The following is a 57671-nucleotide window of genomic DNA, read 5'->3' as shown; positions in this document are numbered from 1 at the left end:
AGGATCAGCACGTAAAACACCAGAAACGCGCCGCGTGCCTCATCCAGATTGGCGATCAGCCAGGTTTGCCACCCCAGCCCCATCAACACTTGCGCTTCGGTCAGGCTGGGATCGGAAAAGCGCTGGTTGCGGCCGCTGTAAAACACCGCGAACAATGCCGCTTGGCTGATGACCACCAATGCAGTGCCGACGGCCAGGCTGGCCACTGGTTCATCGTAGTGTCCGGAGAAAAACGCCAGCCACAGTAGCATCAGCGCCAGGGCGTAAGTGCCGGCTGCAAGGGCAAAGCGTTTGAGTAAAAGCTGTTGAAGGGCGTTATGGGTCAATCGTTGACTCACCATGCGAAAGAAAGCTGTTTGAGTGTCCTACTCTACAGGCCGGGTGCCACTTTAGTGGCGAGCCGGATAAATAACCATACTATTTTTGGGGCAGAAAACTGGCGTCAAAAGCATGACCCGTTTTCGCTCATACCTGACCCTTGCCCCGATCCCTGTAGCAGCCGACGCAGGCTTCGCCAGCTGCTACAAGGGCCGCGGTGTTATGCGACCAACGATTGACTACCGGCGGGTGTGCCCGCAAGCGAGGCGCGCTATACTGCCGCGCCTTTTTAGCGTCGCGCCAGCAGCCCCGGCGTGCCTTGAAAGGTGCTTGCAACCGACCGATGCACCCAAGCTGCAAGCACCTTATTGAATGTTCCCGTCTTTTAGAGGAGCGCGACTCATGACCGTGATCAAGCAAGACGACCTGATTCAGAGCGTTGCTGACGCCCTGCAGTTCATTTCCTATTACCACCCCGTTGACTTCATCCAGGCGATGCACGAGGCCTACCTGCGCGAAGAATCGCCGGCAGCCCGCGATTCCATCGCACAGATCCTGATCAACTCGCGCATGTGTGCCACCGGCCACCGCCCGATCTGCCAGGACACCGGCATCGTCACCGTATTCGTTCGCGTGGGCATGGACGTGCGCTGGGATGGCGCCACCATGGGCCTGGACGACATGATCAACGAAGGCGTGCGCCGGGCTTACAACCTGCCGGAAAACGTCCTGCGCGCCTCGATCCTCGCCGACCCGGCGGGCGCTCGTAAAAACACCAAGGACAACACCCCGGCCGTTATCCACTACTCCATCGTTCCGGGTAACACCGTTGAAGTGGACGTGGCGGCCAAGGGCGGCGGTTCCGAGAACAAGTCGAAAATGGCCATGCTCAACCCGTCCGACTCGATCGTCGACTGGGTGCTGAAGACCGTTCCGACCATGGGCGCCGGCTGGTGCCCACCGGGTATGCTCGGCATCGGCATCGGCGGCACCGCCGAGAAAGCCGCCGTCATGGCCAAGGAAGTGTTGATGGAATCCATCGACATCCACGAGCTCAAGGCTCGCGGCCCACAGAACCGCATTGAAGAAATGCGCCTGGAGCTGTTCGAGAAGGTCAACCAACTGGGCATCGGCGCCCAGGGCCTGGGTGGCCTGACCACCGTGCTCGACGTGAAGATCATGGATTACCCGACCCACGCCGCTTCGTTGCCGGTGTGCATGATCCCGAACTGCGCCGCCACCCGTCACGCGCACTTCGTGCTCGACGGTTCCGGCCCGGCCTCGCTGGAAGCGCCACCGCTGGACGCCTACCCGGAAATCGTCTGGGAAGCCGGCCCGTCGGCCCGTCGCGTCAACCTCGACACCCTGACCCCGGAAGACGTGCAGAGCTGGAAGCCGGGCGAAACCGTCTTGCTCAACGGCAAGATGCTTACCGGTCGCGACGCGGCGCACAAGCGCATGGTCGAGATGCTGAACAAGGGTGAAACCCTGCCAGTGGACCTCAAAGGTCGTTTCATCTACTACGTCGGCCCGGTTGATCCGGTGCGCGAAGAAGTGGTGGGCCCTGCCGGTCCGACCACCGCGACGCGAATGGACAAGTTCACCCGTCAGATCCTTGAGCAAACCGGCCTGTTGGGCATGATCGGCAAATCCGAGCGCGGCCCGACCGCAATCGAAGCGATCAAGGACCACAAAGCCGTTTACCTGATGGCTGTCGGCGGCGCGGCTTACCTGGTGGCGCAAGCCATCAAGAAGTCCCGCGTGGTGGCTTTCGCCGAACTGGGCATGGAAGCGATCTACGAGTTCGACGTCAAAGACATGCCTGTGACTGTTGCGGTTGACAGCAAGGGCGAGTCAGTCCACATCACCGGTCCTGCCATCTGGCAGAAGAAGATCAGTGACAGCCTGGCAGTAGAAGTGCAGTAAGCGCTTTAGCGGGCTAAAAAGCGGCCGGGGTGTCTGAATAGACGCCCCGGCCGTTTTTTTTGCGCAAAAAATAATGCCCATGGCATTAAAACCGAAGTGTTTACAACTACTCGGTCTAGAACGCCCCGCCTGACCTGTCAGATCTGACAGGTTACGAATGGCGCTCATCTTGTTAGCGTCTGATCCATCCAGCGACACCGTAGTTACGGGCGAGCGCCAGGCCAAACACAGGATCAGCCCCATGCAAGACCAAGCGTCCCTGAGCATCACTGAACCCTCTATCGCCAAAAGTGCATCCATCGCCACCATCGGTAAAAGCTGGGGCAAGGTGGGTCTGAGCGGAGGCGCTTCATTTGTACTGTCACTGCCTTTTTCGCCCGGCCGCGGCTGGGACCCTCAGCTCTCTCTGAGCTATAGCAGCCAATCCGGAAACGGACCGTACGGTGTCGGTTGGCATTTGAACCTCATCGCCATCACCCGCCAGACTAGCAAAGGGGTGCCTCGCTACACTGACGATGATGTGTTCCTCAGCCCAACGGGCGAACAGCTCATGGCCGAGCGCGATGGCGAAGGCAAGATCAAGTCCAGAGAAGAATCCGAATACAGAGGATTGCCCATCGGGGCTCACAGCGTGGTGCAATATTGGCCGCGGGTGGAAAGCTCCTTTGATGTGGTCGAATTCTGGCGCTGCGAAGCCAACCCCGATGGTTTCTGGCTGGTGCATGGGGCCGATGGCAGCCTTCACCTTTTCGGCAGGATAGAGACCGCGCGCAAGGCTGACCCACAGGACCCGAACCGGGTTGTCGCCTGGTTGCTGCAAGAAAGCATGAACGCTCGCGGCGAGCACATCTGTTACGAGTACAAACAGGAGGACCCGACCCAGGATCCTGACCCGCATGACTACCGGGCCCAGCGGTACTTGCATCGGGTGCTGTATGGCAACTTCGAGGCGAGCAGCCATTTGTATGGCTGGAACGTACTGAGATCTGCGCCGCCTTCATGGCACTTTCACCTGGTGTTCGACTACGGCGAACGCACGCGGGACCTGACTGAAAAACCTGTCTACGACGGCCCGACGCTTATGCCATGGCTGACCCGTAGCGACCCCTTTTCGTCCTATGGCCAGGGCTTTGAAGTCGGCACTCGCCGTCTCTGCCAGCAAGTGCTGATGTTTCACAATTTTCCGCTGCTGGGTGATGAGCCAGTGTTGGTCCGCCGCTTGCTACTGGAGTACTCGGTCACCGCAGAGCCCTGGTCTTACAGTCAAATCACTGCGGCGCATTATCAGGCGTACGACGCGAGCGGCACCGTGGAAAACATGCCCCCGGTGGAGTTCGACTATGCGGATTTCGAACTGAATAAACAGCCGACACCGTTCTTCCCGTTCGAGAACATGCCGGGCATCGAAGAAGGTCAACGCTATCAGTGCGTTGATCTGTTCGCAGAAGGTCTGCCGGGCTTCCTGTGTCGTTATGACCAATGCTGGTACTACCGCGAGCCGCTGCGTGACCTGACCGGTGGCGATCACATCAGCTATGGCCCGTGGACAGCGCTCGGCGAAATCCCGGTCGCGGATCGCAACCAGCAAGCGCATCAAGCGCTCATGGACCTCACCGGTGACGGTCGCCTGGACTGGCTCGTTGCTCAGCACGGCATGAGCGGTTTCTACACGCTGAATCCGGATAAAACCTGGTCAAGCTTCATTCCGTTCACGGCGTTCCCGGCGGAGTTTTTCAACGTCCTTTCGCAGTTGGGTGATTTGACGGGCAACGGACTCAGCTCCCTGGCGCTGATCGGCCCCAACGCGGTGCGCCTTTACGCCAATAATCGTGAAGACGGTTTTGTCAGGGGCGAAGATGTCCTTCATAAGCCGATTGATGACCGTTTGCCATTGATCAGCAACTCACGCAGCGAACTGGTGTTTTTGGGCAATCTGCTGGGCAGCGACATGACCGAGTTGTGCCGCATTCGCCACGACGAAATCAAATGCTGGCCGAACATGGGGCATGGGCACTTCGGTACGGGGTTTGTCATGAGTGCCCTGCCCTTCAAATACGACACGTTCGACGCGGCACGGGTACGGATCGCAGATGTAAACGGCTCCGGCGCCCCCGCGCTGATTTATCTGAATTCGGACGGATTCGAAATTTACCTCAACCGGGGTGGCAACGGTTTTGAGCAGGTTCCCATTCCGGTTGCCTGGCCCGAAGGCGTGCGTTACGACAACCTGTGCCAGGTCACGCTCGCCGATCTCCAAGGGCTCGGCTGCACCAGCCTGATCCTGACCGTACCGCACATCAAACCCCAACACTGGCGCTATGATTTTGTCAGCGCCAAACCGTATTTGATGATCGCCAGCAATAACAACATGGGTTGCAGCACCGAGGTGGTGTATCGAAGTTCCGCGCAGTACTGGCTGGACGAAAAACAGCGAATGCTCAAGTTCAAGCGCCTTCCCGTTTGTTACTTGCCTTTCGCTATGCAAGTCGTCAGTCAGCAAACCCAACGCGACGAAATCACCGGCAATTGCCTGAATCAGTTTTTCAGCTATTTCGAGGCTTGGTACGACAGTCAGGACCGAGAGTTCCGTGGCTTCGGACGGCTGCACCAAACCGACAGCGAAACCGCCTCGGACGAAGACGAAAGCTTCACTGCCCCGGCATTGGTCTGCACCTGGTTTCATACCGGCAGGCACATCGATATGCCGCGCGATGGTTACTTCAATCGCGATGACAAGGCACACCCGCTGGGCGACACGCTTTTTTGTCGATATCACCCGAGCGATGAGTGCGAAGAGCTCATTACGCCGGCCGATGAAGCCACCGCCCACGAAATCGCCCGCGCCCTGTCAGGCTCTGTGCTGAGAATGGAAACTTACGCGGCGGATGACCCGGTCCCGGCCAATCCGTACCTCGTGGAACAGTCCCGATACATCGTGCGCCAAGTGCGTGAACGCGGTGAACACCACCCCAATGCGGTGCTGATGCCGTCGCTATTGGAAAACATCAGTTACCACTACGAGCGCTTCGTCGAAGACCCGCTGTGCCGCCATGTCATCAACGTGAACCGGGACGCCTTCGGACTGACAAACCACAGCATCACGGTCAGTTATGCCCGGCGCAGGACCGAGGACGATGAGCCGCCGTTTGACGATGTCGACGAACGCAAATGGTGGATTGACGCCCATGATCCGGCTCAACAGAGCTACTACCTGAGCGAAACCCGCGCCGAATTTATACACCTGTCCAATCTGCAAGGCTGGAGGCTTGGCCTGCCATATCGGCAACGCGGTAGCGCCCTGGTATTGCCCAAGGGACCAGCTCCAGCGGGCCTTAGCCCAAAGGGCATTGCCTATGAACAGTTTCGTGACCTGTTCAAGTCACCCGAATGGGTGGCTCAGCGAGAGCTGACCTCGCAATCGGTGCAGTGTTATCTCAAAACGGCTGACGGCACGCGGCTGCCGGACGGCACTGCCGACTTCGAAGCATTGGCGGGGCCACTGGAAGTCGCTCAATTGAACAAGACGGCGCTGGATGTCTATGGCGACGTCAGCCCTGCGATCGATATCCGGGAAGAACTGGCGAACATTGGTTATCTGCCCATGAAGCTGTTTCTGGGTACGGACAAAGAGGCCGACGAGGAGGAAGACCAGCAGCGCAATCTTTGGTCGGCCCAATACAGTTTTGCCAGGTATGGCGACCTTCAACACTTTTATAAGGTGACGCAGTTCAACGAAACACAAAGCCATGGGATCACTACGACCCGGTACGACGACTACAGCCTGATGAACATCAGCGTCGAGCTGCCGGATGGCTGTACCACAAGCGTTGAAATCGACTACCACTCACTGCAACCGGTACGCATCATCGATGCCAACGACAACGTCGAAGAAGCCCTTTACGATCCGTCCGGCCCGCACACGGTCACCTATTACGGCACCGAAGCCGCCCTGCCCGCCGGTTTCCTGCCCATCGCCGACTATCAGCGTCCCGAAGATGACAGCGCCGGCACGGCCATCGACGCCCCAAAAGAGGCACTGCAAAACGCTGCCAGTACCTGGCGCAAGGACCTGTTCAGCTGGATGGGCCAGCTCCCCCCTTCCGTCCGGCAGACACCCGATTGGCTGACCGATGGGTGCGCGCAAGGTTGGGTGTTGCCAAGCCTTCACCTACGTGCAGGCGCACGGCGGCGACTGGCCCGGCTCAAGTCCCGGACGCCGGCCGAGCAGGCATTGTGGGAACGGCTGCCGAGCGTCCCACGAATTCCGGTGCACAGCGTCGTCCTCACCGCCGACCGCGACTACTACGATCAGACACCGCAGCAAATCCACATCATCCTGAGCATCATCGATGGGTTCGCACGCCCCCTGCAAACCCAACAACTGGTTGAACCCGGCGATGCCTATGTCGTGGAAAACGGCGAACTGGTGATTGAAAACGGTCAACCAAAGGTTGCGCACGCCGATCGGCGCTGGCGCATCAGCGAACGCGTGGAATACAACAACAAGGGGCTCCCCGTTCGCACCTATCGTCCCTATTTCGCCAACACCTACGGCTACATCCATGACCACGCCTTCAGGCAGTTCGGTCACCACGACAAGAGCTTTTATGACGTCCTCGGCCGCCTGATCAAGATCATCAATGCCAAAGGCGATGTCGCGCTTGAAATAATCCACCCCTGGTACAAAACCAGCCTGGACTTCAATGACACCCACGTTGAGCCGCCTGCGCAACGACGCAAGGCAGCCGTGCAATGACCGGCGCATCTCACTGGAACACCCCCGCCATAACGTCCCATGACGCGCGAGGTCTGGCGGTGCGCCACATTGCTTACTTGCGCAATGTGGCCAATGGCGCCCTGGAACCTCTCGTCACCCGGCAAACCCGGGACGTGATCAGCCACCAGGTGGAGCAACGGGACCCGCGCCTGGCCGATACACCCACCCCTAACCTGAAGTCGGTCTATGGTCTTGGCGAATCCCCCGTCATGATCGACAGCATCGATGCCGGTAAACAGCTGAGCCTGACGGGGCTGGCCGGTGAAACACGCCAACGCTGGGACGGACGGGGCAATCATTGGCGTACCACTTACGACGACCAGTTGCGTGTGATTACGCTTGAAGAAAACGATCAAGGCCCCGTCGACCTCTTTACCTACGCCACCGCACTCGATGACCCGAACCACAACCTGCGCGGACGAATGATCAGGCAAGTCGATCCCTCAGGCGCTCTTGAGCGCCACAGCTTCAGCCTGCACGGCCAACCGTTGCGCGACAGCCGAACGATCACCGGTGTCGGCACCTTTACCAGTCAGCGGACTTACAGCCCGCTCGGCGCGCTGTTAACCCAGACCGATGCCGGTGATCATCAGCAACAGATGCAGTACGACATCGCCGGGCAGCTGCAACAGGTTCGACTGCGGCTCACGCCCACCGGGAGTTGGCTGCCCGTGCTGACAGCCGCCCGGTATAACGCCGCCAGCCAGATCATTGAGCAACGGGCCGGCAATCAGGTGGTCAGCCGCTGGACGTACGATGAGGCCGATGGTCGGCTCGATAGCCTGGCCGCCGGTGTGCCCGGGCAGGAGCTGCTCCAGCACTTTCAGTACGGTTATGACCGGGTCGGCAACCTGTTACGCATCGACGATCTCGCGTTTCAACCGGTGTACTTCAAAAACCAGCTCATCGATGGCCATCGCACGTTTACCTATGACTCGTTGTATCAGCTGACCAGCGCCACCGGCCATGACGCCGCGCCGACCTCCGATCTGCCGGGCCGTCCGATGCCGAGCGATCCCAGGAACCGTCTCAACTACAAACAGACCTACGCCTACGACGGCGGCGGCAACCTGATCAAGTTGATCCATGAACGCGCGGTGGACGGCTATACCCACCAGATGTTCATAGACCCGTCCAGCAACCGGGGCGTGCGCTGGAAAACAGGCGACCCCGCCCCCGATTTCGACAGCGTGTTCGACCACCATGGCAATCAGCTGACGTCGTCCCCCGGAAGGCCGCTGCACTGGAACAGCCGCGATCAACTGGCCGTAGCGACGCTGATTGCGCGTGACGGCGCGCCCAACGATGAAGAAACCTTTCGCTACAGCCAGGGCACGCGCGTCTACAAGCGCCACGAAACCCATACGTCTGCAACGACGCATTTTCAGCAGGTGATTTACCTGCCGGGGCTGGAAGTCCGTACCCGCGACAACGGTGAAGCACTGCACGTCATCACCCTGCCGGGCGGCCGTGGCAGCGTGCGTTGCCTGCATTGGGTCAGCAAAAAACCCGACGGTATCGATCAGGATCAACTGCGCTACAGCCTCGACGATCACTTGGGTTCCAGCCTGATGGAACTTGATCAAAACGCCCGTCTGATCAGCCACGAAGGGTATTACCCGTTTGGCGGCACCGCCTGGCTAGCGGCGGATTCAGCGCTGGAGGTCAGCTACAAGACCGTCCGTTACTCGGGCAAGGAAATGGATGAATGCGGGCTTTATTACTATGGCGCTCGTTACTACGCGCCGTGGTTGCAGCGTTGGGTGAGTGCTGATCCGCAAGGGGCTGTGGATGGTTTGAACCTTTATGGGTTTGTGGGCAACAACCCGCTGCGTTACGTGGATCACGTCGGCGAGGAAAAAGCCGAAAACGTCATCCTCAACTATTCAAGATTCATTTCGGTCCTGGAAGGGCATGCCACTCAAACACTGGGACAAATCGACAACATCATCAATAAATCCAACGTTGCCCTATCGCTGGCGAAGAACCTGGTGGGTGAATCCATCAATGCGGGTATCGGTTTTGCCGGCGGCTTCTATGCCGGCGAAAACCTCGGCAGCCTGGTGCCGCAACACACGTCGGCAGGCAGCCTCAATGCTCAAGAAGTCATGCCTTTTTCCGGTGGCCTTACCGTCGGTAACTTCGGGGGTGAAATGGCAGGCCGTACGAGCCCGTCTGTGATTCCGACTTCTCGGCTGACAGGCCCGCTGATACCACAAACATCAACCATGTCCATCAAGGCGATTGACCATGGACTGGGTCTCGGCACGAGTTCAGACCCGATCGACTGGCTTGGCGGCGCCATCAATATTTTCTTCAACAACGTGGTCGGATCTGTGGTTCCAGGGGTGGGAGCCTTCCTTGCAATGGGCTCAAGGGTTCAGGAAGCCGAGGACATCAATAACGGGCTGGATCCGGTCAAGATCAACAAAATCGAGACAATGCTGGATGAGTGGGAATCCACAGAGAATCAACGCTATGCCAATTCCGTGGCCGCCTTCAAGGTCGTAGGCGTTGATGTCATTTACCCTGCCGATGTACTTCCCAATGTCAATCACATGACCCCTCGAAGCCTGCTGGAACCGATTCGCCTCAGCGAATTGACGCAACAGCATGAAAGAACGCAAGACTTGATACGCAGAAACAAAGCCGGCCTGGCGCTCTACAAAGAGAGTAGAACGACGGATAACCAGTTTTTGTTGAAGCAGGCACGCGTTGGAAAAAGCTCCCATGCAGCGGCTTGATGGACCAAGGACCACTCGCTCCATGTCTCGGGCTCATGGCCTGTGAGTGCCAGTACGTGAGCGCGGCCGTCCATAGGGGCACCCCACGTCTGACAGCCACTGACGCCAGGGGGCTGCCGGTGCGTCAGGTGGTTTACCTGCGCAGCAAAGCCGGGGGTGACGTGGCATCACTCAACACCCGAGACGTCTATAACACTGCCGGGCATCTGATCGAACAATGGGATTCGAGGCTGCCCAAACCAAATCTCAGCAACGCCTTTCGCCTCTCTGGCGAGGCCATCAGGATCAACAGTGTCGACGCAGGCAGGCGTCTGATCCTGACGGGGCTGGCCGGCGAAGAACTGCAACGCTGGGACCCGCGCGGTCATCATTGGCGCACTCGCTACGATAATCAATTGCGTGCTGTGGCCATTGATGAAAACGCTCAGCGGAATGTCGAAACCTTCAGCTATGCCGATGCAACGGCCGACCCCGCGTTCAACCTGCGGGGCCAGATGATCACGCACGTCGATCCGTCCGGCCGACTCGAGCTGAGCAGCTTCAGCCTGCGCGGTCAGCCGCGACGCGAAACCCGAACGATTGTCGATGCAAACGCCTGCGTCACTGGCCGGACTTATGGCCCCCTCGGCATGGTGCTGACGCAAATCGATGCAGGGGGACATCATCAGCATTTTCACTACGATAGTGCCGGACGCCTCAAGGCAGTCGTTCTGCAACTTGAGGATGGCGAGCAACACTGTGTGCTGGAGGATGCGCAGTACAACGCTGCCGGCCAGATCAAGGTGCAAACCACCGGCAACGGTGTGGTCAGCCAATGGACTTACGACCCGGCCGACGGTCGCCTCTGCACCCTGAAGGCCGGCAAGATCGGCGAACGGCTGCAACAGAACTTCAAGTACTTCTATGACCGGGTGGGCAACATCCTGCGCATCGAAGATCACACCCAGGCCACGGTGTACTTCGCCAACCAGCGCGTCGAGGGGCATCGCGACTTCCGCTATGACTCGCTCTACCGACTGATCAGCGCCAGCGGGTTCGAGGGTGAAATACCCAACAATCGGCCGGGTTTGCCGGATGTCATCACCCCGCTCGATCCCGGCCCCCGCTATAACTACACCGAAGAGTACGAGTACGACTCGGGCAATAACCTGATCGAACTGCGCCATTTGCGCGACCAGCACTGCTTTACTCAGCGGATGTATATCGATCCCGCCAGCAACCGTGGCGTGCGCCGGGATGAAAACCAACCGGAACCGGATATCGAGAAACTGTTCGACAGGTCTGGCAACTTATTATGTTTACAACCGGGCCAGCCCTTGCAGTGGAATGCCCGCGATCAACTGGAGAAAGTGACTTTAGTTGTCCATGACAATGACCTGCCGGATGACGTCGAAACGTATCAGTACAGTCAAGGCGAGCGGGTCCGTAAACATCATGTGACGCATACCCCTATGGCCACTCACAGCCAGACCGTTATTTACCTGCCACACCTGGAAATCCGCACCTGCAGCAATGGCGAGCAACTGCACGTTATCAGTGTGCCACTCGCTTACGGCAGCGTGCGCTGCCTGCACTGGGTCACGGATGAACACCCTGACCAACTGCGCTATAGCCTTGATGATCATCTCGGATCCTGCGCATTGGAACTCGATCGCTTCGGTGGCCTGATCAGCGCCGAAGTGTATTACCCCTACGGCGGTACCGCCTGGTGGGCGGCAAAATCTTTGATAGACGCGAGTTACAAGACCCTGCGCTACTCAGGCAAGGAACTGGATGTCAGCGGACTCCACTACTTCGGGTTGCGCTATTACGCGAGCTGGTTGCATCGCTGGATCAGTCCGGACCCCGAAGGAGCCGTTGATGGGTTGAATCTGTATCGGATGGTCGGTAACAACCCGATTCTGTACATCGACAAGTCGGGCGCAACCAAGGCTGTGTTTGAACTGGCCAAAGATTTCATCGGCGTTCTCGGCAAAGCCAAAAATGCCGCCGACCAGTTACACAATCTCGCGGAGGAATTCGACGGACTTGTTCCCGAAGGCGCCGATATTGCCGACGTTCGACAGAACATGACGCTGGGCAAATTCATGAAGTCCAAACATGGCTTCAAATCGATTCTCAAAGGGGCCATTGCGGGAAGCACTGTGACCTCGGCGCTGGGAAGTGTAGTTCCCGGTGTTGGTACAGGCATAGGCGCCGTCGTCGGTCTGGTGGTCGGTGCCATTGCGATGCCGTTACTGCGGTATTACTTCTTGAAGAAAGGTTTAAAACTTGCCCAAACGCTGCATACCCAGGAGTTGAAAGAGGGCTTGAGCACCGCCGTGGACACCACGAAGAAAGTAGTCAATGGCGCTCAGGACCTTTTAAGCGGCGGTAAAGAGGTGCTCGAAAAAATAAAGAATGGAGTGGCGAGTATCACGAGCTACACAGAGCCCCTGCAGAAAATGTTCTACAACCAGCTGGAGGAACTTGCCTCGGTGCATCAACGTCAAGTGATGAAACTGGTCAATACCGGCGTCGATCCTTTTGAAGCAATCGATGCCGTACTGGGGCGGGCGAAAAGCCTGGCAGATGCCCCAAGCGAAGCAGAGGGTGTGACCCAGCGACTGACCGAGTTGGCTCAGGAAGTCGTGGCGAATACGGTAGAGAAGCCGGTGCCCAAGCCCAGGAAGCTGATCCCGAAATTACATAGAACCCTCTCTGAGTCAGCCGCATGAGTGGGCCTACCTGTGAGCCGGTCAAATGAAGCAGAACCTCCACTACCGCACCCCGCGGTTGAATGTCTTCGACAGTCGGGGTTTGCCTGTCAGGCAGGTTGACTATCTGCGCCAAAACGGGCTGTTGGAAGCGCTTGTCACGCACCAGCGCTCTAACGCGCATGGGCACTTGGTGGCGCAGTGGGACCCGCGACTGTTCGACAAAGTGCCCAACCTGAGTGCGGTCTACCGACTCTCCGGTGAACCGATCAAGCTCGTCAGCGCCGATGCCGGTACGCGGCTGAGCCTGGTGGGGTTGGCCGGTGAAACACTCCGGCGCTGGGACGGGCGGGGCAATGATTGGCGCACCCGTTACGACAACCAGTTGCGTGTGATCACGCTTGAAGAGAACGATCAAGGCGCCGTCGAAACCTTTACCTACGCCACCGCGCTTGATAACCCGAACCTCAACCTGCGCGGCCAGATGATCAGGCAAACCGATCCCTCAGGCCTTCTTGAGTTCCAAAGCTTCAGCCTGCACAGCGAACCACTGCTCGACAGCCGAACGATCACCCATGCCGGAACCTTCGCCAGCAGTCGAACCTACAGTCCTCTCGGCGCGCCGCTAACCCAAACCGATGCCGGTGATCACCTGCAACAGCTGTTCTACGACATCGCCGGGCAGCTGAAAAGATCCCAGCTTCGGCTCCAACCCGAGGACAACGGCACGACCATTCTGGAAGACGCCCGTTACAACGCCGCCGGACAGATCATCAAGCAGCAGGCCGGCAACGGTGTGGTCAGCACCTGGGCTTACGACGAAGCCGATGGCCGTCTCGATACCTTGACCGCCGGTGTGCCCGGGCAGGATCTGCTCCAACACTTTCGGTACTTTTATGATCGGGTCGGTAACGTATTACACATTGACGATCTCACGTTTAAACCGGTGTTTTTCGCGAACCAGTACATCGATGGTCACCGAGCGTTCACCTACAACTCGCTGTACCAACTGACCAGCGCTAGCGGTCATGATGCCGTCCCGAGCTCGGACTTGCCGGGGCGCCCTTCGCCGAGCGATCCAAACAACCAACTCAACTACAAACAGACCTACGCCTACGACCCCGGCGGTAACCTGATCAAGTTGGTCCATGAACGCGCGGTGGGCGGCTACACCCAAGAGATGTTCATAGACCCGTCCAGCAACCGGGGCGTGCGCTGGAAAGCAGGGGATCCCGCCCCTGATTTCGACAGCTTGTTCGACCGCCATGGCAACCTCCAGACCTCATCTCCGGGAAGGCCCCTGCACTGGAACAGCCGTGATCAACTGGCATCAGTGACGCTGGTCGAACGTGACGACGGGCTCAACGATGACGAAATCTTTCGCTACAGCCAGGGCGCACGGGTCTTCAAACGCCACGAAACCCATACGTCATCGACCACCCACTTCCACCAGGTCATTTACCTGCCGGGGCTGGAAATCCGTAGCCGCGATAACGGCGAAACACTGCACGTCATCACCCTGCCGGGAGGTCGTGGCAGCGTGCGTTGCCTGCATTGGGTCAGCAAAAAACCCGACGGTATCGATCAGGATCAACTGCGCTACAGCCTCGACGATCACCTGGGTTCCAGCCTGATGGAGCTTGATCAAAACGCCCGACTGATCAGCCACGAAGGCTATTACCCGTTTGGCGGCACCGCCTGGCTGACGGCGGTTTCAGCGCTGGAGGTTGACTACAAGACCGTCCGTTATTCGGGCAAGGAAATGGATGAATGCGGGCTTTATTACTACGGTGCTCGGTACTACGCGCCGTGGTTGCAGCGGTGGGTGAGTGCTGATCCGCAAGGGGATGTGGATGGTTTGAATCTGTATGGGTTTGTGGGCAATAACCCGCTGCTTTATATCGACAGCCACGGTACACGCAAGGAGGATGCTGCAAAACAACAGATCATCGACGTGTCAAACACGCTATCGACCGTCAACAGCGAAATGAAGAAGCTCAATTATCAACTCTACAACCTCACTCGAACCCGTGACATCTACAAAACGGCAGGCAAAAAACTGCTGTTTAGCGTGGCTTCGTTTGCCCTCACTTTTCATGTGGGGGCGGCTGGCGCCGCATTGGGTACAGGCATTGGCACCCTGACGGGGCCCGCAGCACCTGTTGTGGTCCCCGTAACAGCGGCTGTCGGAGGAATTTTTGCCGCTGAAGCGGCCGCCAAATTCATGGACAAAGTCGGCGAGGAAACAGGACTGGGTTACACCATCACCCCGGATCCGTCAGCGATCTCGGTGAAAAACCTGAAAAGCAAATCCCGCGCCGAGCCTTTCAGCTTTAAAGCGGTGGCACAAAGCTTCAGCCCGGAAAATTCGGCAGGCCTGACAAAAATAGCCATCGAAACCACCGCCAGAGTCATTGGTAAACACCTCAAGGTGCCTTACCTCAAACAAACCCTGGCCATAGCGCGTCAGGCGTCCCAACTGACCGAAGCGCTCAATGATTCTCTTGGCCAAGGCGATCTCGACAGGATAACGTCCAATCTCGACGCGCTGGACACCTATCTCAATGATGTAGAAGCGCAGGTCAACGAAGCCCTTGAAACGCTGGCAGGCGCGACCGTCAGCGATGACAGGCTGATCGGCTCCCTCAACATGCCGATGAGCTCGGGTGCTCTCGACAGGTCGAGGCTTGAGCAGGACTTCAAAGTCGCACGAAGCGGGATCAAGCAAGCCAGAAACCTGGCCGGAAGAGTTTCACAGTACCTCATCGAAAAAAGAGCCGCCTGAAGGCCTGCGCGGCGCCCCCGGGCCCTGAATTTTCGGCGCAACTCCATGTTATGGTGCGCGCCCCTACTGCTGATTGTTTCGGACACCATGCTGGCGATTTCCCGGCCTTTGCGCCTGACGCTGTACACCTTGCTAATCATCGCCGGCGCCGCGCTGGCGGCCGGTTTCGCCATGCGACATACCGAACGCCAGGCCTTGGTCGAAGACGCCGCGCGCGCCAATCAGCAACTGGCGTTGTACGCCAACTCCCTGCACACCCTGATCGATCGCTACCGCGCCCTGCCCGCCGTACTTGCGCTGGACCCGGAGTTGCGCGCCGCCCTCAACGGCACGGTATCGCCTGAACAGCAGGAGGCGCTGAATCGCAAACTGGAAAAAATCAACGGTGCTGCACAATCCTCGACCCTCGAACTGCTCGACCGCACCGGTCTCGCCGTGGCCGCCAGCAACTGGCGTTTGCCCAGCAGCTATGTCGGCCACAACTACGGCTTTCGCCCCTACTTCAGCGAAACACGCACCCAAGGCACCGGGCGTTTTTATGCGGTGGGCGTGACCAGCGGGATTCCGGGGTATTTTCTGTCCAGCGCGGTCACCGGCGACAACGGCGAGTTTCTCGGCGCAATGGTCGTCAAGCTCGAGTTTCCGGAACTGGAGCGCGAATGGAGTCAGGGCAGCGACACATTGCTGGTCAGCGATGCGCGCGGGATCATCTTCATCGCCAACCAGCCGGGCTGGCGTTATCGATTGTTGCAACCGTTGAGCGACAGCGATCACGCCGCGCTCAAGGCCACCCGCCAATACGACAAACAACCGCTGACACCGCTGGACTACCAACCGCTGCAGCACTTTGACGACAACAGTGATCTGCGGCGCGTCGCGGGCCCCGACGGGACGGCTGATTACCTGTGGGAGTCGCTGCCGCTGGCCAGTGAAGGCTGGACCCTGCACCTGCTGCGCCGCCCGCAAGTCGCCTTCGAAGACAGCCGCAACGCCGCGCTCGCCGCTGCCGGGTTGTGGCTGGCGCTGGTGTTTCTGTTGCTGTTCCTCAATCAACGCTGGCGCCTGGCCAAAATGCGTCAGCGCAGCCGCGAAGAACTTGAACGACTGGTAGAGGAGCGCACCCGCGATTTGCGTACCGCTCAAGACGGTCTGGTGCAATCGGCGAAACTCGCGGCCCTGGGGCAGATGTCGGCCGCCCTCGCCCACGAAATCAACCAGCCACTGACCGCCCAGCGCATGCAACTGGCGACCTTGCGCCTGCTGCTCGATCACGGTCGGGTCGACGACGCCTACAAGGCGCTCAGGCCGGTGGATGAGATGCTGACGCGCATGGCGGCCCTCACCGGCCACCTGAAAACCTTCGCCCGCAAAAGCCCCAGCGGCCTGCGCGAACGGCTGGACCTGGCGGCGGTGGTGGACCAGTCGCTGCATTTGCTCGACGCGCGTCTGCGTGACGAACAGGTCAGCACCGTGCTGCACCTGACACGTCCGGCGTGGGTGCGCGGCGATGCGATTCGTCTGGAACAGGTGCTGATCAATCTGCTGCGCAATGCCCTCGACGCCATGCACGACAAGCCCTGTAAACGTCTGGAAATCCGCCTCGAAGCCGACCAACAACTCTGGCGCCTGAGCGTCAGCGACAACGGTGGCGGCATCGCCGAAGAACACCTGCCGAATGTGTTCGATCCGTTTTTCACCACCAAACCGGTGGGTGATGGCCTGGGCCTTGGTCTGGCGGTATCGTTTGCCATTGTTCACGAATCGGGCGGACGCCTGAGTGCCGACAATGGCGAAAACGGCGCCGTGTTTACCCTGACCTTGCCCATCGATCTGGAGGCACCTGTCGCATGCTGAATTCAGTGATGGTGGTCGACGACGAAAGCAGCATTCGTAGCGCCGTCGAACAATGGCTGAGCCTGTCGGGTTTTGAGGTGCAGTTGTTCAGTCGCGCCGATGAGTGCCTGGCGCAATTGCCCGCGCACTTTCCCGGGGTGATCCTCAGCGACGTGCGCATGCCGGGTATGACCGGGCTGGAGTTGCTGGCCGAAGTCCAACGCCGCGATGCTGACTTGCCGGTGATTTTGCTGACCGGTCACGGCGATGTGCCGATGGCAGTCGAAGCGATGCGCGATGGCGCGTATGACTTTCTCGAGAAGCCCTTCAGCCCGGAAACCCTGCTGAGCAGTTTGCGCAGAGCGTTGGACAAACGTCGGTTGGTGCTGGAAAACCGCGCGCTGCACGAGCAGGCCGATAACCGCGCCAAACTCGACGCGACGCTACTCGGCGTATCCCGTGGCTTGCAGACCTTGCGCCGACAGGTGCTGGATCTGGCGGCATTGCCGGTCAATGTGCTGATCCGCGGAGAAACCGGCAGCGGCAAGGAGCTGGTTGCGCGTTGCCTGCATGACTTCGGACCGCGTGCCGACAAGCCGTTTGTGGCGCTCAACTGCGCGGCGATTCCCGAGCAGTTGTTCGAGGCCGAGTTGTTCGGCCACGAGAGCGGCGCGTTCACCGGCGCCCAGGGCAAACGCATCGGCAAGCTGGAATACGCCGATGGCGGCACGCTGTTTCTCGATGAGATCGAAAGCATGCCCCTGGCCCAGCAAGTGAAATTGCTGCGGGTGTTGCAGGAGCAGAAGCTTGAACGCCTGGGCTCGAACCAGAGCATTCGCGTGGACTTGCGGATCATCGCCGCGACCAAACCGGATCTGCTCGATGAGGCGCGAGCCGGGCGTTTTCGCGAGGATTTGGCCTATCGATTGAACGTCACCGAGTTGCGGTTGCCGCCGTTGCGCGATCGGCGCGAAGACATTCCGTTGTTGTTCGAATCGTTTGCCCAGCATGCCGCCGAGCGTTTGGGGCGGACTTTTCCACCGCTGACCGGCCCGCAACTTAGCCATCTGCTAAGCCACGACTGGCCCGGCAATGTGCGCGAACTGGCGAACGTCGCTGAGCGGCAAGTGCTGGGGTTGAGTGAACCAGAACCGATGGGTATGGATCCGGGGCAGTCGCTGGCGGCGCAACAGGAAGCGTTTGAAGCGCATTGTTTGCGCGCGGCGTTGACCCGGCACAAGGGCGATGTGAAAGCGGTGCTTGAAGAGCTGCAACTGCCGCGCCGCACCTTCAATGAAAAAATGCAGCGGCATGGGTTGAGTCGGGAGATGTTCCTGCAAGACAGCTGATTTTTTGGTGCCTGATATGGCCTCTTCGCTGGCAAGCCAGCTCCTACAATAGACCTTGATCCACTGTAGGAGCTGCGGTGCGACGATTCGACTTGCCAGCGAAGAGGCCGGCACAGCCAACGCAAATAACGAGTCGGTAAGCAACTTTCCGCTCACTCTCAATCCAGCATAAGCGGATTTCCGCTCATCCATCCGTCAAAACCCCTCTAAACCGCCCCTCTGCCTCTTGGCACACCTTCTGCTATAGCCCTCACAGGCTGCGTTTAAACGCGCTCCACAAAAACAATTAAATGAAGGATCCTTCAATGGATAACTCAAACGCCCTGCCCCTTGGGTCGGCTGCCGCGCCCGCCAAAGAAAGAACCACCTCCAGCCGCATCAAGTCGATCTTCAGCGGCTCCGTCGGCAACATGGTCGAGTGGTATGACTGGTACGTCTACGCCGCCTTCTCCCTGTACTTCGCCAAGGCCTTTTTCCCCAAAGGCGACACCACCGCCCAACTGCTGAACACCGCCGCGATCTTCGCCGTGGGCTTCCTGATGCGTCCTATCGGTGGCTGGATGATGGGCCTGTATGCCGACAAGGTCGGGCGCAAGAAAGCATTGATGGCCTCGGTGTACCTGATGTGCTTCGGCTCGCTGCTGATCGCCCTGAGCCCGGGTTATGAAACCATCGGCATCGGCGCACCAATCCTGCTGGTGTTCGCTCGCCTGCTGCAAGGTTTGTCGGTTGGGGGTGAGTACGGCACCTCGGCGACCTATCTCAGCGAGATGGCAACCAAGGAACGTCGCGGCTTCTACTCCAGCTTCCAGTACGTGACGCTGATTTCCGGTCAGCTCATAGCCCTGGCCGTGCTGATCGTGTTGCAGCAAGTGCTGACCACCGAAGAGCTGTACGCCTGGGGCTGGCGCATCCCGTTTGCCATCGGCGCGTTGTGTGCTGTCGTCGCGCTGTACCTGCGTCGCGGCATGGAAGAAACCGAGTCGTTCACCAAGAAAGAGAAGTCCAAGGAAAGCGCGATGCGCACCTTGATGCGCCACCCGAAGGAACTGATGACCGTGGTCGGCCTGACCATGGGCGGCACCCTGGCGTTCTACACCTACACCACTTACATGCAGAAATACCTTGTGAACACGGTCGGCATGAGCATCTCCGACTCCACCACGATTTCGGCAGCCACGCTGTTCCTGTTCATGTGCCTGCAACCGATCATCGGCGGGCTGTCGGATAAAGTTGGTCGTCGGCCGATCCTGATTGCCTTCGGTATTCTGGGGACGCTGTTCACCGTGCCGATCCTGACCACGCTGCACACCGTTCAATCCTGGTGGGGCGCGTTCTTCCTGATCATGGCGGCGCTGATCATCGTCAGCGGCTACACCTCGATCAACGCCGTGGTCAAAGCCGAGCTGTTCCCGACCGAGATTCGTGCACTGGGCGTTGGCTTGCCGTATGCACTGACCGTGTCGATCTTCGGCGGTACCGCTGAATACATCGCGCTGTGGTTCAAGAGCATTGGCATGGAAACCGGTTACTACTGGTATGTCACAGCGTGTATTGCCGTGTCGTTGCTGGTGTACGTGACCATGAAAGATACCCGCAAGCACTCGCGGATCGAGACTGACTGAGTCATCTCGCGCAATAAAAAACAGGGGCAGACCTTCACGGGTCTGCCCCTTTTCATTGAATAAACACAATCCCCTGTAGGAGCCGGCTTGCTGGCGATGGTGCGCTGACACACCATCGCCAGCAAGCCGGCTCCTACAGGGATTGCGGCCGCTGGAAATTATGGGGTCATCCTTGCACTATAAACGCCATCCGCACACCGCCCAGGAATCCCTTCATGCCTGACGACATCCACTTCTACGAACCCGCCAACGGCCACGGCCTGCCCCACGACCCGTTCAATGCCATCGTCGGCCCGCGCCCCATTGGCTGGATTTCCTCGCAGGATGCCAACGGCCGCTTGAACCTGGCGCCGTACAGCTTCTTCAACGCGTTCAACTACATTCCGCCGATCATTGGTTTTGCAAGCGTCGGGCGAAAAGACAGCCTGAACAACATCGAGCAAACCGGCGAGTTCGCCTGGAACCTCGCCACTCGCCCATTGGCCGAGCAGATGAACCAGAGCTGCGCGATGGTCGGTCCTGAGGTCAACGAATTCGAGTTGTCCGGATTGACGCCCGCCCCTTCGAAAATCATTCAAGTGCCACGGGTCGCCGAAAGCCCGGTGTCCTTCGAATGCAAGGTCACGCAGATCATTCAGTTGCAGCGCGCGGACGGGAATGTGGTGCCAAGCTGGCTGATTCTCGGCGAAGTGGTCGCCGTGCATATCGCCAAATGGCTGTTGAAGGATGGGGTCTACGACACCGCCGCGGCAGAACCGATTCTGCGCGGCGGTGGGCCAGCGGATTACTTTCAGCTGGGGCCGGAGGCGTTGTTCAAGATGTATCGCCCCGTGGCGAACAAGTAATTACCAAAGCAAATCGGTGTTTTCTTTGACGTCCTTGAGGCGGGTCAGCTCTTTGGCGGCTGCTTCATCGGCCTCATGAGCCGTCTTGAAGGTCCGGTCTTCAAGGACTTTGTGGAAACGCGGAGCGCCCGCGCCACCCAGGGCTTTGACGGCGATGGCGGCGTGGTAACCACCCTCACCCGGTACTACAGCGGAAACAGCTTCGAAGTGATCAAAGGCTTTACGTGCCATATCGCGGATCCTGGCTGGTTGAGAATGGCCTCATTAAACCCTCAACCCGCCATTTTGTGTACCCACGACTGGGTCTGACCCAACGCCTGGGCGGCCGATACCTCCTTGAAGGTATGAAAATCCAGGCTGTTGACCACCAGGTCCTGCACCAACTCGGCAAACACTTCCATCGCCGGGGTGCTGAAATACGCGGTCATGGCCTGCTGGTTCATCCAGAATCCGGACACCAGCCACAACTCGGGATCGCATTGCGAATGTTGCAGGGCAAAGCTCAGGCAACCCGGTGCATTGCGCGATGGCTCGATCAAGGCGCTCAGGCGCGCACCGAGTTCCACCGAACGCCCGGTGCGGGCGCGGACAAAAGCCATATGACTGACGGGGATCTGTGTAGACATGTTCAACCCTCCCAGGTACTCGAGTGGCAGCCTTGGGACGGGCTGCGACAGGATCCAAGGTTAAGCGCGCACCTTCCAGCGCGGTTAGTCGATTCCTGCCGGGGTGTTGCACAATCCTGCATGGCGTCTCAAAAAACCTGTAATGCCCGGTAACACGCTTTCACGCCAAAGAAACAGGGCTTTCAAGCAAGTCTTCCTTGGGCCGCCAAGCGCTAGAGGCACCGTTAATCCACTCCGTGCAGAATCAGGCAAGGTTGAGGCAGGATGTGTCTACCGAATCGTCTTGCACAAACATAAGCTCGGCTCATAACCCACGCCCCACCGAGGATGCCTTGCATGTCGTCGCTCGATCATTTTCAAGCCCCGCTGGACGCCGACATGGAGAAACAGCGCGCAGAACTGGCCGCGATCATCCGCCGCAATACGCAAGAGGATGGCAATTATGCGACGGCCGTCGGTTCGCTCTTCATGTCACGCCATAGCCAGTCCCATGAATTTACCCCAGGGCTCGCCCAACCGGCGCTGTGCATCATGGCGCAGGGGCGCAAAGAGGTCCGGCTGGCCGATGAGCATTTCAACTACGATCCGCTGAATTACCTGGTGGTGTCGGTTTCGATGCCGCTGAGCGGGCGAGTGGTGAACGTCTCGCCCGAGGCGCCGATCCTTGCGGTGCGGCTGGACATCGACCCGGCGGAAATCAGCGCGCTGATTGCCGATGCCGGCCCCTTGGGCGTGCCGACCCGCCCCACCGGTCGCGGCTTGTATGTCGAGCGGATCGACACTGCCATGCTCGACGCCGTACTGCGTCTGGCGCGTTTGCTGGACACGCCGAAAGACATCGCCATGCTCGCGCCGCTGATTCGTCGGGAGATTCTGTACAGGTTGTTGCGCAGCCCGCAGGGTCATCGGTTGTATGAAATTGCAATCGCCAACAGCCAGAGCCATCGCATCAGCCAGGCGATCAAGTGGCTCAACGGCAACTATGAACAACCGCTGCGTATCGATGATTTGGCGAAGGAAGTGAACCTGAGCGTGTCGACGTTGCATCACCGGTTCAAGGCGATGACGGCGATGAGTCCGTTGCAGTACCAGAAGCAACTGAGGTTGCAGGAAGCGCGGCGGTTGATGCTGGCCGAAGGATTGGAGGCTTCGGCGGCGGGGTATCGGGTGGGGTATGAAAGCCCTTCACAGTTCAGCCGTGAGTACAGCCGGTTGTTCGGGGCGCCGCCGCTCCGGGATTTGGCGCGGTTGCGGTTGTCAGTCTGATCCAGAGTTTGTGTTGGCCTTGCTGGCCCCATCGCGAGCAGGCTCGCTCCCACAGTTGACCGCGTTCTCATGAACAACTCGGTCTAATGTGGGAGCGAGCCTGCTCGCGATGGGGCCAGCAAGGCCAACATCAAATCAGGATCAGGCGCCAAGTACGCGGCAAGCCTCAGCCGGCAACGTCACCGACACCGGGTTGCCAATGTTCAACCCAAACCCCTGACACGGCGTGCTCAGCGCGGTAAACGACACCCCGGAACACTCCACGGTGGTTTCAATCGTCGCGCCGATATCACGCACGAATGTCACCTTGCCCAGCAAGCGGTTCCCCGCCGTCGCCTGCGGGTGCGACAGTTGCAGGTCTTCCGGGCGAATCAGCATCTTCACTTTCTCGCCGACCACAATACTGCTGCAAATCGGCACTTGCAGTGCATCGCCACCCGGCAAACCGACTTTGCCGTTGCCCAACGCCGTGGCCGGGAAGATGTTGCCGGAACCGATAAAGTCCGCGACAAATTCGTTGGCCGGGTGCCGGTAGATTTCAATCGGCGTGCCGACTTGTTGCACGCGGTGCTCGCCCAGTACCACGACGATATCGGCCATGGTCATCGCCTCACGCTGATCGTGGGTCACCATGATCGTGGTGATGTTCAGGCGTTGTTGCAGCTGACGGATTTCCACCTGCATCGATTCGCGCAGCTTGGCGTCCAGCGCCGACAGCGGCTCATCCAGCAGGAGGATTTTTGGTCGCGAAGCAATCGCTCGGGCAATCGCTACGCGCTGACGCTGACCGCCGGAGAGCTTCGCCACCGGGCGATCAATCATTTCCTGCAACTGGATCAGCTCCAGCAACTCCACCACCCGCGCCTGCTGGTCAGCCTTGCTGACGCCACGCAGCTTCAACGGATAGGCGATGTTCTCCCCCACCGTCATGTGCGGGAACAGCGCCAGCGATTGAAACACCATGCCGAAATTACGCTGATGCGCCGGGGTGTGGCCGATGTCTTCACCGTCCAGGCGAATCTCGCCACCGGTCAGGGTTTCAAGGCCGGCAATCATGCGCAGCAACGTGGTTTTGCCGCAGCCCGACGGGCCGAGGAAACACACCAGTTTGCCTTCCGGCAAATGCAGGTTTACATCCTTTACCGCGCAGGCCGAGCCGTAATGTTTCTCGACGTTTTCCAAAATCAGACCAGACATATGAATCACCTCAAGAAATCAGAACGAAACGCCACCTTCACCAACCAGCTTCTCCAACGCCCAGATCAGGACGAAGTCGATCAGCACGATCAGCACGGCAAACGAGAAAACGGTAGGGTCGAGCGATGACACGGTGCGGCTGTACATCCAGATCGGCACGGTCATGACGTCGATGGTGTAAAGGAAATAGGTCACGGTGAATTCGTTGAACGAGACGATGAACGCCAGCAGCATGCCCGCCAGAATCCCCGACTTCATCAACGGCACCACCACATCGACAATCGCCCGGGTCGGCGAAGCACCGAGCATTTGCGCGGCCTCTTCGACTTCGGTGCCGATGGACAGCATCGCCGCGGTGCAGTTTTTCACCACGAATGGCAACGCCAGGATCACGTGGGCAATCACCAGCCGCGAGGTGGTCATCTGGAACGGCAGGCTGTCGAACACCAGCAGCAACGCCAGCCCCAACACCACCATCGGAAACACCAGTGGCAGCGACATCAGTTGCAGCGCCACGGCTTTGCCACGGAACTCGCAACGGGTCAGCGCATAAGCGGCCGGCACCGCGATGATCGTGGCGAAAACCATGGTCAGGCAGGACACCATCAAACTGGTGGTCATGGCTTTGCCCAGGCTCAGCACATCGCTGGCGTCTGGCGAAACGAAGGTGTGCCAGGCGGCCTTGTACCATTGCAGGCTGTAGCTGCTCGGCGGGAAGTCGAGGTTCGACGAACCGCTGAACGACATCACGATCATGGTCAGGATCGGCAACACCGCCAGCAGCAGGATGAAGCCGGAAAGGATGCCGGCAAACTTGCCAGTCTCGCCCGGCAGCAGGCCATAACGCTTCTTGATCAGGGTGCTCATTGCGAAGCCTCCAGCATGCGCCGACGGCGGCCAGTGATGTATTCGGACAAGGTCATGATCGCCAGCGTGGTAACAATCAGCACCACACCGGCAGCGGAGGCGGCGGGCCAGTTCATCAGCGGCGCGATCTGGTCATGGACCATCACCGCCAGCATCGGCACGCGTCGGCCACCCAGCAGCAAAGGCACCACGAAGCTGCTCGCGTTGTAGGCAAACACCAACGTCGCGCCGGTAATAATCCCCGGCATGCTCATCGGCAGCACCACCTGACGGAACACCTGCAAACGACTGGCACCCAGGGTCGCGGCGGCTTCTTCGTAAGTACGGGCGACGCCGCGCATGGCGCTGGCAATCGGCAATACGGCCAGCGGGAACGCGGTTTGCACCAGGCCCATCAGTACGCCGTTCTGGTTGTAGAGCAGCATGATCGGGCGCTTGATCAGACCCAGGCCCATCAGCGCCTGATTGAGCATGCCGCCCGGGCCGAGAATCACCAGCCAGCCGTAGCTTTGCAGCAGCAGGTTGACCAGCAACGGCAACAGCACCGCGGCGAGGAAAATCCGGCGCACGAACGGCGAGGTCAGGCGCGACATGGTGTAGGCCACAGGGATCGCCAGTACCACGGCGATCACAGCACTGATCAGCGCCAGGCGCAGGGTCAGCAGCAAGGATTTGAGGTAATACGGTTCCAGCAATTGGGCGTAACTGGCCAGGCTGAACCCGGTCCATTCCGCGCCTTTGGTGCCCACGCTCATGCGCAGGACCAGCAGGCTGGCGGCAATCAGTACACCCAGAAACAGCATCGACGGCGTCAGGAAAAACCAGGCGCGGGTCGTCGGCGAAACACCCCGTTGCGTACGCTCGGGGGCGACACTTACCGGATGAGTCAGAGGTTGGTGTTCCATAGCAAGGGTCTCGTCAATGGAAAGCAGCTGACAAACACAGGTCTTGAAACCACATCGACCCCTTGTAGGAGCGGGCTTGCCCGCGAAAGCAATCTGTCAGTCACAGCATTGTCGACAGGAAGACCGTCTTCGCTGGCAAGCCAGCTCCTACAGGGTTTTGCAGTGTTCTAAAGACTTGTGGTCGTCACTCGATCAGGAAGAAAAGATTTCCGTGTAGCGACGAATCCATTGGTCATGCACGGTGGCCAGGAAGGCGTTGTCGTGCATGATCGCCTTCTCGGCAATCTGCTCTGGCGTGAGGATGTACGGGCTCTTGCGCGCTTCGGCGGAGATGATCGCCTTGGCGTTGACCGGGCCGTTGTAGATGTCTTCAGCCATCTTGCCCTGCACCACAGGGTCCAGAGAGTGGTTGATGAAGGCGTAGGCCATGTCGGTGTCGCCCGGACGGTTCTTCGGCATCACGGAGAGCATCAGGTCGGTGTAGAAACCTTCCTTCATGCCGAACGTGGCGCCCAGGCCGTAGGCCGGATCGCGGATCTGTTTCGGGAAGAACGCTGGCGCGTACAGGCCGCCCATGTCCAGGGAACCGGTGCGGAACAGCTCGGCGATCTGGTTCGGGTTTTCACCCAGGGTCACCACACGGTCTTTCAGCTCGGCGAGTTTCTTGAAGCCCGGCTCAATGTTGTGCTCGTCACCACCGGCCAGTTTGGCGGCGATGATGATCAGGTCCATGGCCTCGGTCCAGTTCGGCGGTGGCAGGAAGATGTTCGGCGACTGCTCGGCATCCCACAGGGCGGCATAGCTGGTCGGCGCTTCTTTCTGGGTGCGGGTGCTGTAGACCAGGCTGTTGCACCACAGGAGGTAACCGATACCGTGGCCATTGGCGCCGGTGCGGTATTTCTCGGGTACGTCGACCAAGTTGGGAATGCGGTTGAGGTCGGGTTTTTCCAGCAGGTTGGCGGCGGCCAGACCTTCGGCGCCGACGCCTGCCAGGGTGATGATGTCGTACTGCGGACGATCACCGCCGGCCTTGAGTTTGGCGACCATTTCCGAGGTACTGCCGGTGCGGTCAGCGATGACCTTGCAGCCGTACTTGTCTTCGAAGGTCGCAGCGATGTTGCGCAGGGCTGCCAGACCGGTGTCATCGGACCAGGTCAGCAAACGCAGGGTTTTGCCCGCAAAGCGAGTATCGCTGGCATTGGCCTTGATGAACGGCATGCTCATGGCCGCTGCTGCCACCGAGGCTACGCCTACGGTTTTGATGAATTGACGTCTGTTCAGATCATGCTCGCCCATTACGGACTCCCTTTGTTTTTGTAGGTATGAGGCTGGTCGCAACCGTTGCATCCGCGCGGCCTGTTCAGCTTAAAACCCCCGTATTCACGGGGTTTTAGCTGCGCCGGCGGGTTCATCCTGAGGTCGTGCAAAACACCTGACTATCGATAAAAACTCATTGAAGCCATGACGCCAGCGCATGCCTCAACAAGAGGCATGCGCTCACCTTTTTCGTGCCGTCAGACAGCCCGAATCACGTGTTTGATTTCCTGGAACGCCTGCAAGCCCCACGGCCCCAACTCGCGGCCGATGCTGCTCTGTTTGTAGCCACCCCAGGCGGTCTGCGGGAAGATCACCTGCGGCGCGTTGATCCACACCAGCCCCGCCTGCAAGGCGTTGGCGACCCGATCAGCAGCCTCGGCATTGCGCGTGACCACGCTGGCCACCAGGCCGAACTGGCTGTCGTTGGCCAGGGCAATCGCCTCGGCTTCAGAAGCAAAACTGCGCACACAGATCACCGGGCCGAAAATCTCTTCACACCACAGCGCACTGTCGAGGGGCACTTCGGTGAAGATCGTCGGCTGCAAAAAATATCCGTGCGGCAGGTCTGCCGGACGATTGCCGCCGCAAATCAACTTGGCGCCAGCACTCAAACCACGATCGATGTGGCCCAGCACACGCTGGTATTGCGCCTGATTGACCAGTGCGCCCATTTCCACGGCAGGGTCGAACGGGTCGGCCACGCGAATAGCTTCGGTGCGCGCCTTCAGACGCAACAGGAATTCATCGGCCAGTTCATCGGCGACCAGCACGCGGCTGGTGGCGGAACACATTTGCCCGGCGTTGAAGAAACCGCCGCCACAGGCCACTTCCACCGCCAGGTCGACATCGGCGTCGGCCAGCACCAGCAACGACGATTTACCGCCCAGTTCCAGGCTCACGCCTTTAACGGTTTCCGCCGCGCGTTGCATGACCTGCACGCCCACCGCGTTACTGCCGGTGAAGGAAATCTTGGCGATGCGCGGATCCGCCGACAGCGGTGCACCGACCGCCAGGCCCGTGCCGCAAACCAGGTTGAAAACACCGGCGGGCAAGCCTGCATTGGCGATGATTGCCGCCAGTTCCAGCTCCGGCAGCGGTGTCACCTCTGAAGGCTTGAGTACCACGCAGCAACCGGCGGCCAGGGCCGGGGCGAGTTTCCAGGCGGTGGTGACCATCGGGAAATTCCACGGCACGATCAGGCCGACCACACCGGCAGGCTCGCGACGCAGACGAGCGCTGAAATCTTCGCTCGGCAATTCAACGGCGCTGTCTTGTTTAGCGTCGAGTCCTTCGGCCAGACCGGCGTAATACTCGAAGGTGGCGATCACGTCATCGACATCAATGGCCGCTTCGAACAACGGCTTGCCGTTGTTGCTCGACTGCAAATGCATCAGTTGCTCACGACCAGCCTGCACGCCCGCAGCGATTTTTCGCAGGATCGCGCCACGCTCGGCACCGGTGGTTTTCGACCAGTCGGCGAAGGCCTTGGTCGACGCGCTCACCGCGTGATCGACGGCCAGTGCATCGCCGCCATTGACCGTGGTCAACAGGGCTTCGGTCGCCGGGTTGATTACGCGCAGGTGTTCGTTGCCGGCCGACCATTGACCATCGATGAACAGACCGTCCAGCGTCGTAGGAAACGTCATTTCGACACCGCCTGCATCCACTGGGTCTGATCGATTTCAATTAGGGTCGGGCCCTGACGGTCGGCCGCGGAACGCAGCGCCGTGCGCAATTGCTCAACGCCGCAGATGGCTTGCGCCGCGCAACCCAGTGCCTTGGCCACACCGATGAAGTCAGGGGTGTAGATGTCCACGCCGACCGGCTCAATGGCGCGGTTGACCATGTATTTCTTGATCTCTTCGTAACCCTGGTTATTCCAGAGCAGCACAATCACCGGGGTGCGCGCTTCTACGGCACTGGCCAGTTCCGGCAGGGTGAATTGCAGGCCGCCGTCACCGATCAGGCACACCACCGGAGGACGTGTACCGCCTTCAACACGACCGCCAAGCCAGGCGCCGATAGCGGCCGGCAAGGCGTAACCGAGGGTGCCGTAGCCGGTGGACGAGTTGAACCAGCGACGTGGGCGCTCAGGGTTGAACGTCAGGTTGCCGGTGTAAACAGGCTGGGTCGAATCGCCGACGAACACGGCATCTGGCAATTCGTGCAGAACCGTTTCCAGGAAGCGCGTCTGGGCCAGTGTCGGGGCATCCCAGGTGCCGGCCAGTTCTTCACGCAAGCGGGCAGCACGAACCTGGCCCCAATCGTTGCGGCGTTCGGCCAGCGACTCGTGCGACAGGGCACTGAGCAAGGCCTGGGCGGCGTTGCGCGAGTCGGACACCAGCGCCACGTGCGGCGGATAGTTGCGCACGGTCTGGTCCGGGTCGATGTCCACACGCAGCAATTGGCCAGGGATCTCGAAACCACCGGCGAAGGTGACGTCATAGTCGGTCTCGGCCAGCTCGGTGCCGATCGCCAATACCACGTCGGCTTCGGCCACCAGTGCACGGGTCGCGACCAGGCTCTGAGTCGAACCGATCAGCAACGGGTGGCTGGATTCGAGCATGCCTTTGGCATTGATGGTCAGTGCCACCGGCGCGTCCAGCAGTTCGGCCAGCTCAGTCAGTTCAGCGGCGGCATCGATGGCACCGCCACCGGCGAGAATCAGCGGACGCTTGGCGCCGGCCAGCAATTGGGTCATGCGTGAAACAGCAGTCGGCGATGCACCGGCGCGGTCGATGTTCACCGGTACGCTGCTGAGCAGGTCATCGGCTTCTTCAACCAGCACGTCCAACGGAATTTCGATGTGCACCGGACGCGGACGACCCGCCTGAAACAGTGCAAAGGCACGGGCCAGAACGCCCGGCAACTCGGACGCCGACATCAAGGTGTGGGAGAACGCCGCCACGCCGCCAACCAATGCGCCCTGGTTCGGCAGTTCATGCAGCTTGCCGCGACCGCCGCCCAACTGGCTGCGCGATTGCACGCTGGAGATCACCAGCATCGGGATCGAATCGGCATAAGCCTGACCCATCGCAGTGGTGATGTTGGTCATGCCTGGGCCGGTGATGATGAAGCACACACCCGGTTTGCCGCTGGTGCGTGCATAACCGTCGGCCATGAAACCGGCGCCCTGTTCGTGACGCGGAGTGACGTGGTTGATGCTCGAACGGGCCAGCCCGCGATACAGCTCCACGGTGTGAACCCCGGGAATACCGAACACCTGCTCGACCCCGTAATCTTCGAGTAACTTGACCAATACTTCGCCGCACGTCGCCATTGTGTTTTGCCCTTCTTGTTCGTTTGAGACGCCGGGCCTGCGCAGTGTTTATGATGGGTGGGCAGGTCCAGGGATGGCCTCATTGGAACGGGCGACACGTAGCCGCAACAATGGATAAAAAGTCATACTAGCCATGTCCTCACGTCATACCTTGGATCCCAATGAAACGACTGCCTCCCCTGCCGGCGCTGTACAGCTTTCTGATTACCGCGCAGTGCTGCAATTTCACCCGGGCCGCCGAACAGCTGTACATCACCCAAGGCGCGGTAAGCCGACAGATCGCCGGGCTGGAAGATCATCTGGGTTATGAGCTGTTTATCCGCCAGGCTCGCGGCCTCGATCTGACGGCCGAAGGACGCGAATGGCTGCCACGGGTTCAGCAGATTTTCGGGCTGATCGACGAGGCGGTCGAACAGATCGGCCAGAAGCGCGAAACCCTGCAACTCAAGGCCCCGACGTGCGTCATGCGCTGGCTGTTGCCGCGTCTTTTGCAGTGGCAACGGGAGCGTCCGGACGTGCCGGTGGAACTGACCACCACGGTCAAGCACGGCGTGGATTTTCATCGCGAACAGTTCGATGCGGCGGTGATGTACGGCGCGCCGCCGGACAGTGCATTGGTGTCTCAACGCCTGTTCGATGAGCAGTTGACACCGGTCTGTTCCAAGCCGTTGCTCGAAGGTCCGGTGCCGTTGCTGACACCCGAAGATCTTGAGCAGCACATGCTGCTGCATCCCACCCGTGATGAGCGGGACTGGAAAGCCTGGCTGGCCACGGCCAATGTTCGCCTGAGCAATGTCAGCAAGGGTCAGCACTTCGAAACCCTGGACCTGGCGATGTCGATGGCGTCCCAAGGGACGGGTGTGGCGATCGGAGACTGGTCATTGATTGGCGATGACTTGAGCGCCGGGCGGCTGGTCATGCCGTTTGAATTGAAGGTGAAAACGGGGTTGGCGTACTACCTGGTATTGCCGCAAAAGCCCGCACCTTCGCCGAAGTTGCAGGAATTGTTGGGGTGGTTGGTGGAACAGGCTCAGGCACGCTGAACGTAACCTTGTAGCAGCTGGCGAAGCCTGCGTCCGGCTGCGCAGCAGTCGTAAAACCATACACCGCGGTATGTCAGAAAAACCGTGGATACAGGGTTTACGACCGCTGCGCAGCCGGACGCAGGCTTCGCCAGCTGCTACAGAGTTTGCGGTGTTGCGGGGATCAGTAACCGACTGCAAACCGCTGACGGGAATGCTTTGGCACTTCCACTTCATCGATCATCGCAATCGCATAATCGGCAAACGTAATCCAGCTGCGCCCTGCACTGCTCACCAGCAAATCATCCTTGCCGATCCGGAACACGCCGGTGCGTTCACCTTCGACAAACTCCGCCGACGGCGACAGGAAGGTCCAGTCCAGCTCGTTTTCCTGACGCAAGTTCTCAAGGAACAAAACACCGGCACCCGCCTCGGCCTTGTACGCCTCGGGAAAGCCCTTGCTGTCGATTACGCGGGTGCTATCCGGCAACAACAGCGAACCGGCACCACCCACCACCAGCAGACGTTTCACCCCGGCCTTTTTCACCGGTCCGATCACGGCAGCGGCGGGAAGCGTCGAGAAATGCGCGGCACTGATTACCACGTCATGACCCGCAACAGCTGCTTGCAACGCTTCGGCATTCAGGGCATCGACGTTCTTGCTGACCACACCGGCACGCTGGTCGATTTTCGACGTGTCGCGGGCAATGGCGGTGACGCTGTGACCACGACGCAGCGCCTCTTCCAACAGTTGGCTGCCGGCACGGCCGGTGGCCCCGATGATTGCGATTTTGCTCATGACATTCTCCAGTTGGCTCAGGTGAGTTAGTGCATGCGGAACGATCATTCACCCCACTTCATCTCGCCCTTGGCGACTTTGGCGCTGAGCTCCAGCGAACTTTCTTCGCCCAGTGTCGGGAAGCGTTTTTTCATCGCGGCGATCAGTGTGGTGGAATCTTTGGCCTTGGCGGTTTCCTCGTCGAAGGCCTTGATGTAATCCGCCGTGAACTGCACGGCCGCCAGGGAGCGAGCGCTGTCACCGAGGTAATGCCCCGGCACGATGGTGTTCGGTTTCAAGGTTTCGATCGAGTGCAGCGTAGTCAACCAATCGGCGTGAGACTGCGGGGTTTGCGTGTCGGCCATCCAGACGTGGATGTTCTCTGCCACGACTACCCCACCGACAACCGCTTTGATCGACGGAATCCAGACAAAGGTGCGATCCGGCTGTTTCCCCTCTAGTCCCACCACCTGCAACTTCTGCCCTTCCAGCATCAGGCTGTCGCCCTTGAGTACCTGGGGCACGATGGTTTTCGCCGGTACGTCGGTGCCCATTTTCGGTCCCCAGAACGCCAGTTTGCCGTCGACGGTGTGTTTGATGTGGTCCACGGTCGGCTGCGAGGCGAGCACTTTGGCGTTGGGGAACGCAGCGGTCAGGGTGTCGAGGCCGAAGTAGTAATCCGGGTCCCCGTGGCTGATGTAGATAGTGGTCAGTTGCTTGCCGCTGGCGCGGATTTTCTCGACAACCTGTTCGGCCTGGGATTTGCCGAACTGCGCATCCACCAGGATCGCCTCCTTTTCGCCACTGACCAGTACCGAAGTCACCGGGAAGATCGCCTTGTCGCCGGGGTTGTAGACATCCAGCGTCAGGGTCGATGCTGCTGCATGGGCGGCGAAACCGAGGGTGGCGCCTGCCAGTAAAATGCGCTTTAAAGTGGTGAAACCGATCATCTGTTGCTCCGTTGTCCCATGGCTTTAAATGGGCGATGCGGTTCGCCCTTCGTAGGAGCTGGCTTGCCAGCGAAGCATTCCAGCGCGCCGCGTTCATCCATCCTGCACGCGTCATCGTTGACGACCTTCGCTGGCAAGCCAGCTCCTACGGTGGGACAGAGCTTAGTTACATGACTCAGTACAAAAAATGCGATGCTGGAACATAGTTTGTTTCTGAAAGCGTGCAAATCATGGATCGTCTACAAGCAATGCGGGTGTTCGTCACCGTGGTCGACCTCGGCAGCCAGTCGGCCGCCGCTGACCAGTTGGACCTGTCACGCCCGGTGGTGTCGCGCTATCTGGCGGAGTTGGAGGATTGGCTCGGCGCCCGGCTGATGCACCGCACGACCCGCAAGTTGAGCCTGACAGCCGCCGGCACCGAGATGCTGCCCCGCTGTCGGCAGATGCTCGACTTATCCACGGACATGCAAGCCGCCGTCAGCGAGCCGGACGATACGCCACGAGGATTACTGCGAATCAGCGTCAGCACCTCGTTTGGTCAGGCACAACTGGCGGACGCCATGGCGGCCTACGTCAAACGATACCCGGGCGTCAGCATCGACATGCAGATGCTCGACCGCACGGTGAACCTGGTGGATGAACGCATTGATCTGGCGATTCGCACCAGCAACGACCTGGACCCGAACCTGATTGCCCGGCGGCTGACGGTCTGTCGCTCGGTGATCTGCGCCTCCCCCGCTTACCTGCGTGAACATCCGACGCCGCAGCGGGTGGAGGATCTGAGCCGGCATAACTGCCTGACCCATTCCTACTTCGGCAAAAGCCTTTGGCATTTCGAGGAGGACGGCGAACCGGTCTCGGTACCGGTACAAGGCAACATCAGCGCCAACGAAGCCAGCACGTTGCTGCGCGCGGCGATGGCCGGCGCGGGGGTGGCGATGCTGCCCACCTATCAGGCGGGCGTGCATATTCACAGCGGCGAACTGATCCGCCTGCTGCCCCAGGCCGAGCCCCGGCAAATGAACATCTACGCGGTGTACGCCTCACGCAAACACATGCCGGCGGCGCTGCGCAGCCTGCTGGATTTTCTCGTTTTGAGGTTCCCGCAAAAACCGGATTGGGATCTAGGCCTGTAAACACCGTCCCTGCAGGAGCCTGGCTTGCCAGCGATAGCGGAATGTCAGTCAGCATCAATGTTGGATGTGACGACGCCTTCGCTGGCAAGCCAGCTCCTACAGTTTGATAGGGGGCGCCACAGCCTATGGGGTTCGACACCAATCCCCTGTAGGAGCTGGCTTGCCAGCGAAGGCGGTGGGTCAATCAACGTAGATGTTGGATGACAAACCGCTTTCGCTGGCAAGCCAGCTCCTACAAGGGGCACATCAGTGTTCTGAATATCGGGTACAGGCGATGCCTGTTTTAATGGCAACTCACTGGCGCTGACCTATGCTCAAAGTAATACCCGAGGGTATTTTGTTCAGAGGTCAACGCCATGAACATCAAAACGAGAAGGTACCTCACCATCTTCATCACCTGCGCGGTGACACTGGCGCTGTATGGCACCGCGGCCTGGCGGGTCGAGCAAGCGCGTCTACTGCCCCGCGAGTTTGCGAGCTGCAACTTCGAGCGCTGCATCCCCCACAACGCGACCCTCAACGCCCTGCGGTGACGAAGGGGATCAGGCCTCGTTGTCCTGATCGGCCTTCAAACGGTCGCGAAACGCCTTGGGCGAAATCCCCACTCGACGCCGGAACAGGCGCGTGAAGTTGGTCGGATCGGAAAATCCCAACACGTCGGACATTTCGTAAATGGTCATGCTGGTGTAGGTCAGCAAACGCTTGGCCTCCAGCAATTGCCGCTCGTGCATGATCTGCAACGCCGGTTGTCCCGCCAACTCACGGCAGGTGCCGTTGAGGTGGGACACGGAAATCCCCAGCCGATGCGCCAGGTCTTCGACCTTGACGTGCTGGCGATACGTCTCTTCCACCAGTTGAATAAACCCGTTGAGGTATTCCCGGGCGCGCTGCGGACGCTGGCTCGCGTTGCGGCGAGTGATCACCTGCCGGCTGACCCAGACCATGACCACGCTGACCAGTGAATGCATGAGCATTTCACGCGCCGGCTGGTGACCGGTGTATTCGTCTTGCAGTGCTGAAAACAGGCTGTTGAGGTAGTCGCCGTCCTTGCCCGCCGGGTAGCTTTCGGGCTGGGCCAGCGCATTCACCGAGTTGCCCAGTTGCGCCTGCAAATGGGCAACCAGCGGCGCGGCCAGGGTCAATACAAACCCTTCGACGTCCTCGGTAAACCGATAACCATGCACCGACAACGGCGGCAGGATCAGGATCGCCGGCTCAGTCAGTTGCGTGCGTTTCCCTTCGATTTCAAGCTCTGCCTGACCTTTGAAGACGAAGAGTAACTGGCACAAATCGGCGTGGCGGTGGGGTTTGATTTCCCACTGGTGTTCGCGGCTGCGTTTGGAAATGGTTTCGCAGTGCAACAAGTCCGGGGTTGGCCAGTCCAGGCTTTCACCATAGAGCTTGAACACTGGAATCGAAGGCAGGTCAGGCTTGTTCATCACTTCAATCCAGGCCTCGTGGGTTACGGGCGATAATCGCACCGATTGGCAGAATGTACAGGTATCCGCTCAGTTTTCACCTTCAATTGACAGACTCGCAAGGGAAAAATGCAAGCACTCGATCCATAAAAATAATTCACCGGCCGTGGCCGCGTGGAGCTTGCGAGTCTTAAAAACAATGAAAACACTGAAGACCCAAATTGCCATCATTGGCGCTGGCCCCTCCGGTTTACTGCTCGGTCAGTTGCTGCACAACGCCGGCATCGACACCCTCATTCTTGAACGCCAGACCCCGGATTATGTGCTCGGGCGAATCCGTGCCGGCGTCCTTGAACAAGGCATGGTAGAGCTGTTGCGTCAGGCCGGGGTGGGTCAGCGCATGGATGCCGAAGGGCTGGTGCACAACGGCTTCGAACTGGCGCTCGACGGTCGCCAGGTGCACATCGATCTGCACGCATTGACCGGCGGCAAAACCGTGGTGGTGTATGGCCAGACCGAGGTTACCCGCGACCTGATGGCCGCTCGTCGGGAGGCCGGTGCGCAGACGATTTACAACGCCAGCAAAGTCGTACCGCACGGGATGAAAACCGCAGAACCTTTTGTGACATTTGAGAAGGATGGCGAGACGTATCGCCTCGATTGCGACTACATCGCCGGGTGCGATGGCTTCCATGGCGTGGCGCGCCAATCGATCCCGGACGACTGCCTCAAGGTCTTCGAGCGGGTCTATCCGTTTGGCTGGCTCGGCATTCTTGCCGACACGCCGCCGGTGCACGAAGAGCTGGTTTACGCCCGCCACGAGCGCGGTTTTGCGTTGTGCAGCATGCGCTCGGCAACCCGCACCCGTTATTACCTCCAGGTACCGGCCGAGGATCAGGTGCAGGACTGGTCTGATCAGCGTTTCTGGGATGAGCTGAAATCGCGTCTGCCGCAAGCGTTGGCAGCGTCGTTGGTCACAGGCCCGTCCATCGAAAAAAGCATCGCGCCGTTGCGCAGTTTTGTGGTCGAACCGATGCAGTTCGGGCGGATGTTCCTGGTCGGCGACGCGGCGCACATCGTCCCACCCACCGGCGCCAAAGGCCTGAACCTGGCCGCCAGTGACGTCAGCACGTTGTTCAATATTCTGTTGAAGGTATATCGGGAAGGACGCGTGGATTTGCTGGAGAAATACTCCGAAATCTGCCTGCGCCGGGTGTGGAAAGCCGAGCGTTTTTCCTGGTGGATGACGTCGATGCTGCACCGATTCGATGACCATGACGCTTTCAGTCAGCGGATCAGCGAGTCGGAGCTGGACTACTTTGTCGGCTCCGAAGCCGGTCGAAAAACCATCGCAGAAAATTACGTCGGGCTTCCATACGAGGCTATCGAATAGCTAGCTACCGACTTACACTGGCGAGCATTACCGCTCGCCTCACTCCTGGCGGGTCCATCACTGCCCACAGGTTTTACCGTGACCAATCTCAACCAGCCTGACACGCCCAAACCGGCCATTCGCAGCGTGCTGATCGCCCTGATGCTGGCGATCTTTCTCGGGGCGCTGGACCAGACCATCGTCGCCGTCTCGATGCCAGCGATTTCCGCCCAGTTCAAGGATGTCAGCCTGCTGGCCTGGGTGATTTCCGGGTACATGGTGGCGATGACAGTGGCGGTGCCGATCTACGGCAAGCTCGGCGATTTGTATGGCCGTCGCAAGCTGATGCTGTTCGGTATGGGGCTGTTCACCCTCGCTTCGTTGTTCTGCGGCATGGCCCAGAGCATGGAGCAATTGGTCCTTGCGCGGATCATTCAAGGCATCGGCGCGGGCGGGATGATTTCGGTCAGTCAGGCGATCATCGGTGACATCGTCCCGCCCCGGGAGCGCGGGCGCTATCAAGGCTATTTCAGCAGCATGTACGCCGTGGCCAGCGTGGCGGGCCCGGTGCTTGGCGGCTACATGACCGAGTACTTGTCCTGGCGTTGGGTGTTTTTGATCAATCTGCCGCTGGGCGTTGGGGCCTGGCTGGTGGCCAATCGCACACTGGTCGGGCTGCCGGTGCCGCAGCGCAAGCCGATCATCGACTACCTCGGCACCTTGCTGATGATCATCGGATTGACCGCGTTGTTGCTGGGCATCACTCAAGTCGGCCAAGGTCATTCGTGGCGCAGCGCCGAAGTGCTGGGACTGTTTGCCTGTGCGGTGCTGGTGCTTGGGGTGTTCGTCTGGCATGAACGCCGAGCGCGGGAACCGTTGCTGCCGATGCATTTGTTCGCCAATCGCAATGCGATCCTGTGCTGGTGCACGATTTTCTTCACCAGCTTCCAGGCGATCTCGCTGATCGTGCTGATGCCGCTGCGCTTCCAGAGTGTCACTGGCGCCGGGGCCGACAGCGCTGCGCTGCACCTGTTGCCGTTGGCGATGGGTTTGCCGATCGGCGCGTACTTTGCCGGACGCCGGACCTCGGTGACCGGCCGCTACAAACCGATGATCCTGACCGGTGCAGCGCTGATGCCGATCGCGATTCTGGGCATGGCGTTCAGCCCACCGCAGACTTTTTGGCTCAGTAGCCTGTTTATGTTGTTATGCGGGATCGCCAGCGGCATGCAATTCCCGACGTCATTGGTTGGCACGCAGAACTCGGTGGAACAGCGTGATATCGGTGTCGCCACCAGCACCACCAACCTGTTTCGCTCGCTGGGCGGAGCGGTGGGGGTGGCGTTGATGTCGGCGCTGCTGCTGGCATTGTTGCAGGACTCCAGCTTTGCCCACATCGCCGGTTCGTCGCTGATTGCCGAGGGCAGTTCGGGCAATGTCTTGCTCGACGGCTTGAACGCCGCACCGGGGGAGGCCCAAAACGCCTTGCGCGCCGAGTTGTTGCTGACTTTCAGGCATTTGCTGATGGTGAGTGCGGCGGTGTCGCTGCTGGGGCTGGCGGCAGCGGTTGCGATGCCGAATATGTTGTTGCGGGGGCGGGAGGATAAGGTCCGGTAGTTGCACCGAGTTGCGGCCATCGCGAGCAGGCTCGCTCCCACAGTGGATCTCCAGTGATCACAGCATTTGTGTACGACAGGAAATCCTGTGGGAGCGAGCCTGCTCGCGAAAGCAGTTTATCAGTCACTGAAAATCAAGGGCTGTAATACCCGACAGCCACCAGAAAATGCCCGACCTTTTTCAGGTAGACATGCTTATCCTCAACCTTACAGGTGTTGATCGGCCAGGCTATTGCCCCCGGGCGCGCAGCTGCTGCTGCAGATTCTGGATCTGCGCCTGCAGGGTGTTGATGTTGCGGGTGACCTGGCCGCGGAACGCGTCGAACTCGGCGGTATTGGTGGCGCCTTGCGAAGCGGCCGGGCGGTTGTCCTGCTCGCTTTTGAGCACAATCATCTCTTGCTCCAGACGCTCGATAGCGGCGCTTGGATTGCCTTGTTTTTTCAGCGCGACAATGTCGGCCCCGAGGCTTTTGAGCTGAGCGTCGAATTTGCTGCTGTCGTCCGGTGCGCTTTTCAGGGCGGTCAACTCAGCGCTCAAGGCTTTGACCTGAACCTGCAATTGCGTATTGGCCGTCTGGTGCTCGGTGTCCTGGGCGGTGAGTTGCGCCAGACGCTTATCCAGATCGCTGGTTTGTGCCGTCATCTGTGCCAGACGCTTGTCCAGATCGGAGGCCTGACCGACAACGCCTTGCTGCTGTTTGCCTTGATCCAGCAGTTTGGTCTCCAGGTCCTTGATTTGCAGTTTCAACGCTTCGCTGTCACTAGTGACGTTGGTCTGGCTGGCGACGACCTTGCCGGAAATGTCCTGCAAACGCCCCGCCGCTTCTTCACTGATACGCGCGAAACTTTCCTGGGTCGCTACCAGTTGTTGTTCCATCAGCGAGATCTGCTGAAAACTCCACCAGGCAAGGCCGGCAAACGCAATAAACAACGCGCCGACCAATGCCCAGAGCGGGCCGGTGCTGGCGCTTTTGACTTGGACCGCCGGCGCCGGCCGCGAATGCACGCGGGTACGAACGGTGGGCGGAAAATCATCATCGTCGAGGCTGTCAGCACGCAGGCTAGGTACATTCTCGAAATCGTCGTTGGCATCGTTACGCATGGACATTGAGTCAACCTTTGTGGAACGCGGTGATGGCTTTATGCGGCGAGTATAACCCCCACTGCCGCACCGATTGACTCTCTACACCCAACTCGGTTCAGTGCTGGCAGGCGGGGTTGTCACGTCAGCGGATGTCCTGAGCCTTCCACCAACTGCAAAATTCATCGAGGGCGGCCCAGAGGCTGACTTTCGGATCGTAGTCCAGATAATGCCGGGCGCGGCTGATGTCCAGGGTGAAGTTTTTGTTCATGACCTGCATGCCCAGGCGCGACAAGGTCGGCTCGGGACGCCCCGGCCACAGTTTGCACACCCCTTCGTTGAGCGACGCAACGGTGTAGCCCAAACCGTAGGAACGGTGGCGCGTCACTTGTGGGACTTCCATGTTGCGCATGACGTAATTGACTACATCCCACAATGGAATCGGCGTTCCATTGCTGATGTTGTAGGCCTTGCCTAAGGCCGAGCCGCTGGCGAGCAAACTGCTGAGCAAAGCTTCGTTGAGGTTTTGCACGCTGGTGAAATCGACCTTGTTCAGGCCATTACCGATGATCGCCAAGCGTCCTTTGCGCTGCATTTTCAGCAATCGCGGAAAAATGCTCATGTCACCCGCGCCCGTGACGAAACGCGGGCGCAGTGCCAGGACTTCGAGGCCGAATTCCTGGGCGCCGAAGACCTTTTGCTCGGCCAGAAATTTGGTCGCCGCGTAGGGATGTTTGAAACGCTTGGGCACCTGTTCTTCGGTCAACCCCAAGTGATCGCGGCCATCGAAGTAGATCGACGGCGAGGACAAGTGCACCAACCGACGAACGCGCTGCTTCAGACAAGCCTCAACCACGTTTTCGGTGACCTGGACGTTGCCTTGATGAAAGTCCTGATAACGCCCCCACAGCCCCACCGCCCCCGCGCAATGGACCACGGCTTCGACGTCTGAACACAGGTCGCGCGCCAGTTCCGGGTCGCTCAAGTCGCCCTGAATAAACTCCGCGCCACGGCGCACCAGGTGTTCGACGCTTTCGGCCCGGCGACCGTTGACCCGCACGTCCAGGCCCTGCTCCAGGGCGAAACGCGCAAAACGTCCGCCGATGAAGCCGCTTGCGCCGGTGACCAGAATTTTCATGTAGTGCTCCGATGTCTTTCGTTTTGCGTATTTCGAGAGGTCTTGACGCTGTCCGTCAGTCCAACGGCACCAGCCATTGCTTCGACGAACGCACCAATTGATCGGTCAACAACCCCAGAAGTTGACCGCCATTGCGCCAATGATGCCAGTACAGCGGCACGTCGATGGGCTTATCTGGCAAAAGCTCCCTCAATACACCGCGTTCCAGTTGCTCGCGCACCTGTAATTCCGGGACCAGCCCCCAACCGAGACCGGCCTCGGTCAAGCGAATGAAGCCTTCAGACGAGGGGCATAAATGGTGTTCGAAACCGCCATCCACACCCAGCGAAGCAAGGTAGCGATGCTGTAGGAAATCATCCGGGCCAAAGACCAGCGCCGGGGTTTTCGCCAATCGGTCGGCGCGAACGCCTTCCGGAAAATGGCGCGCGATGAACGCCGGGCTGGCCAACGCCCGATAACGCATGGCCCCCAGCAGAACGCTGCGGGCACCGGCCACCGGGCGCTCACTGGCGCAGACACACGCCGCCACTTCGCCGGCACGCATGCGTTTGAGGCCGACGGTCTGGTCTTCGACCACCAGATCCAGCAGCAGGTGTTGTTCGGCACAAAAGTCGCCCACCGCTTGCGCCCACCACGTGGCCAGGCTGTCGGCATTCAATGCGATGCGCAGGCGCTCCGGCAGGCCTTCTTCATCCAGCGCCGGCACCAGGGACTGTAAGTCGCGCTCCAACAAACGCACCTGCTGCACATGGTTAAGCAGGCGCCGACCGATTTCCGTCGGGGTGGGCGGTGTGACCCGAACCAATACTGGTTGGCCGACCCGCGCCTCCAGCAGCTTAATCCGCTGGGAGATCGCCGATTGCGACAAGCCGAGCACCTGCGCGGCCCGTTCGAAACCGGCCTGCTCGACCACGGCGGCCAGGGCAGAGAGTAATTTATAGTCGAACATCAGTTTTCCTAATGAGCGATCAGCATGATTGGTTTTTCTTATACAGGTTAGCAGCAGAGAATGCCCATCAAGATCTCTTGAACAAGGAACACCGACATGGCTGGCGAAACATCATTGGCAACCCTGCTGCGCTGCATGAGCCCGCAACTCAACGCCGGCGAATACGTGTTCTGCACCCTGCGCGACGGCAAGCTGCCGGCGGGCCTCGAGATCGTCGGCAGCTTTCGCGAGCAGGAAGGTCTGACCGTCATTCTGGAACGTACCCACGCCGAACAAGCCGGTTTCAGCTTCGACTACGTCGCGGCCTGGATCACCTTGAATGTTCACTCGGCGCTGGAAGCCGTCGGTCTGACCGCCGCCTTCGCCACCGCGTTAGGCAAGGCCGGCATCAGCTGCAATGTGATCGCCGGTTACTACCACGATCACCTGTTTGTCGGTCAGGCCGACGCCGAACGTGCAGTGCAAGTGCTGCGCGACCTTGCAGCCAACGCGGAGTAAACCTTATGTGGCAAAGCTATGTGAACGGCCTGCTAGTGGCCGCCGGGCTGATCATGGCGATCGGCACGCAGAATGCGTTTGTGCTGGCGCAAAGTCTTCGGCGTGAACATCACCTGCCGGTGGCGGCATTGTGCGTGACGTGCGATGCACTGTTGGTCGCCGCGGGCGTGTTCGGTCTGGCGACCGTGCTCGCGCAAAACCCGACATTGCTGGCGGTTGCCCGCTGGGGCGGCGCGGTGTTTCTGATTTGGTATGGCAGCCAGGCATTGCGCCGCGCCTGCTCGAAACAGAGCCTGCAACAGGGAGAAAACCAAACCGTTCGCTCACTGCGCGCCGTCATGCTCAGTGCGTTGGCGGTGACACTGCTTAACCCGCACGTTTATCTGGACACGGTTTTGCTGATCGGCTCCCTCGGTGCGCAACAAACCGAACCTGGTGCTTATGTCGTGGGCGCGGCGAGTGCGTCGTTGCTGTGGTTCTTCACCTTGGCGTTGGGCGCGGCGTGGCTGGCACCCTGGCTCGCGCGGCCGAGCACCTGGCGGATTCTCGATCTGCTGGTCGCGGTGATGATGTTTGCAGTGGCCTTTCAATTAATCGTTGCCCCCTGATTATTCCAAAAGGCTAAGGGGATGCCCTCACTAAATGACGGTCGCGCCATTTAGTGAGGGCATCCCCTTGAACCTCTATTCCACACAGTTGTTGCGTGGTTATGCGGCAACCCCGGTGCTATGATCCGATTCCCTGCGCCGCAAAGAGTACAAACTCCCCGGCGCTTGTCTGGCCGCCCGTGATCGGCCTTGCGCTCACCGCAACTGACCTGATTAGGAGAATCATCATGGCTTTCGAATTGCCGCCGCTGCCTTACGCACACGACGCCCTGCAGCCGCACATTTCCAAGGAAACTCTGGAATACCACCACGACAAGCACCACAACACCTACGTCGTGAACCTGAACAACCTGGTGCCAGGCACCGAGTTCGAAGGCAAGACTCTGGAAGAAATCGTTAAATCTTCCTCCGGCGGTATCTTCAACAACGCCGCTCAGGTCTGGAACCACACCTTCTACTGGAACTGCCTGGCGCCAAACGCCGGCGGTCAACCAACCGGCGCGCTGGCTGATGCCATCAACGCTGCGTTCGGTTCGTTCGACAAGTTCAAGGAAGAATTCAGCAAGACATCCATCGGTACCTTCGGTTCCGGTTGGGGCTGGCTGGTGAAAAAGGCTGACGGTTCCCTGGCCCTGGCCAGCACCATCGGCGCCGGCAACCCGCTGACCAACGGCGACACCCCGCTGCTGACCTGCGACGTCTGGGAACACGCCTACTACATCGACTACCGCAACCTTCGTCCGAAATACGTCGAAGCGTTCTGGAACCTGGTCAACTGGAAATTCGTGGCTGAGCAGTTCGAAGGCAAAACCTTCACCGCTTAAGCTCGACGCCAGTCAAAAAACCCGGCTTTTATGCCGGGTTTTTTTATGGGTTTGGGAAATGTTCGAGATTACTGTGCGACTTCTAAAATTGAGTCGACTGCCCCGCCGCCTTCGCGAGCAGGCTCGCTCCTACAGTTGATTTGTGTCGTATATCGAATTCGTGAACGACATTGCATCCTGTGGGAGTGAGCCGGCTCCGGGCGGCGTTCCGACGATGAACGATAACGCGGTCTTGGATCAGCCCTGCGGATCGACGTTATCCAAGGCTCGATTCACCGCCAACTCAGCCAGCATGATGATCTGCTGAATCGCCAACACCGTATTACGCTGCGGGCCGATCAGGTTTGCGGCGAAATCGCTGGTCATGACACTGGCGGAGGCCAATGACTCGCAGGCTTGGGCCAGGAGACTTTCGGTGTCCATGTTGGGAGCGATCATGTACATCGTGCTGGGGCGGCGGGGTTTTTCGGTGTATTGCGACGGGGGATCGAGGTAGTAGTCGAGGGCGCGTTTTATGGCTTCGCGGTCTCGCAGGAGCGCTTCGGACCGGGTGTCTTCGGCGTCAGGGGTTGTGGTGTTGAAGGGTGGATCGGGAATCAATTTGTCCATTGAAAATTTCTCCAGCGTTGGAGCCTCCACTTGCCGCTTCTCACACGGCGAAGAGGTGGCAGCTATGTGCGAGGTGAGAAGACCGGTTATGGACACCCGGCCGGACCGAAGTCCGCCCGCACACAGCCGCCATAACGCATTTACCGGCAGCAAGTAAGCTGGCGGCGATTATGCGTGTACAGACACTGGATGACCATAAGTTGCCGGGCTCTCACACCCGGTCGCTGAGGTTTCAGCGACAGCCAGAGGTTAGAGACACTGCTTCCTACCCGGCAACCTGAAAAATGCGTGGGAAAGCTCTGTGTTTCTTACACATCTTTCAACACTCAAAAATGGAACGCGGAGCGTCCCTGGCGGCATTCCTACGGAGGAGCATGGGAACGATCAGTCGGGGGGCGGCAGAATGAGGTTGGTCGGCTGTCAGGCCGCCTTCGCTGGCAAGCCAGCTCCTACAGGGGGATGGTGTACATCTGCTGGAGATTGGTCGGCTGTCAGGCCGCCTTCCAGGCAAGGCAGTTCCCACAATAGATCGGCGTACAGCCCTTGCTCCTCACCACTCATCAGGCCGAGCGTTAGCTCGCCTTCAGCTTTTGATCTTGATCTGCCCGCCCCTTCGGGAGGCTGAGTGGAGGTGTGCATCCGGGGAGTGGCGCGCAGCGCCGTTCGACGCAGTCGAACACGCTGCATGTAGGTCGAAGCGAAGCCGACCGGAGGGCAGTGTCCCCGGATGGATACCGGAGCGAAGGAACGCCGAGCCCAGGCGAGGGGCCGGACGCTCGGGGCGAGCCTTTTTGGTTCCTTTTGTGGCGTTTGACAAAAGGGACTCGCTGTAAGAGCGAAACCATTAGCGGCCGTTACCGCAGGAATGGATATGTACACCATTCAAAATCATGGTCGGCTTTCAGGCCGCCTTCGCTGGCAAGCCAGCTCCTACAGTTAGAACGCGTACATCAGTAAAAAACGGGGCAATTTCCGACGATGAAACCAGCCTTAACCCCCTTGCCGCACCGCCATAGCCGACTACCATCAACCGAGAAGGAAAAATTATCCCAATCCCCTCAAGTGAAGGACCCAACTACCGACACAGTACTAATAGGACAAATACCCCAGACAACAGCATATCGGCCAAGCCCACAGGCAAAACCCCCTGTAATGGATTGTCCCTTTGACTGCCATCACGGGATTGCCAATACTCATGGCAACTTGATGCTACCCGCACGGAACAAGGAATAACCCTTTGAAGCTGGAACTCAAGAACAGCTTGTCGGTGAAGTTGCTCCGGGTCGTCCTCCTGTCGGCATTGATCGTCGGCGTGGTCTTGAGCTGTGCGCAAATCGTTTTCGACGCCTATAAGACGCGCCAGGCCGTAGCCAACGATGCCGAACGTATCCTCGACATGTTCCGCGACCCCTCGACCCAGGCCGTCTATAGCCTCGACCGGGAAATGGGCATGCAAGTGATCGAAGGCCTGTTCCAGGACGACGCCGTGCGCCAAGCCTCCATCGGCCATCCCAACGAAGCCATGCTCGCGCAAAAAACCCGCGAATTGCAGCATTCAGACAGCCGCTGGCTGACCGACCTGATCCTTGGCAAGGAACGCACCTTCACCACCCAACTGGTCGGTCGCGGCCCTTACAGTGAATATTACGGCGACCTGAGCATCACCCTCGACACCGCCACCTACGGGCAAGGGTTCATCGTCAGCTCGGTCATCATCTTCATCTCCGGCGTATTACGCGCCATGGCCATGAGCCTGGTGCTGTACCTGGTGTATCACTGGCTGCTGACCAAACCGTTGTCGCGGATTATCCAGCACCTGACCGAAATCAATCCTGATCGCCCCAGCGAACACAAAATTCCGCAGCTCAAGGGTCACGAAAAGAACGAACTGGGGATCTGGATCAACACCGCCAACCAGTTGCTCGAATCCATCGAACGCAACACCCACCTGCGCCACGAAGCGGAAAACAGCCTGTTGCGCATGGCCCAGTACGACTTCCTTACCGGCTTGCCGAACCGCCAGCAATTGCAGCAACAACTGGACAAGATCCTGATCGATGCTGGCAAATTGCAACGGAGGGTCGCGGTATTGGTGGTCGGTCTGGACGACTTCAAAGGCATCAACGAACAATTCAGCTACCAGGCCGGCGACCAACTTCTGCTGGCCTTGGCCGATCGCTTGCGGGCTCACAGTGGCCGCCTCGGCGCCCTCGCCCGTCTGGGTGGTGACCAGTTCGCCCTGGTCCAGGCCGATATCGAACAACCTTACGAAGCGGCCGAACTGGCGCAAAGCATTCTCGATGATCTGGAAGCGGTGTTTGCCCTCGATCATCAGGAAATCCGACTGCGTGCGACCATCGGCATCACCTTGTTCCCCGAGGACGGTGACAGCACCGAAAAGCTGCTGCAAAAAGCCGAGCAGACCATGACCTTGGCCAAAACCCGCTCGCGCAACCGTTATCAGTTCTACATCGCCAGCGTCGACACCGAGATGCGCCGTCGTCGCGAACTGGAGAAGGACCTGCGCGATGCGCTGGCCCGCGATCAGTTCTACCTCGTTTACCAACCCCAAATCAGCTACCGCGATCACCGGGTGGTGGGCGTCGAAGCGTTGATTCGCTGGCAGCATCCCGAACATGGCATGGTGCCTCCCGATCTGTTCATTCCGCTGGCCGAGCAGAACGGCACCATCATTGCCATCGGCGAATGGGTGCTGGATCAGGCCTGCAAGCAATTGCGCGACTGGCACGATCAGGGCTTCCCCGACCTGCGCATGGCGGTGAACCTGTCCACCGTACAGCTGCACCATGCCGAGCTGCCGCGAGTGGTGAATAACCTGCTGCAAATGTACCGCTTGCCACCGCGCAGCCTGGAACTGGAAGTGACCGAAACCGGCCTGATGGAAGACATCAGCACAGCCGCCCAGCACCTGCTGAGCCTGCGTCGCTCCGGCGCGTTGATCGCCATCGATGACTTCGGCACCGGCTATTCGTCACTGAGCTATCTGAAAAGCCTGCCGCTGGACAAGATCAAGATCGACAAGAGCTTCGTACAAGACCTGCTCGATGACGACGACGACGCAACCATCGTTCGAGCGATCATCCAACTGGGCAAGAGCCTGGGCATGCAAGTGATTGCCGAAGGCGTGGAGACCGCCGAGCAAGAGGCCTACATCATCTCCGAAGGCTGCCACGAAGGTCAGGGCTACCTCTATAGCAAACCGTTGCCGGCACGGGAATTGAGTGCCTACCTGAAACAGGCCCAGCGCAATAACGCGGCTATTTTGTAGGTCTCCGGACATCGCAGCCTCGTTTCACTCGACAGCTGCTACAGGACCGCGTGTGTCTGTAGCAGCTGTCGAGTGAAACGAGGCTGCGATCTTTTGATTCACGACACAACGTCCGCGTGAATAAGAAATATTTCCACCTGCACTCTTTACACATAATGCGAAAGATTTGCATTATGTCGCAGTTTTGCGCGCGTGAAGCGCCAGTCCACCCCTCTTGAAGCAGGATGTTCGCCATGATTCGTATGCCTCTGGCTACCGCCAGTCTGTTGGCCATCGCTATTTCCCTCGCCGGTTGCGGCGAAGGCAAAGACAAGACCGCCGCCGCGCCAGCACCTGCTCCGGCCGCCAGCACTGCCGCTGCTGCACCAGCACCTGCTGTCGCCCCTGCCGCTGTCAGTAAAGTCGATGAAGCCGCCGCCAAAGCTGTTGTCGAGAATTACGACAACATCGTCTTCGCCGTTTACAGCGATGCCGAATCCACCGCGAAGACCCTGCAAACCGCCGTCGACGCCTTCCTCGCCAAGCCGAACGCCGACACCCTGAAAGCCGCCAAGTCTGCCTGGATTGCTGCCCGCGTTCCTTACCTGCAGAGCGAAGTGTTCCGCTTCGGCAACACCATCATCGACGATTGGGAAGGTCAGGTTAACGCCTGGCCACTGGACGAAGGCCTGATCGACTACGTCGACAAATCCTACGAACACGCACTGGGTAACCCGGGCGCCACCGCCAACATCATCGCCAACACCCAGGTTCAGGTAGGCGAAGACAAGATCGACGTGAAAGACATCACCCCGGCAAAACTCGCCAGCCTGAACGAGCTGGGCGGTTCCGAGGCCAACGTCGCCACCGGCTACCACGCCATCGAATTCCTGCTGTGGGGCCAGGACCTGAACGGCACCGGCCCTGGCGCCGGCAACCGTCCAGCCTCCGACTACCTGGAAGGCAAAGGCGCAACCGGCGGTCACAACGATCGTCGCCGCGCTTACCTGAAGGCCGTGACCCAACTGCTGGTCAACGACCTGGAAGAAATGGTCGGTAACTGGAAGCCAAACGTGGCCGACAACTACCGCGCCACCCTGGAAGCCGAACCGGTTGATTCGGGCCTGCGCAAAATGCTGTTCGGCATGGGCAGCCTGTCCCTGGGCGAACTGGCGGGCGAGCGCATGAAGGTTTCCCTGGAAGCCAATTCCCCGGAAGACGAACACGACTGCTTCAGCGACAACACCCATAACTCGCAGTTCTACGATGCCAAAGGCATTCGTAACGTGTACCTGGGTGAGTACACCCGCGTCGACGGCACCAAAATGACCGGTGCCAGCCTGTCGTCCCTGGTGGCCAAGGCCGACCCGGCTGCCGACACCGCGCTGAAAGCCGACCTGGCTGCAACCGAAGCCAAGATGCAGGTCATCGTCGATCACGCCAACAAGGGTGAGCACTACGACCAGCTGATCGCTGCCGGCAACACCGCTGGCAACCAGATCGTCCGTGACGCGATCGCTTCCCCGACTGACACACCGCCATCGCGAGCAGGCTCACTCCTACAGGGGATGGTGTTTACCAAATAATCCTTGCGTCACATCAAGTAAACGATAATTCCTCTTATTCAAACTCCCCTGCCCTGTTAGACTTTGCGCCCTTGTTTTGCTCGTCTTGCAGGATGTCTGATGCCCCCGCTGCCTCTTCGCTTGTCCGCACTGTTGCTGGCCCTGTGCCTGAGTGCATGCGATGACTCCCCGCGTTTTACCAAGGCCGAACCCGGTGAAGCCCGGTCCGGTGGCAGCGCGACTGTGCGCAAGACTGATCAGAACTCGTTTTCCCTGCCCTCCGCCAACCTGCCGCCGTCACGGCGCGTGGACTTCAGCGTCGGCAACAGTTTCTTCCGCAACCCCTGGGTGATCGCCCCGTCGACCACCACCGCCCGCGACGGCCTCGGCCCGCTGTTCAACACCAACGCCTGTCAGGGCTGCCACATCAAGGACGGTCGTGGCCATCCGCCGACACCTGACGCAGCGAATGCCGTGTCGATGCTGGTGCGCCTGTCGATCCCCGATGCACCGGCCTATGCCAACGTCATCGAGCAGCTCGGCGTGGTGCCTGAGCCTGTCTACGGCGGCCAATTCCAGGACATGGCCGTACCCGGCGTAACCCCGGAAGGCAAAGTGCGCGTCGATTACACGCCCGTTCCAGTGCGATTCAAGGACGGTACTGAAGTCGAACTGCGCAAGCCGAGCCTGAACATCACCCAACTGGGCTACGGCCCGATGCACCCCGATACCCGTTTTTCGGCGCGCGTCGCCCCGCCAATGATTGGCCTGGGTTTACTCGAAGCCATACCTGACGAGGCGATCCTGGCTAATGCCGAGGCGCAGGCGAAGGATAAAAACGGCATCGCCGGACGCCCGAACCGGGTCTGGGATGACGTGCAGCAGAAGACCGTCCTCGGACGATTTGGCTGGAAAGCCGGGCAACCGAACCTCAATCAACAGAATGTACATGCGTTTTCCGGCGACATGGGCCTGACCACCAGCCTGAAGCCCGTCGACGATTGCACAGACGCGCAAACTGCCTGCAAACAGGCGCCGAATGGCACCGGCCCCGACGGTGAACCAGAAGTCAGCGACAACATCCTGCGTCTGGTGTTGTTCTACAGCCGTAACCTTGCCGTACCGGCCCGCCGCGATGTCAGTACGCCGCAAGTGCTGGCCGGCAAGACTCTGTTTTTCCAGGCGGGATGTCAGTCCTGCCACACGCCGAAATACACCACCGCCGCCAACGCCGCCGAACCTGAACTGGCCAATCAAGTGATTCGCCCGTACAGCGATCTGCTGCTGCATGACATGGGCGACGGCTTGGCCGACAACCGCACGGAATTCCAGGCCAGTGGCCGCGACTGGCGCACCCCGCCGTTGTGGGGCATCGGCCTGACGCAAGCGGTCAGTGGCCACACCCAGTTTTTGCATGATGGCCGCGCGCGCAATCTGCTCGAAGCCGTGCTCTGGCATGGCGGCGAAGCTCAGGCTGCGCAGCAACAGGTTTTGTCTTTCAATGCCGAGCAGCGCGCTGCGTTGCTGGCGTTTTTGAACTCACTTTAAACACTTATAAAGAATCGGGAGCCCGACATGTTCCGTCCCAAATTGTTGTTCACCAGCCTTGCAGCACTCGCACTGGGCGCCTGTTCACCGCAGGACCCGCAAGCCGTGACGTCGGCCGCCATCGCCAAATCGGTGATCTTGCCGACCTACACCCGCTGGGTTGAAGCCGACCGCCAATTGGCTGTCAGCGCCCTCGCCTACTGCGAAGGCAAGGAAAACCTCGACACCGCCCGCGCCGACTTCCTGCACGCGCAGAAAGCCTGGGCCGAGCTGCAACCACTGCTGATCGGGCCGCTGGCCGAGGGCAACCGTTCGTGGCAGGTGCAGTTCTGGCCGGACAAGAAAAACCTGGTCGGCCGTCAGGTCGAGCAACTGGTGACTGCGCAGCCGCAGATCGATGCCACCGCCCTGGCCAAGTCCAGCGTTGTGGTTCAGGGCCTCTCGGCCTATGAATACATCCTGTTCGACAGCAAGCCGGACGTGGCCAATGACGCACAAAAAGCCAAATACTGCCCACTGCTGAAGGCGATTGGCGAGCGTCAGAAACAACTGGCCGAAGAGATTCTGCAGAGCTGGAACAACACCGACGGCATGCTCGCGCAAATGAGCAAGTTCCCGAACCAGCGCTACGCCGACTCCCACGAAGCCATCGCCGATCTGCTGCGCGTGCAGGTCACCGCCCTCGACAGCCTGAAGAAAAAACTCGGCACGCCGATGGGCCGTCAGACAAAGGGTGTGCCGCAACCGTTCCAGGCCGATGCATGGCGCAGCCAGTCGTCCCTGACCGGCCTGGAAGCCAGCCTCGCCGCCGCCAAAACCGTGTGGGAAGGCGTCGACAACAAAGGCCTGCGCGGTCTGTTGCCGAGCGAGCAGAAACCGTTAGCCGACAAGATCGATACCGCTTATGCCGCGTCGCTGAAACTGTTCGCCAGCAATCAGCGTTCGCTCACCGAAATGCTCAACGACGATGCCGGTCGCCAGCAACTGAACGATCTCTACGACAGCCTCAACGCTGTTCACCGCTTGCACGAAGGCGAACTGGCCAAGGCGCTGGGCATTCAACTGGGCTTCAACGCCAACGACGGTGACTGATGAGGACGAGTGCCATGCTGCGACGTCAGGCTCTGACTTTAGGTAGCTTGCTGCTGGGAGCAGTGACACTGGGCGGCTGGACGCTGTTCAAGCAAAAGGACAAAAGCCCGTTGCTGCTGTCGGCGCGGGACGATACCGACGGCAAGCATTACGCCGCCGGCTATCGGCTGGACGGCACCCGGGTGTTCGCCACCCAGGTCGGTCAGCGCTGCCACGACATCATCAACCACCCGACGCTGTCGATTGCGTTGTTCGTAGCCCGTCGTCCGGGTACCGAAAGTTACTTGATCGACCTGCGTGATGGCACGTTGCTGCAAACCGTGACCTCGCAGCCGAACCGGCATTTCTACGGTCACGCTGTGATTCACAAAAGCGGCGACTGGTTGTACGCCACCGAGAATGACACGTCCGATCCGGGTCGCGGCCTGCTGGGTGTGTATAAGTTCGAGGGTGAGCGACTGGTACACAGCGGCGAGATTTCCACCCATGGCCTCGGCCCGCATCAGGTGTCGTGGATGCCCGATGGTGAAACCCTGGTCGTGGCCAACGGCGGCATTCGCACTGAGGCCGAAAGCCGGGTCGACATGAACCTCAACGCCATGGAGCCAAGCCTGGTGCTGATGCAGCGCGACGGCACGTTGCTGAGCAAGGAAACACTCGCCCAGCAGATGAACAGCGTGCGGCATCTGGGGATCGCCAGCGACGGCACCATCGTTGCCGGTCAGCAATTCATGGGGCCGTCCCACGAGTCATCAGAACTGCTGGCAATCAAGCGTCCCGGCCAGCCGTTCGTGGCCTTTCCGGTGCCCGAGCATCAGTTGCAGGCGATGGGGCATTACACCGCCAGTGTTGCAGTGCACAGCGATCTGCGCCTGGTGGCGTTGACCGCGCCCCGGGGTAACCGCTTTTTCATCTGGGACCTGGACAGCGGCGAAGTGCGCCTGGATGCGCCGCTTCCCGATTGCGCCGGGGTCGGCGCCGTGGCCGATGGTTTTGTCGTGACCTCGGGACAGGGCCGCTGCCGCTACTACGATTGCCGCCAGACCAACCTTGTTGCAACCCCCCTTGAGCTGCCGGCGGGGCTTTGGGACAACCACCTGCATCTCATCTAACCTCACCCTACCTTGTAGGAGTCGAGCTTGCTCCGGGCGGCGTTCCGACGATAGCGGTGTATCAGTCGGTATATCCGTCGGCTGACACACCGTCTTCGCGAGCAAGCTCAGCTCCTACGGGTTTTGCGCGCCATGTGAAATGTGCCAGTTGGAATCACCCGCGCACTCGGGGTAATGTGCCTCTCTGTCTCACCTGATTTCTCCAAGGAACTGGACATATGCTGCGTCGCCGCATGCTGATCATGTTGGGTGTTGTTCTGCTGATCGTGCTGGTCCTGGCCGGTTATAAAGCCTTCTCCATCTACACGATGATTCAAGGCCACTCTGCGCCAAGACCACCGATCAGTGTCGCGGTGGCCACAGCTACCGAACGTCCGTGGCAAACCCGCCTGCCTACCGTCGGCACGCTCAAGGCATTGCAAGGAGTGGATCTGAGCCTGGAGACCGACGGCACCGTTACGGATGTGCAGTTCCAGTCAGGGCAGACGGTCAAGGCCGGACAGCCTGTGGTCAAACTCGACAGCGCCGTGGAAAGCGCCTTGCTGGAAACCGCTCTGGCTGACCTCGGACTGGCCCAGCTGGATTACACCCGTGGCAGCCAACTGGTGGGCAGCCAAGCCATTTCCAAAGGCGAGTTCGACCGACTCTCGGCCGTACTGAAAAGATCCAAGGCTTCGGTCAATCAGCTCAGGGCTGCGCTTGGCAAGAAAAGCATCCTGGCGCCGTTCAGCGGGACCATCGGCATTCGCCAGGTCGACGTCGGCGACTATGTGGCCAGCGGCACCATGATCGCCACCCTGCAAGACATCAGTAGCCTGTATGTCGACTTTTTCGTACCTGAACAGTCGGTGCCGAAAATCGCGATTGGCCAGCCGGTTGAAATCATTGCCGCTGCCTATCCGTCCCAAACCTTCCCCGGCACCATCAGCGCAATCAACCCGAAACTCGAGAGCAGTACGCGCAACATGCAGGTCCGCGCCACCCTGGCCAACCCCGACGGCAAACTGTTGCCCGGCATGTTCGCCAGCCTGCAAGTGATGTTGCCCAACCCGCAGCCGCGCGTCGTCGTGCCGGAAAGCACGATTACCTACACCCTCTACGGCAATTCGCTTTACGTGGTCGCGCAGAAAAAAGCCGAAGACGGTAGCGTCGAAAAGAACGACAAGGGCGAGCCGATCCTGGTCGCCGAACGGCGTTTCATTGAAACCGGTGAGCGTCGTGAGGGCATGGTGATCATTACCAAAGGTGTGCAGGACGGCGAAAAAGTGGTCACAGCCGGCCAGATCAAACTGGACAACGGTGCGCGTATCACTATCAGCGACGACAAGACCCTAGCCGAGAAGAACAGTCAGCCGCGCGCGGACTGATCAAGGAATCCCCATGGCTTTTACCGACCCGTTTATCCGCCGCCCGGTCCTCGCGACCGTGGTCAGCCTGTTGATAGTGCTGCTGGGCTTTCAGGCCTGGGGCAAACTGCCGCTGCGCCAGTACCCGGTCATGGAAAACGCCCTGATCACGGTGACGACCGCGTACCCCGGGGCCAACGCCGAAACCATTCAGGGTTACATCACCCAACCAATGCAACAGAGTCTGGCCAGCGCCGAGGGTATCGACTACATGACCTCGGTCAGTCGCCAGAACTTTTCGGTGATCTCGATCTACGCGCGTATTGGCGCCAACACTGACCGTTTGTTCACCGAACTGCTGGCCAAAGCCAACGAGGTGAAGAACCAACTGCCCCAAGACGCCGAAGACCCGGTACTGAGCAAGGAATCGGCAGACGCTTCGGCGCTGATGTACATCAGTTACTTCAGCAAGGAGTTGAGCAACCCACAGATCACCGATTACCTGTCGCGGGTCATTCAGCCAAAACTGGCGACCTTGCCGGGCATGGCCGAAGCCGAGATTCTCGGCAATCAGGTGTTTGCCATGCGCCTGTGGCTGGACCCGGTGAAGCTCGCCGGTTTCGGCTTGAGCGCCAGCGACGTGACCAACGCGGTTCGTCAATACAACTTCCTTTCCGCCGCCGGCGAGGTGAAAGGCGAATACGTGGTGACCAGCATCAACGCCAACACCGAGCTCAAATCCGCCGAGGCCTTTGCGGCGATTCCACTGAAGATCGATGGCGACAGTCGGGTGCTGTTGCGTGATGTGGCGCGGGTTGAAATGGGCGCGGAAAACTACGACACCATCAGCTCCTTCGGCGGCACGCCCTCGGTGTACATCGGCATCAAGGCCACGCCCGGCGCCAACCCGCTGGACGTGATCAAGGAAGTGCGCAAGATCATGCCGGAGCTGGACGCCCAGTTGCCGCCCAACCTCAAAGGTGAAATTGCCTACGACGCCACGCTGTTCATCCAGGCCTCGATCGACGAAGTGGTGAAAACCCTGTTCGAGGCTGTGCTGATCGTGATTGTGGTGGTGTTCCTGTTCCTCGGCGCCTTTCGCTCGGTGCTGATCCCGGTGGTCACGATCCCGTTGTCGATGATCGGCGTGATGTTCTTCATGCAGATGATGGGGTACTCGATCAACCTGCTGACGCTACTGGCGATGGTGTTGGCCATCGGCCTGGTAGTGGACGACGCCATCGTGGTGGTGGAAAACATTCACCGGCACATCGAAGAAGGCAAGACACCGGTTGATGCGGCCATCGAAGGCGCCCGGGAAATCGCCATGCCGGTGGTGTCCATGACCATCACCCTGGCGGCGGTCTACGCGCCGATAGGCTTCCTTACGGGTCTGACGGGGGCGTTATTCAAGGAGTTTGCCCTGACGCTGGCCGGGGCGGTGGTGATCTCCGGGATCATTGCTCTGACCTTGTCACCGATGATGTGTGCGTTGCTGCTGCGTCACGATGAAAACCCCAGCGGCCTGGCTCATCGCCTGGATCTGATTTTCGAGGGCCTGAAGCGCCGTTATCAACACATGCTTCACGGCACCCTTAACACCCGGCCGGTGGTGCTGGTGTTCGCGGTCATTGTGCTGTGCCTGATTCCGGTGCTGCTCAAGTTCACCAAATCGGAACTGGCGCCGGATGAAGATCAGGGCATCATTTTCATGATAGCCAACGCACCGCAACCGACCAACCTCGATTACCTGAACACCTACACCGACGAGTTCGTCACGATCTTCAAGGCGTTTCCCGAGTACTACTCTTCGTTCCAGATCAACGGTTTCGACGGCGTGCAATCGGGGATCGGCGGCTTCTTGCTCAAGCCGTGGAACCAGCGCGATCGCACTCAAATGCAGATACGCCCCGACGTCCAGGCGAAACTGGAAAGCATCCCGGGCTTGCAGATTTTCGGTTTCAACCTGCCCTCCCTGCCCGGCACCGGCCAAGGGCTGCCGTTTCAGTTCGTCATCAATACGGCCAAGGATTACGAGTTGCTGCTGCAAGTGATGGACCGGGTGAAAAAGCGCGCAATGGAGTCCGGCAAGTTCGCCTTCGTTCACGTCGACCTGGCCTTCGACAAGCCTGAAGTGGTGGTCGATATCGACCGCGCCAAAGCCGCGCAGATGGGCGTGTCCATGCAAGACCTGGGGGGAACACTGGCGACATTGCTGGGTGAGGCGGAAATCAACCGGTTCACCATTGAGGGTCGCAGTTACAAGGTCATTGCGCAGGTTGAACGCCCGTTCCGGGATAACCCGGACTGGCTCAACAATTACTACGTGAAGAACACCAAGGGTGAACTGTTGGCCCTGTCGACCCTGATCACCGTGACCGACCGTGCGCGGCCGCGGCAGTTGAACCAGTTCCAGCAACTCAACTCGGCCATCCTTGCCGGGGTGCCGCTGGTCAGCATGGGGGAAGCCATCGATGTCGTGCGGCAGATCGCCCGGGAAGAAGCCCCGGAGGGCTTCGCCATCGACTATGCCGGCTCGTCGCGGCAATACGTTCAGGAAGGCAGCGCGCTGTGGGTAACCTTTGCCCTGGCACTGGCGATCATCTTCCTGGTACTGGCCGCGCAATTTGAAAGCTTTCGCGACCCGCTGGTGATTCTGGTGACCGTACCGCTGTCGATTTGCGGTGCGTTGATCCCGTTGTTCCTCGGCTGGTCGAGTATGAATATCTACACCCAGGTCGGGCTGGTGACGCTGATCGGGCTGATCAGCAAGCACGGGATTCTGATCGTCGAGTTTGCCAACGTGCTCCGCAAGGAAAAAGGCCTGACGGCTCGCGAAGCCGTGGAGGAAGCGGCGGCCATTCGGCTTCGCCCTGTCTTGATGACCACGGCAGCGATGGTGTTCGGCATGGTGCCCTTGATCATTGCGACGGGCGCGGGTGCGGTGAGCCGGTTTGATATCGGTACGGTGATCGCTACGGGGATGTCGATCGGGACGTTGTTTACCTTGTTCGTGTTGCCGTGCATTTACACCTTGCTGGCCAAACCCGACACCAAAGAACACGCATAACCCCTTGTAGGAGCGAGCTTGCTCGCGAAAGCGGTGGGTCAGTTGACATCATTGCTGGCAGACACACCGCCTTCGCGAGCAAGCTCGCTCCTATGTATGGACTCGCCCCCACTGTCTACCTGCTTTTCAAACACTGCTACCCGGTTGCATCTATGTATAAGGCCTATTCGAGGAAGCCATCTTTGGCTTCTGGCCAACATTGGTTGAGCTCACGGTATGCCGATTACATTCAGGCCTCGAAGGCCGGTAGGAGCGCAGGCATCAATCCGCGACGGTCTGACCTGGGGTCAATGTTTTCTAGCAGGGGCTGGAGCG

Annotated in this window: 40 protein-coding genes and 1 pseudogene (1 of these 41 running past the window's edge); 25 read left to right on the top strand and 16 right to left on the bottom strand. The window is 59.5% G+C overall.

The features are described from left to right. Nucleotides 1-326: the 5' portion of a GGDEF domain-containing protein gene (locus AC1DWM_RS06990; RefSeq protein WP_477794882.1), read on the bottom strand. 781 nt of this gene lie to the left of the window's left edge; the window shows 326 of its 1107 coding nt (coding positions 1-326); the start codon lies at nt 324-326; its stop codon lies beyond the left edge, outside the window. A 394-nt stretch (nt 327-720) separates the two neighbouring features. On the opposite strand from AC1DWM_RS06990, the gene AC1DWM_RS06985 reads away from it, so the two are divergent. The 9 genes from AC1DWM_RS06985 (at nt 721) to AC1DWM_RS06945 (ending at nt 20898) form a co-directional block, all read left to right on the top strand. Then, nucleotides 721-2244, top strand: a complete 1524-nt coding sequence (locus tag AC1DWM_RS06985) for a fumarate hydratase (RefSeq protein ID WP_223511796.1) — start codon at nt 721-723, stop codon at nt 2242-2244. A 241-nt stretch (nt 2245-2485) separates the two neighbouring features. Then, the gene (locus AC1DWM_RS06980) at nt 2486-7000 is read left to right on the top strand and encodes a SpvB/TcaC N-terminal domain-containing protein (RefSeq protein WP_477794881.1); all 4515 of its coding nucleotides are present in this window, start codon (nt 2486-2488) and stop codon (nt 6998-7000) included. Continuing rightward, nucleotides 6997-9765: an RHS repeat domain-containing protein gene (locus AC1DWM_RS06975; protein WP_477794880.1), complete on the top strand. Its 2769-nt coding sequence runs from the start codon at nt 6997-6999 to the stop codon at nt 9763-9765. The genes AC1DWM_RS06980 and AC1DWM_RS06975 overlap by 4 nt, the downstream gene beginning before the upstream one ends. A gap of 404 nt (nt 9766-10169) precedes the next feature. Next, a complete protein-coding gene (locus tag AC1DWM_RS06970; protein WP_477794879.1) occupies nt 10170-12482 on the top strand; it encodes an RHS repeat-associated core domain-containing protein in 2313 nt (770 codons plus the stop codon). Between the two features lie 25 nt (nt 12483-12507). Further along, nucleotides 12508-15246, top strand: a complete 2739-nt coding sequence (locus tag AC1DWM_RS06965; RefSeq protein ID WP_223511789.1) for an RHS repeat domain-containing protein — start codon at nt 12508-12510, stop codon at nt 15244-15246. 45 nt (nt 15247-15291) lie between these two features. Continuing rightward, a complete protein-coding gene (locus AC1DWM_RS06960) occupies nt 15292-17100 on the top strand; it encodes a sensor histidine kinase (protein ID WP_223511787.1) in 1809 nt (602 codons plus the stop codon). Beyond that, a complete protein-coding gene (locus tag AC1DWM_RS06955) occupies nt 17094-18428 on the top strand; it encodes a sigma-54-dependent transcriptional regulator (protein WP_477794878.1) in 1335 nt (444 codons plus the stop codon). Before AC1DWM_RS06960 ends, AC1DWM_RS06955 begins: the two co-directional genes overlap by 7 nt. A 305-nt stretch (nt 18429-18733) precedes the next feature. Continuing rightward, a complete protein-coding gene (locus AC1DWM_RS06950) occupies nt 18734-20053 on the top strand; it encodes an MFS transporter (protein WP_223511783.1) in 1320 nt (439 codons plus the stop codon). 215 nt (nt 20054-20268) lie between these two features. Further along, on the top strand, nt 20269-20898 hold the full coding sequence (locus AC1DWM_RS06945; protein WP_223520323.1) for a flavin reductase family protein: 630 nt from the start codon (nt 20269-20271) through the stop codon (nt 20896-20898). Here the strand turns inward: AC1DWM_RS06945 and AC1DWM_RS06940 are convergent, their stop codons facing one another. Next, complete coding sequence (locus AC1DWM_RS06940) at nt 20899-21129, bottom strand: hypothetical protein (protein ID WP_223520321.1); 231 nt, start codon at nt 21127-21129, stop codon at nt 20899-20901. A 41-nt stretch (nt 21130-21170) separates the two neighbouring features. Beyond that, entirely contained in the window at nt 21171-21524 is a 354-nt protein-coding gene (locus tag AC1DWM_RS06935; RefSeq protein WP_223520319.1) for a putative quinol monooxygenase, read from the bottom strand. Nucleotides 21525-21860: 336 nt separating this feature from the next. On the opposite strand from AC1DWM_RS06935, the gene AC1DWM_RS06930 reads away from it, so the two are divergent. Then, a complete protein-coding gene (locus AC1DWM_RS06930) occupies nt 21861-22790 on the top strand; it encodes an AraC family transcriptional regulator (protein ID WP_477794877.1) in 930 nt (309 codons plus the stop codon). Between the two features lie 141 nt (nt 22791-22931). Here the strand turns inward: AC1DWM_RS06930 and AC1DWM_RS06925 are convergent, their stop codons facing one another. The 6 genes from AC1DWM_RS06925 to AC1DWM_RS06900 all read right to left on the bottom strand — a co-directional run bounded on the left by AC1DWM_RS06925 (nt 22932) and on the right by AC1DWM_RS06900 (nt 30356). After that, on the bottom strand, nt 22932-23987 hold the full coding sequence (locus AC1DWM_RS06925; RefSeq protein WP_223520316.1) for an ABC transporter ATP-binding protein: 1056 nt from the start codon (nt 23985-23987) through the stop codon (nt 22932-22934). An 18-nt stretch (nt 23988-24005) separates the two neighbouring features. Beyond that, a complete protein-coding gene (locus tag AC1DWM_RS06920) occupies nt 24006-24854 on the bottom strand; it encodes an ABC transporter permease (RefSeq protein ID WP_223520314.1) in 849 nt (282 codons plus the stop codon). Then, nucleotides 24851-25759, bottom strand: a complete 909-nt coding sequence (locus tag AC1DWM_RS06915) for an ABC transporter permease (RefSeq protein WP_223520312.1) — start codon at nt 25757-25759, stop codon at nt 24851-24853. The genes AC1DWM_RS06920 and AC1DWM_RS06915 overlap by 4 nt, the downstream gene beginning before the upstream one ends. A 192-nt stretch (nt 25760-25951) precedes the next feature. Then, on the bottom strand, nt 25952-27055 hold the full coding sequence (locus AC1DWM_RS06910) for an extracellular solute-binding protein (protein WP_223520310.1): 1104 nt from the start codon (nt 27053-27055) through the stop codon (nt 25952-25954). 218 nt (nt 27056-27273) lie between these two features. Beyond that, entirely contained in the window at nt 27274-28722 is a 1449-nt protein-coding gene (locus AC1DWM_RS06905; RefSeq protein ID WP_477794876.1) for an aldehyde dehydrogenase family protein, read from the bottom strand. Next, entirely contained in the window at nt 28719-30356 is a 1638-nt protein-coding gene (locus AC1DWM_RS06900; protein WP_477794875.1) for a 5-guanidino-2-oxopentanoate decarboxylase, read from the bottom strand. The genes AC1DWM_RS06905 and AC1DWM_RS06900 overlap by 4 nt, the downstream gene beginning before the upstream one ends. Nucleotides 30357-30517: 161 nt before the next feature. Here AC1DWM_RS06900 and AC1DWM_RS06895 point away from each other — a divergent pair, with 161 nt between their 5' ends. Further along, a complete protein-coding gene (locus tag AC1DWM_RS06895) occupies nt 30518-31399 on the top strand; it encodes a LysR substrate-binding domain-containing protein (RefSeq protein WP_477794874.1) in 882 nt (293 codons plus the stop codon). Nucleotides 31400-31562: 163 nt separating this feature from the next. On the opposite strand, the gene AC1DWM_RS06890 is transcribed toward AC1DWM_RS06895, so the two are convergent. Both AC1DWM_RS06890 and AC1DWM_RS06885 read right to left on the bottom strand, forming a co-directional pair. After that, nucleotides 31563-32177: an NAD(P)-dependent oxidoreductase gene (locus tag AC1DWM_RS06890; RefSeq protein WP_223520303.1), complete on the bottom strand. Its 615-nt coding sequence runs from the start codon at nt 32175-32177 to the stop codon at nt 31563-31565. A 44-nt stretch (nt 32178-32221) separates the two neighbouring features. Then, entirely contained in the window at nt 32222-33106 is an 885-nt protein-coding gene (locus tag AC1DWM_RS06885) for an MBL fold metallo-hydrolase (protein ID WP_223520301.1), read from the bottom strand. Nucleotides 33107-33336: 230 nt separating this feature from the next. Between AC1DWM_RS06885 and AC1DWM_RS06880 the strand changes: the two genes are divergently transcribed. Both AC1DWM_RS06880 and AC1DWM_RS06875 read left to right on the top strand, forming a co-directional pair. Beyond that, nucleotides 33337-34242 (top strand): LysR family transcriptional regulator, encoded by a 906-nt coding sequence (locus AC1DWM_RS06880; protein WP_223520299.1) that lies wholly within the window; start codon nt 33337-33339, stop codon nt 34240-34242. A 356-nt stretch (nt 34243-34598) separates the two neighbouring features. After that, nucleotides 34599-34775 (top strand): hypothetical protein, encoded by a 177-nt coding sequence (locus AC1DWM_RS06875; protein WP_223520297.1) that lies wholly within the window; start codon nt 34599-34601, stop codon nt 34773-34775. A gap of 9 nt (nt 34776-34784) precedes the next feature. Here the strand turns inward: AC1DWM_RS06875 and AC1DWM_RS06870 are convergent, their stop codons facing one another. Beyond that, nucleotides 34785-35681, bottom strand: a complete 897-nt coding sequence (locus AC1DWM_RS06870; protein ID WP_477794873.1) for a helix-turn-helix domain-containing protein — start codon at nt 35679-35681, stop codon at nt 34785-34787. 187 nt (nt 35682-35868) lie between these two features. Here AC1DWM_RS06870 and pobA point away from each other — a divergent pair, with 187 nt between their 5' ends. Continuing rightward, a complete protein-coding gene (pobA, locus tag AC1DWM_RS06865) occupies nt 35869-37053 on the top strand; it encodes a 4-hydroxybenzoate 3-monooxygenase (RefSeq protein ID WP_477794916.1) in 1185 nt (394 codons plus the stop codon). 78 nt (nt 37054-37131) lie between these two features. Further along, on the top strand, nt 37132-38649 hold the full coding sequence (locus AC1DWM_RS06860) for an MDR family MFS transporter (RefSeq protein ID WP_223520292.1): 1518 nt from the start codon (nt 37132-37134) through the stop codon (nt 38647-38649). Nucleotides 38650-38877: 228 nt separating this feature from the next. Here the strand turns inward: AC1DWM_RS06860 and AC1DWM_RS06855 are convergent, their stop codons facing one another. The 3 genes from AC1DWM_RS06855 to AC1DWM_RS06845 form a co-directional block, all read right to left on the bottom strand. Beyond that, a complete protein-coding gene (locus tag AC1DWM_RS06855) occupies nt 38878-39756 on the bottom strand; it encodes an ATPase (protein WP_223520290.1) in 879 nt (292 codons plus the stop codon). A gap of 118 nt (nt 39757-39874) precedes the next feature. Then, nucleotides 39875-40867, bottom strand: coding sequence for an NAD-dependent epimerase/dehydratase family protein (locus AC1DWM_RS06850; protein WP_223520288.1), 993 nt, complete (start codon nt 40865-40867; stop codon nt 39875-39877). Between the two features lie 55 nt (nt 40868-40922). Continuing rightward, on the bottom strand, nt 40923-41816 hold the full coding sequence (locus AC1DWM_RS06845; RefSeq protein WP_223520286.1) for a LysR family transcriptional regulator ArgP: 894 nt from the start codon (nt 41814-41816) through the stop codon (nt 40923-40925). 96 nt (nt 41817-41912) lie between these two features. On the opposite strand from AC1DWM_RS06845, the gene AC1DWM_RS06840 reads away from it, so the two are divergent. The 3 genes from AC1DWM_RS06840 (at nt 41913) to AC1DWM_RS06830 (ending at nt 43746) form a co-directional block, all read left to right on the top strand. Beyond that, the gene (locus AC1DWM_RS06840; RefSeq protein ID WP_223520284.1) at nt 41913-42314 is read left to right on the top strand and encodes an ACT domain-containing protein; all 402 of its coding nucleotides are present in this window, start codon (nt 41913-41915) and stop codon (nt 42312-42314) included. 5 nt (nt 42315-42319) lie between these two features. Continuing rightward, on the top strand, nt 42320-42922 hold the full coding sequence (locus tag AC1DWM_RS06835; protein WP_109634398.1) for a LysE/ArgO family amino acid transporter: 603 nt from the start codon (nt 42320-42322) through the stop codon (nt 42920-42922). A gap of 227 nt (nt 42923-43149) precedes the next feature. Further along, entirely contained in the window at nt 43150-43746 is a 597-nt protein-coding gene (locus AC1DWM_RS06830; RefSeq protein ID WP_095133215.1) for a superoxide dismutase, read from the top strand. Nucleotides 43747-43983: 237 nt separating this feature from the next. Here AC1DWM_RS06830 and AC1DWM_RS06825 read toward each other — a convergent pair whose 3' ends face one another. Next, nucleotides 43984-44355, bottom strand: coding sequence for a DUF6124 family protein (locus AC1DWM_RS06825; protein ID WP_452627953.1), 372 nt, complete (start codon nt 44353-44355; stop codon nt 43984-43986). A gap of 1237 nt (nt 44356-45592) precedes the next feature. On the opposite strand from AC1DWM_RS06825, the gene AC1DWM_RS06820 reads away from it, so the two are divergent. From AC1DWM_RS06820 to AC1DWM_RS06790, 7 genes and pseudogenes are all read left to right on the top strand, one after another. Beyond that, on the top strand, nt 45593-47644 hold the full coding sequence (locus tag AC1DWM_RS06820) for a putative bifunctional diguanylate cyclase/phosphodiesterase (protein WP_223519812.1): 2052 nt from the start codon (nt 45593-45595) through the stop codon (nt 47642-47644). A 233-nt stretch (nt 47645-47877) separates the two neighbouring features. Further along, a pseudogene (locus tag AC1DWM_RS06815) lies at nt 47878-49146 on the top strand (imelysin family protein); the annotation flags it as partial. 162 nt (nt 49147-49308) lie between these two features. Continuing rightward, entirely contained in the window at nt 49309-50736 is a 1428-nt protein-coding gene (locus AC1DWM_RS06810) for a di-heme oxidoreductase family protein (protein ID WP_477794872.1), read from the top strand. Nucleotides 50737-50763: 27 nt separating this feature from the next. Then, on the top strand, nt 50764-51828 hold the full coding sequence (locus AC1DWM_RS06805; protein WP_223519807.1) for an imelysin family protein: 1065 nt from the start codon (nt 50764-50766) through the stop codon (nt 51826-51828). Between the two features lie 14 nt (nt 51829-51842). Further along, the gene (locus AC1DWM_RS06800; protein WP_223519806.1) at nt 51843-52940 is read left to right on the top strand and encodes a DUF1513 domain-containing protein; all 1098 of its coding nucleotides are present in this window, start codon (nt 51843-51845) and stop codon (nt 52938-52940) included. A 218-nt stretch (nt 52941-53158) separates the two neighbouring features. After that, on the top strand, nt 53159-54307 hold the full coding sequence (locus AC1DWM_RS06795; protein WP_223519804.1) for an efflux RND transporter periplasmic adaptor subunit: 1149 nt from the start codon (nt 53159-53161) through the stop codon (nt 54305-54307). 13 nt (nt 54308-54320) lie between these two features. After that, a complete protein-coding gene (locus AC1DWM_RS06790; RefSeq protein WP_477794871.1) occupies nt 54321-57356 on the top strand; it encodes a multidrug efflux RND transporter permease subunit in 3036 nt (1011 codons plus the stop codon). Nucleotides 57357-57671: the final 315 nt, after the last annotated feature.

This window comes from Pseudomonas sp. P4_C8 (assembly GCF_056401975.1).
The sequence above is the reverse complement of the archived record's forward strand: the minus strand, read 5'-3'. Positions and strand labels throughout refer to the sequence as shown.

Bases quoted from the DNA above. Each gene is read 5' to 3' on its own strand.
- AC1DWM_RS06985 (WP_223511796.1), top strand. From the start codon at position 721: ATGACCGTGATCAAGCAAGACGACCTGATTCAGAGCGTTGCTGACGCC.
- AC1DWM_RS06980 (WP_477794881.1), top strand. From the start codon at position 2,486: ATGCAAGACCAAGCGTCCCTGAGCATCACTGAACCCTCTATCGCCAAA.
- AC1DWM_RS06975 (WP_477794880.1), top strand. From the start codon at position 6,997: ATGACCGGCGCATCTCACTGGAACACCCCCGCCATAACGTCCCATGAC.
- AC1DWM_RS06965 (WP_223511789.1), top strand. From the start codon at position 12,508: ATGAAGCAGAACCTCCACTACCGCACCCCGCGGTTGAATGTCTTCGAC.
- AC1DWM_RS06960 (WP_223511787.1), top strand. From the start codon at position 15,292: ATGTTATGGTGCGCGCCCCTACTGCTGATTGTTTCGGACACCATGCTG.
- AC1DWM_RS06955 (WP_477794878.1), top strand. From the start codon at position 17,094: ATGCTGAATTCAGTGATGGTGGTCGACGACGAAAGCAGCATTCGTAGC.
- AC1DWM_RS06950 (WP_223511783.1), top strand. From the start codon at position 18,734: ATGGATAACTCAAACGCCCTGCCCCTTGGGTCGGCTGCCGCGCCCGCC.
- AC1DWM_RS06945 (WP_223520323.1), top strand. From the start codon at position 20,269: ATGCCTGACGACATCCACTTCTACGAACCCGCCAACGGCCACGGCCTG.
- AC1DWM_RS06940 (WP_223520321.1), bottom strand. From the start codon at position 21,129: ATGGCACGTAAAGCCTTTGATCACTTCGAAGCTGTTTCCGCTGTAGTA.
- AC1DWM_RS06935 (WP_223520319.1), bottom strand. From the start codon at position 21,524: ATGTCTACACAGATCCCCGTCAGTCATATGGCTTTTGTCCGCGCCCGC.
- AC1DWM_RS06930 (WP_477794877.1), top strand. From the start codon at position 21,861: ATGTCGTCGCTCGATCATTTTCAAGCCCCGCTGGACGCCGACATGGAG.
- AC1DWM_RS06925 (WP_223520316.1), bottom strand. From the start codon at position 23,987: ATGTCTGGTCTGATTTTGGAAAACGTCGAGAAACATTACGGCTCGGCC.
- AC1DWM_RS06920 (WP_223520314.1), bottom strand. From the start codon at position 24,854: ATGAGCACCCTGATCAAGAAGCGTTATGGCCTGCTGCCGGGCGAGACT.
- AC1DWM_RS06915 (WP_223520312.1), bottom strand. From the start codon at position 25,759: ATGGAACACCAACCTCTGACTCATCCGGTAAGTGTCGCCCCCGAGCGT.
- AC1DWM_RS06910 (WP_223520310.1), bottom strand. From the start codon at position 27,055: ATGGGCGAGCATGATCTGAACAGACGTCAATTCATCAAAACCGTAGGC.
- AC1DWM_RS06905 (WP_477794876.1), bottom strand. From the start codon at position 28,722: ATGACGTTTCCTACGACGCTGGACGGTCTGTTCATCGATGGTCAATGG.
- AC1DWM_RS06900 (WP_477794875.1), bottom strand. From the start codon at position 30,356: ATGGCGACGTGCGGCGAAGTATTGGTCAAGTTACTCGAAGATTACGGG.
- AC1DWM_RS06895 (WP_477794874.1), top strand. From the start codon at position 30,518: ATGAAACGACTGCCTCCCCTGCCGGCGCTGTACAGCTTTCTGATTACC.
- AC1DWM_RS06890 (WP_223520303.1), bottom strand. From the start codon at position 32,177: ATGAGCAAAATCGCAATCATCGGGGCCACCGGCCGTGCCGGCAGCCAA.
- AC1DWM_RS06885 (WP_223520301.1), bottom strand. From the start codon at position 33,106: ATGATCGGTTTCACCACTTTAAAGCGCATTTTACTGGCAGGCGCCACC.
- AC1DWM_RS06880 (WP_223520299.1), top strand. From the start codon at position 33,337: ATGGATCGTCTACAAGCAATGCGGGTGTTCGTCACCGTGGTCGACCTC.
- AC1DWM_RS06875 (WP_223520297.1), top strand. From the start codon at position 34,599: ATGAACATCAAAACGAGAAGGTACCTCACCATCTTCATCACCTGCGCG.
- AC1DWM_RS06870 (WP_477794873.1), bottom strand. From the start codon at position 35,681: ATGAACAAGCCTGACCTGCCTTCGATTCCAGTGTTCAAGCTCTATGGT.
- AC1DWM_RS06855 (WP_223520290.1), bottom strand. From the start codon at position 39,756: ATGTCCATGCGTAACGATGCCAACGACGATTTCGAGAATGTACCTAGC.
- AC1DWM_RS06850 (WP_223520288.1), bottom strand. From the start codon at position 40,867: ATGAAAATTCTGGTCACCGGCGCAAGCGGCTTCATCGGCGGACGTTTT.
- AC1DWM_RS06845 (WP_223520286.1), bottom strand. From the start codon at position 41,816: ATGTTCGACTATAAATTACTCTCTGCCCTGGCCGCCGTGGTCGAGCAG.
- AC1DWM_RS06840 (WP_223520284.1), top strand. From the start codon at position 41,913: ATGGCTGGCGAAACATCATTGGCAACCCTGCTGCGCTGCATGAGCCCG.
- AC1DWM_RS06835 (WP_109634398.1), top strand. From the start codon at position 42,320: ATGTGGCAAAGCTATGTGAACGGCCTGCTAGTGGCCGCCGGGCTGATC.
- AC1DWM_RS06830 (WP_095133215.1), top strand. From the start codon at position 43,150: ATGGCTTTCGAATTGCCGCCGCTGCCTTACGCACACGACGCCCTGCAG.
- AC1DWM_RS06825 (WP_452627953.1), bottom strand. From the start codon at position 44,355: ATGGACAAATTGATTCCCGATCCACCCTTCAACACCACAACCCCTGAC.
- AC1DWM_RS06810 (WP_477794872.1), top strand. From the start codon at position 49,309: ATGCCCCCGCTGCCTCTTCGCTTGTCCGCACTGTTGCTGGCCCTGTGC.
- AC1DWM_RS06805 (WP_223519807.1), top strand. From the start codon at position 50,764: ATGTTCCGTCCCAAATTGTTGTTCACCAGCCTTGCAGCACTCGCACTG.
- AC1DWM_RS06800 (WP_223519806.1), top strand. From the start codon at position 51,843: ATGCTGCGACGTCAGGCTCTGACTTTAGGTAGCTTGCTGCTGGGAGCA.
- AC1DWM_RS06795 (WP_223519804.1), top strand. From the start codon at position 53,159: ATGCTGCGTCGCCGCATGCTGATCATGTTGGGTGTTGTTCTGCTGATC.
- AC1DWM_RS06790 (WP_477794871.1), top strand. From the start codon at position 54,321: ATGGCTTTTACCGACCCGTTTATCCGCCGCCCGGTCCTCGCGACCGTG.